General features: G+C 61.1%; 58 protein-coding genes and 2 tRNA genes (1 of these 60 only partly in view). 22 read left to right on the plus strand and 38 right to left on the minus strand.

Annotation, left to right across the window (positions count from 1 at the left end):
• Positions 1-139: 139 nt before the first annotated feature.
• The 6 genes from AC1DWQ_RS11765 to AC1DWQ_RS11790 all read left to right on the plus strand — a co-directional run bounded on the left by AC1DWQ_RS11765 (position 140) and on the right by AC1DWQ_RS11790 (position 2,627).
• Positions 140-304, plus strand: coding sequence for a DUF1328 domain-containing protein (locus AC1DWQ_RS11765; protein WP_457279639.1), 165 nt, complete (start codon positions 140-142; stop codon positions 302-304).
• Positions 305-403: 99 nt separating this feature from the next.
• The gene (locus AC1DWQ_RS11770) at positions 404-787 is read left to right on the plus strand and encodes a glycine zipper domain-containing protein (protein WP_457279640.1); all 384 of its coding nucleotides are present in this window, start codon (positions 404-406) and stop codon (positions 785-787) included.
• 62 nt (positions 788-849) lie between these two features.
• Positions 850-1,215, plus strand: a complete 366-nt coding sequence (locus AC1DWQ_RS11775; RefSeq protein WP_477648497.1) for a hypothetical protein — start codon at positions 850-852, stop codon at positions 1,213-1,215.
• Between the two features lie 4 nt (positions 1,216-1,219).
• Positions 1,220-1,672 carry a hypothetical protein gene (locus AC1DWQ_RS11780; RefSeq protein ID WP_477669809.1) on the plus strand — a complete coding sequence of 151 codons (453 nt, stop codon included), beginning with the start codon at positions 1,220-1,222 and terminating at the stop codon, positions 1,670-1,672.
• A complete protein-coding gene (locus AC1DWQ_RS11785) occupies positions 1,669-2,220 on the plus strand; it encodes a ferritin-like domain-containing protein (RefSeq protein WP_477669810.1) in 552 nt (183 codons plus the stop codon). The genes AC1DWQ_RS11780 and AC1DWQ_RS11785 overlap by 4 nt, the downstream gene beginning before the upstream one ends.
• 92 nt (positions 2,221-2,312) lie before the next feature.
• Complete coding sequence (locus AC1DWQ_RS11790) at positions 2,313-2,627, plus strand: BON domain-containing protein (RefSeq protein ID WP_477648500.1); 315 nt, start codon at positions 2,313-2,315, stop codon at positions 2,625-2,627.
• A 157-nt stretch (positions 2,628-2,784) separates the two neighbouring features.
• Here AC1DWQ_RS11790 and AC1DWQ_RS11795 read toward each other — a convergent pair whose 3' ends face one another.
• The 16 genes from AC1DWQ_RS11795 to AC1DWQ_RS11870 all read right to left on the minus strand — a co-directional run bounded on the left by AC1DWQ_RS11795 (position 2,785) and on the right by AC1DWQ_RS11870 (position 20,067).
• Entirely contained in the window at positions 2,785-3,312 is a 528-nt protein-coding gene (locus AC1DWQ_RS11795; RefSeq protein ID WP_477669811.1) for a thermonuclease family protein, read from the minus strand.
• A gap of 183 nt (positions 3,313-3,495) precedes the next feature.
• Positions 3,496-4,314 carry a DUF429 domain-containing protein gene (locus AC1DWQ_RS11800; RefSeq protein ID WP_477669812.1) on the minus strand — a complete coding sequence of 273 codons (819 nt, stop codon included), beginning with the start codon at positions 4,312-4,314 and terminating at the stop codon, positions 3,496-3,498.
• A gap of 19 nt (positions 4,315-4,333) precedes the next feature.
• Positions 4,334-5,215, minus strand: coding sequence for an EamA family transporter (locus tag AC1DWQ_RS11805; RefSeq protein WP_477669813.1), 882 nt, complete (start codon positions 5,213-5,215; stop codon positions 4,334-4,336).
• A gap of 26 nt (positions 5,216-5,241) precedes the next feature.
• Positions 5,242-5,664, minus strand: a complete 423-nt coding sequence (locus tag AC1DWQ_RS11810; RefSeq protein ID WP_348045618.1) for a BLUF domain-containing protein — start codon at positions 5,662-5,664, stop codon at positions 5,242-5,244.
• A 2-nt stretch (positions 5,665-5,666) separates the two neighbouring features.
• Positions 5,667-6,389, minus strand: coding sequence for a GTP cyclohydrolase I (gene folE / locus AC1DWQ_RS11815; RefSeq protein WP_477669814.1), 723 nt, complete (start codon positions 6,387-6,389; stop codon positions 5,667-5,669).
• Between the two features lie 140 nt (positions 6,390-6,529).
• Positions 6,530-7,756 carry a cardiolipin synthase ClsB gene (gene clsB, locus AC1DWQ_RS11820; protein WP_477669815.1) on the minus strand — a complete coding sequence of 409 codons (1,227 nt, stop codon included), beginning with the start codon at positions 7,754-7,756 and terminating at the stop codon, positions 6,530-6,532.
• Positions 7,757-7,889: 133 nt separating this feature from the next.
• Positions 7,890-8,336: a dihydroneopterin triphosphate diphosphatase gene (nudB, locus tag AC1DWQ_RS11825; RefSeq protein WP_477669816.1), complete on the minus strand. Its 447-nt coding sequence runs from the start codon at positions 8,334-8,336 to the stop codon at positions 7,890-7,892.
• A gap of 38 nt (positions 8,337-8,374) precedes the next feature.
• Positions 8,375-10,180 carry an aspartate--tRNA ligase gene (aspS, locus tag AC1DWQ_RS11830; protein WP_477669817.1) on the minus strand — a complete coding sequence of 602 codons (1,806 nt, stop codon included), beginning with the start codon at positions 10,178-10,180 and terminating at the stop codon, positions 8,375-8,377.
• A 51-nt stretch (positions 10,181-10,231) separates the two neighbouring features.
• A complete protein-coding gene (locus AC1DWQ_RS11835; protein ID WP_457279653.1) occupies positions 10,232-10,861 on the minus strand; it encodes a DUF502 domain-containing protein in 630 nt (209 codons plus the stop codon).
• Positions 10,861-11,229: an FmdB family zinc ribbon protein gene (locus AC1DWQ_RS11840; RefSeq protein WP_477669818.1), complete on the minus strand. Its 369-nt coding sequence runs from the start codon at positions 11,227-11,229 to the stop codon at positions 10,861-10,863. The genes AC1DWQ_RS11835 and AC1DWQ_RS11840 overlap by 1 nt, the downstream gene beginning before the upstream one ends.
• Positions 11,230-11,355: 126 nt before the next feature.
• Positions 11,356-12,909 carry a ubiquinone biosynthesis regulatory protein kinase UbiB gene (ubiB, locus tag AC1DWQ_RS11845; protein WP_477669819.1) on the minus strand — a complete coding sequence of 518 codons (1,554 nt, stop codon included), beginning with the start codon at positions 12,907-12,909 and terminating at the stop codon, positions 11,356-11,358.
• On the minus strand, positions 12,906-13,538 hold the full coding sequence (locus AC1DWQ_RS11850) for a hypothetical protein (protein WP_477669820.1): 633 nt from the start codon (positions 13,536-13,538) through the stop codon (positions 12,906-12,908). The genes ubiB and AC1DWQ_RS11850 overlap by 4 nt, the downstream gene beginning before the upstream one ends.
• A 164-nt stretch (positions 13,539-13,702) precedes the next feature.
• Positions 13,703-14,692, minus strand: a complete 990-nt coding sequence (locus AC1DWQ_RS11855) for a Tim44 domain-containing protein (protein ID WP_477669821.1) — start codon at positions 14,690-14,692, stop codon at positions 13,703-13,705.
• Between the two features lie 39 nt (positions 14,693-14,731).
• A complete protein-coding gene (gene ubiE, locus AC1DWQ_RS11860; protein ID WP_477666074.1) occupies positions 14,732-15,463 on the minus strand; it encodes a bifunctional demethylmenaquinone methyltransferase/2-methoxy-6-polyprenyl-1,4-benzoquinol methylase UbiE in 732 nt (243 codons plus the stop codon).
• Positions 15,464-15,619: 156 nt separating this feature from the next.
• Positions 15,620-16,033: a gamma-butyrobetaine hydroxylase family protein gene (locus AC1DWQ_RS11865; RefSeq protein ID WP_477669822.1), complete on the minus strand. Its 414-nt coding sequence runs from the start codon at positions 16,031-16,033 to the stop codon at positions 15,620-15,622.
• A gap of 101 nt (positions 16,034-16,134) precedes the next feature.
• Positions 16,135-20,067: a DUF3683 domain-containing protein gene (locus AC1DWQ_RS11870; RefSeq protein ID WP_477669823.1), complete on the minus strand. Its 3,933-nt coding sequence runs from the start codon at positions 20,065-20,067 to the stop codon at positions 16,135-16,137.
• 220 nt (positions 20,068-20,287) lie between these two features.
• Here AC1DWQ_RS11870 and ugpB point away from each other — a divergent pair, with 220 nt between their 5' ends.
• From ugpB to ugpQ, 5 genes are all read left to right on the plus strand, one after another.
• Positions 20,288-21,601, plus strand: coding sequence for a sn-glycerol-3-phosphate ABC transporter substrate-binding protein UgpB (gene ugpB, locus AC1DWQ_RS11875; protein ID WP_457279661.1), 1,314 nt, complete (start codon positions 20,288-20,290; stop codon positions 21,599-21,601).
• Positions 21,602-21,732: 131 nt separating this feature from the next.
• The gene (ugpA, locus tag AC1DWQ_RS11880) at positions 21,733-22,614 is read left to right on the plus strand and encodes a sn-glycerol-3-phosphate ABC transporter permease UgpA (protein ID WP_477669824.1); all 882 of its coding nucleotides are present in this window, start codon (positions 21,733-21,735) and stop codon (positions 22,612-22,614) included.
• Positions 22,615-22,650: 36 nt separating this feature from the next.
• The gene (gene ugpE, locus AC1DWQ_RS11885) at positions 22,651-23,502 is read left to right on the plus strand and encodes a sn-glycerol-3-phosphate ABC transporter permease UgpE (RefSeq protein WP_477669825.1); all 852 of its coding nucleotides are present in this window, start codon (positions 22,651-22,653) and stop codon (positions 23,500-23,502) included.
• 62 nt (positions 23,503-23,564) lie between these two features.
• A complete protein-coding gene (locus AC1DWQ_RS11890; protein WP_477669826.1) occupies positions 23,565-24,584 on the plus strand; it encodes a sn-glycerol-3-phosphate import ATP-binding protein UgpC in 1,020 nt (339 codons plus the stop codon).
• Positions 24,585-24,626: 42 nt separating this feature from the next.
• Positions 24,627-25,382 (plus strand): glycerophosphodiester phosphodiesterase, encoded by a 756-nt coding sequence (gene ugpQ, locus AC1DWQ_RS11895; RefSeq protein WP_477669827.1) that lies wholly within the window; start codon positions 24,627-24,629, stop codon positions 25,380-25,382.
• Positions 25,383-25,531: 149 nt separating this feature from the next.
• Here the strand turns inward: ugpQ and AC1DWQ_RS11900 are convergent, their stop codons facing one another.
• Entirely contained in the window at positions 25,532-25,822 is a 291-nt protein-coding gene (locus tag AC1DWQ_RS11900; protein ID WP_477669828.1) for a hypothetical protein, read from the minus strand.
• A 137-nt stretch (positions 25,823-25,959) separates the two neighbouring features.
• On the opposite strand from AC1DWQ_RS11900, the gene hemA reads away from it, so the two are divergent.
• The 4 genes from hemA (at position 25,960) to grxD (ending at position 29,901) form a co-directional block, all read left to right on the plus strand.
• Complete coding sequence (hemA, locus tag AC1DWQ_RS11905) at positions 25,960-27,249, plus strand: glutamyl-tRNA reductase (RefSeq protein WP_477669829.1); 1,290 nt, start codon at positions 25,960-25,962, stop codon at positions 27,247-27,249.
• A gap of 107 nt (positions 27,250-27,356) precedes the next feature.
• The gene (gene prfA, locus AC1DWQ_RS11910; protein ID WP_477669830.1) at positions 27,357-28,478 is read left to right on the plus strand and encodes a peptide chain release factor 1; all 1,122 of its coding nucleotides are present in this window, start codon (positions 27,357-27,359) and stop codon (positions 28,476-28,478) included.
• Positions 28,479-28,569: 91 nt separating this feature from the next.
• On the plus strand, positions 28,570-29,427 hold the full coding sequence (prmC, locus tag AC1DWQ_RS11915; protein ID WP_477669831.1) for a peptide chain release factor N(5)-glutamine methyltransferase: 858 nt from the start codon (positions 28,570-28,572) through the stop codon (positions 29,425-29,427).
• A gap of 141 nt (positions 29,428-29,568) precedes the next feature.
• The gene (gene grxD / locus AC1DWQ_RS11920) at positions 29,569-29,901 is read left to right on the plus strand and encodes a Grx4 family monothiol glutaredoxin (RefSeq protein WP_457279670.1); all 333 of its coding nucleotides are present in this window, start codon (positions 29,569-29,571) and stop codon (positions 29,899-29,901) included.
• Between the two features lie 45 nt (positions 29,902-29,946).
• On the opposite strand, the gene AC1DWQ_RS11925 is transcribed toward grxD, so the two are convergent.
• The 9 genes from AC1DWQ_RS11925 to AC1DWQ_RS11965 all read right to left on the minus strand — a co-directional run bounded on the left by AC1DWQ_RS11925 (position 29,947) and on the right by AC1DWQ_RS11965 (position 37,068).
• The gene (locus AC1DWQ_RS11925; protein ID WP_477669832.1) at positions 29,947-30,219 is read right to left on the minus strand and encodes a hypothetical protein; all 273 of its coding nucleotides are present in this window, start codon (positions 30,217-30,219) and stop codon (positions 29,947-29,949) included.
• A gap of 61 nt (positions 30,220-30,280) precedes the next feature.
• A complete protein-coding gene (locus AC1DWQ_RS11930; protein ID WP_477670207.1) occupies positions 30,281-30,487 on the minus strand; it encodes a DNA gyrase inhibitor YacG in 207 nt (68 codons plus the stop codon).
• Positions 30,488-30,557: 70 nt separating this feature from the next.
• Entirely contained in the window at positions 30,558-31,313 is a 756-nt protein-coding gene (gene zapD / locus AC1DWQ_RS11935; protein WP_457279673.1) for a cell division protein ZapD, read from the minus strand.
• A 45-nt stretch (positions 31,314-31,358) separates the two neighbouring features.
• Positions 31,359-31,970: a dephospho-CoA kinase gene (gene coaE / locus AC1DWQ_RS11940; protein WP_477669833.1), complete on the minus strand. Its 612-nt coding sequence runs from the start codon at positions 31,968-31,970 to the stop codon at positions 31,359-31,361.
• A 4-nt stretch (positions 31,971-31,974) separates the two neighbouring features.
• The gene (locus AC1DWQ_RS11945) at positions 31,975-32,814 is read right to left on the minus strand and encodes a prepilin peptidase (RefSeq protein WP_477669834.1); all 840 of its coding nucleotides are present in this window, start codon (positions 32,812-32,814) and stop codon (positions 31,975-31,977) included.
• A gap of 11 nt (positions 32,815-32,825) precedes the next feature.
• Positions 32,826-34,046: a type II secretion system F family protein gene (locus AC1DWQ_RS11950; protein ID WP_477669835.1), complete on the minus strand. Its 1,221-nt coding sequence runs from the start codon at positions 34,044-34,046 to the stop codon at positions 32,826-32,828.
• A gap of 80 nt (positions 34,047-34,126) precedes the next feature.
• A complete protein-coding gene (pilB, locus tag AC1DWQ_RS11955; RefSeq protein ID WP_477669836.1) occupies positions 34,127-35,860 on the minus strand; it encodes a type IV-A pilus assembly ATPase PilB in 1,734 nt (577 codons plus the stop codon).
• Positions 35,861-35,995: 135 nt separating this feature from the next.
• Positions 35,996-36,072: transfer RNA gene (locus tag AC1DWQ_RS11960), tRNA-Pro, on the minus strand.
• A 12-nt stretch (positions 36,073-36,084) separates the two neighbouring features.
• Positions 36,085-37,068: a polyprenyl synthetase family protein gene (locus AC1DWQ_RS11965; protein WP_477669837.1), complete on the minus strand. Its 984-nt coding sequence runs from the start codon at positions 37,066-37,068 to the stop codon at positions 36,085-36,087.
• A gap of 193 nt (positions 37,069-37,261) precedes the next feature.
• Here AC1DWQ_RS11965 and rplU point away from each other — a divergent pair, with 193 nt between their 5' ends.
• The 4 genes from rplU (at position 37,262) to proB (ending at position 40,297) form a co-directional block, all read left to right on the plus strand.
• Complete coding sequence (rplU, locus tag AC1DWQ_RS11970) at positions 37,262-37,573, plus strand: 50S ribosomal protein L21 (protein ID WP_122955355.1); 312 nt, start codon at positions 37,262-37,264, stop codon at positions 37,571-37,573.
• Positions 37,574-37,600: 27 nt separating this feature from the next.
• A complete protein-coding gene (rpmA, locus tag AC1DWQ_RS11975; RefSeq protein ID WP_457279679.1) occupies positions 37,601-37,858 on the plus strand; it encodes a 50S ribosomal protein L27 in 258 nt (85 codons plus the stop codon).
• A 119-nt stretch (positions 37,859-37,977) separates the two neighbouring features.
• The gene (gene cgtA / locus AC1DWQ_RS11980; protein WP_477649123.1) at positions 37,978-39,054 is read left to right on the plus strand and encodes an Obg family GTPase CgtA; all 1,077 of its coding nucleotides are present in this window, start codon (positions 37,978-37,980) and stop codon (positions 39,052-39,054) included.
• Positions 39,055-39,160: 106 nt separating this feature from the next.
• Positions 39,161-40,297: a glutamate 5-kinase gene (proB, locus tag AC1DWQ_RS11985; protein WP_477669838.1), complete on the plus strand. Its 1,137-nt coding sequence runs from the start codon at positions 39,161-39,163 to the stop codon at positions 40,295-40,297.
• A gap of 45 nt (positions 40,298-40,342) precedes the next feature.
• Here proB and AC1DWQ_RS11990 read toward each other — a convergent pair whose 3' ends face one another.
• Entirely contained in the window at positions 40,343-40,852 is a 510-nt protein-coding gene (locus tag AC1DWQ_RS11990) for a CNP1-like family protein (protein WP_477669839.1), read from the minus strand.
• Positions 40,849-41,553 (minus strand): RNA pyrophosphohydrolase, encoded by a 705-nt coding sequence (locus AC1DWQ_RS11995; RefSeq protein WP_477670208.1) that lies wholly within the window; start codon positions 41,551-41,553, stop codon positions 40,849-40,851. Before AC1DWQ_RS11995 ends, AC1DWQ_RS11990 begins: the two co-directional genes overlap by 4 nt.
• Positions 41,554-41,713: 160 nt before the next feature.
• On the opposite strand from AC1DWQ_RS11995, the gene AC1DWQ_RS12000 reads away from it, so the two are divergent.
• Both AC1DWQ_RS12000 and AC1DWQ_RS12005 read left to right on the plus strand, forming a co-directional pair.
• Positions 41,714-43,456: a proline--tRNA ligase gene (locus AC1DWQ_RS12000; protein ID WP_477669840.1), complete on the plus strand. Its 1,743-nt coding sequence runs from the start codon at positions 41,714-41,716 to the stop codon at positions 43,454-43,456.
• A 7-nt stretch (positions 43,457-43,463) separates the two neighbouring features.
• A complete protein-coding gene (locus AC1DWQ_RS12005; RefSeq protein WP_477669841.1) occupies positions 43,464-44,138 on the plus strand; it encodes a lytic transglycosylase domain-containing protein in 675 nt (224 codons plus the stop codon).
• A 434-nt stretch (positions 44,139-44,572) separates the two neighbouring features.
• On the opposite strand, the gene AC1DWQ_RS12010 is transcribed toward AC1DWQ_RS12005, so the two are convergent.
• From AC1DWQ_RS12010 to AC1DWQ_RS12030, 5 genes are all read right to left on the minus strand, one after another.
• Positions 44,573-45,013: an NUDIX domain-containing protein gene (locus AC1DWQ_RS12010; protein ID WP_477669842.1), complete on the minus strand. Its 441-nt coding sequence runs from the start codon at positions 45,011-45,013 to the stop codon at positions 44,573-44,575.
• Complete coding sequence (locus tag AC1DWQ_RS12015) at positions 45,010-45,984, minus strand: ATP-binding protein (RefSeq protein WP_477669843.1); 975 nt, start codon at positions 45,982-45,984, stop codon at positions 45,010-45,012. The genes AC1DWQ_RS12010 and AC1DWQ_RS12015 overlap by 4 nt, the downstream gene beginning before the upstream one ends.
• A 12-nt stretch (positions 45,985-45,996) precedes the next feature.
• Positions 45,997-47,238: a bifunctional glutamate N-acetyltransferase/amino-acid acetyltransferase ArgJ gene (gene argJ / locus AC1DWQ_RS12020; protein ID WP_477669844.1), complete on the minus strand. Its 1,242-nt coding sequence runs from the start codon at positions 47,236-47,238 to the stop codon at positions 45,997-45,999.
• Between the two features lie 57 nt (positions 47,239-47,295).
• On the minus strand, positions 47,296-50,061 hold the full coding sequence (gene secA, locus AC1DWQ_RS12025; protein WP_477669845.1) for a preprotein translocase subunit SecA: 2,766 nt from the start codon (positions 50,059-50,061) through the stop codon (positions 47,296-47,298).
• A 212-nt stretch (positions 50,062-50,273) separates the two neighbouring features.
• The gene (locus AC1DWQ_RS12030; RefSeq protein ID WP_477669846.1) at positions 50,274-51,254 is read right to left on the minus strand and encodes a M23 family metallopeptidase; all 981 of its coding nucleotides are present in this window, start codon (positions 51,252-51,254) and stop codon (positions 50,274-50,276) included.
• A 53-nt stretch (positions 51,255-51,307) separates the two neighbouring features.
• Between AC1DWQ_RS12030 and AC1DWQ_RS12035 the strand changes: the two genes are divergently transcribed.
• On the plus strand, positions 51,308-51,625 hold the full coding sequence (locus AC1DWQ_RS12035; RefSeq protein ID WP_477669847.1) for a hypothetical protein: 318 nt from the start codon (positions 51,308-51,310) through the stop codon (positions 51,623-51,625).
• Between the two features lie 124 nt (positions 51,626-51,749).
• On the opposite strand, the gene AC1DWQ_RS12040 is transcribed toward AC1DWQ_RS12035, so the two are convergent.
• The 5 genes from AC1DWQ_RS12040 to AC1DWQ_RS12060 all read right to left on the minus strand — a co-directional run.
• Positions 51,750-51,825 (minus strand) — tRNA-Thr (locus tag AC1DWQ_RS12040).
• Positions 51,826-51,836: 11 nt separating this feature from the next.
• Complete coding sequence (locus AC1DWQ_RS12045) at positions 51,837-52,388, minus strand: ClpXP protease specificity-enhancing factor (RefSeq protein WP_477669848.1); 552 nt, start codon at positions 52,386-52,388, stop codon at positions 51,837-51,839.
• A gap of 183 nt (positions 52,389-52,571) precedes the next feature.
• Positions 52,572-53,183 carry a glutathione S-transferase N-terminal domain-containing protein gene (locus AC1DWQ_RS12050; RefSeq protein WP_007868077.1) on the minus strand — a complete coding sequence of 204 codons (612 nt, stop codon included), beginning with the start codon at positions 53,181-53,183 and terminating at the stop codon, positions 52,572-52,574.
• An 85-nt stretch (positions 53,184-53,268) separates the two neighbouring features.
• Positions 53,269-54,024: a cytochrome c1 gene (locus AC1DWQ_RS12055; RefSeq protein WP_477669849.1), complete on the minus strand. Its 756-nt coding sequence runs from the start codon at positions 54,022-54,024 to the stop codon at positions 53,269-53,271.
• Positions 54,025-54,040: 16 nt separating this feature from the next.
• Positions 54,041-54,615, minus strand: partial view of a cytochrome b gene (locus AC1DWQ_RS12060; RefSeq protein ID WP_477669850.1) — the 3' end only. It continues 967 nt past the right edge of the window; only the last 575 of its 1,542 coding nucleotides appear in the window; the start codon falls outside the window, past its right edge; the stop codon is at positions 54,041-54,043.

Here is a 54,615-nt window from a genome sequence, read left to right on the forward strand (position 1 = left end):
CCTCCTACAGGGCATGGCCGCTCGAACTGACAGGGGTACACGCTGGCAGCCGATGAAGGAAATTGAAGGCACTCATTAACCTTGCTGAAGGCGTTTCAAAAAGAAGCACCACCCCTTTTAGCCAAGCAAGGAGCCCGAGATGCTGCACTACTCCGTCGTTTTCCTGATCATCGCGTTGATCGCTGCCGTATTCGGTTTTGGTGGCATCGCCGCAGGTGCCGTCGAGATCGCCAAGATCCTCTTTTTCATCTTCGCCGTCATGGCCATCGTGAGCTTTGTCATCAGCTTGCTCCGAAAGAATTGATCCAGCCATTCCGAGAGTGCCGAACGCTTTTTACGAGCGAGCGGCGCGCGCTCTCCTTGCATCTCCATCGTCATTCACTCAACTCACCAAGGACCTGACATGAATACCCAAACCGCCACCAAGACTGCCCGCCAAAGCTCGGATGAGTTGCTGCAGAACGCAGAAAAAGCCGTTGACTCCACCCGCAGCTATGCCAACGAGGCATTCGACAAAGCCGAAACCAAAGTGCGCGAACTGCGCGGCAGCGTGGATCCCGTCGTTGACATGCTGGCGTCCAAGGCCCAGCACCTTGCCCGTCAGAGCCTCGATATCGCCTCTGAAGCCAAGCATCGCGCACAGCAGTCGCTGTCCAATGCCGCAGGTGCAACCACCCGTTATGTTGCCGAGCAACCCCTGCGTTCGGTGCTGATTGCCGCCGCCGTCGGCGCCGGCATCGCGCTGCTGGTGTCGTCTGCACGCCATCGCAACCAAAACCGTTACTGATCGCCAGGCTCCCGCCCGCTTTTCCCCGGTACCGACCACTGCACGCAGATTCGCCCCATCCAATGCTTCACCCCCTGTTCTCCACCATCGTGCAGCGGCCTGACCTCGTCATGGATCATGTCTCTGCTTACGCGGCGCTCTTTCATGAAGAGGCTTCCGATGCGGGTGCCGAGCTGGTTGCACGGGCTGTGGCGTGGGTGATTGCGGTACTGGCGGCCGCCGTATTTTTGGGGCTCGCAGGAACGGCCGTCATGCTGGGGGCGCTTCAAAACCAGTTTCACTGGGCACTGGTGGTGGTTCCGGGCATTGCACTGGCCATCGCCATCGGGGCCGCATTGCGCGCGAGAAAACCTTTCGCGAATGAACGCTTTCCCGAGTTGAAAGCCCAGATTGACAGCGACGCGCGCGCATTGCGCATGGCCGCCTGAACCGATGTCCACCCTCACCGCCCCAACGCCGCAGGAAAGGCTGGCCAGCAGCCGCAAGGCCATTGTCCGGCACATGAGCCGGGAAAAGCTGGACCATGAAGAAAACCCGGGCAATCCAGAGGCCGGCCCGGAGAATGATCCGGCGCACTTTCTCGACCGCGGAACCTGGGGCGTTCTCAAACATGCTTTGGGGAGCTGGTGGCGGCATCACCCCGTGAGCGTGGCAGTTGACATTGCCCGGCCGATGATTGACAAGTACGCCGAAGAAAAGCCGTTGCAGCTATTGGGTATTGCAGCCGCGGCAGGCGCTGCGGCGGTCGTACTACGGCCCTGGCGACTGGTATCACTTGGCGGCTTGCTGCTGGCCGCCCTCAAGACGTCCGAACTCCCAGGCACCTTGCTGTCCATGCTGTCTGGCGCACCGCACAAGCCTGAAAAAACACCCTACACACGATGAACACCTCCACGCTTTCCCGCACCGCCCCCGACGAGCTGGTGCTCGATGAAACAGCGCTGAACGCAGCCCGGAACAGCCTCAACGACGGCGCGATCACGCCGGCCTACGGGCCGCACCGCGATGCGATCGTCAAGCTGCTGAATGACGCACTGGCAACAGAACTGGTTTGCGTATTGCGCTACAAGCGGCACTACTTCATGGCCAGCGGTGTGTCGTCGCCGCCCATTGCCGACGAGTTCCTGGTCCACGCCAATGAAGAATCCGGACATGCGGACCGCATTGCCCGGCGCATTGTGCAGCTGGGAGGCGAGCCGGACTTTTCGCCGGCCACTCTGTTGCAGCGCAGCCATGCGGATTACGACGAATCGAACGACCTCAAAACCATGGTGCGGGTCAACCTGATCGCCGAACGCATCGCGGTTGAAACCTATCGCCAGATGATTGCGCTGATCGGCGACAAGGATCCCACGACACGCCGCCTGCTCGAAGATGTTCTTGCCGATGAGGAAGAGCATGCCGACGAGCTCAAGGACTGGCTGGAGAAATAACGATTACCGCAGGTCGGCCGGCGTGGTGCCGCCAGTCGACAGGCCTTTTTAACCATGCACCAGACGATTAAACCAACTTAGAGGAAAACAATATGAAATACGCTCGCGCAATTGCATTCGCCGCACTGGCAGGCATCACCATCATCGGCAGCGGCTGCGCCGTTGGGCGTGGTCAGGAAACTGCTGGCGCTTATGTTGACGATGCTGCCATCACCACATCAGTCAAGGCCAAGTTCGTCGAGGACAAAACCGTTGCCGCGTCCTCCATCAAGGTGGAAACGCTCAATGGCACGGTTCAGCTGTCCGGTTTTGCCAAGTCCAGCGCTGAAAAAGCCCAGGCCGAAAACATTGCCCGCAATGTGAAGAACGTCAAGGGTGTGCGTAACGACATCGTCGTTCGTCCTTGAGCGTAAGCGGCTGAACAAGCCGGGCCACCGCGCAGGTGGCTAAAAAAAGCAGGCTACAGATAATCTGTGCCTGCTTTTTTCGTTGTGACCGGGCGGCGATGCAGCCACCGCGGCGCCTGGATCCTGCAGCAGTCTTTGCAGACCCCCACGGATCCTTTCAGTGGCAGCTTCCATGCTGCTTGCGGAACAGCGCCGGATACACAGGCGGCGCGCCTTTTGTCGATGCAAACAGTCCCAGCTTTGCGGCCTGGGCACGTTTTTCCGCCCGGGCATAGGGACCTGCATTGCCGCGGCTGCGGTAGGACCAGGCCATACCGTTTGCGACCATCCATTTGCCGGCATCTTCTCCGCTGAACCCCACCCTGGCCAGGAGGCGGCCGTAGTCGTCGTGGTATTGGCCATGCACCGCCACACGTTTGCCCAGAAGCCGGCGCATCAGCGCATCACGCGCGAGGGCCCCGCCCGGCTGGCAGATTTCCGGCGCATCAATACCCTGGATACGAATGCTGACCGGTTTACCCCCCGCTATCGGACGCACCCGGACGGTGTCGCCATCAACCACATAGGTGACGATTCCGGGCCAGGCCGCGATGGGAGGCGAGGCCGTGCGCGCCGACACACCCCCATGCATGAGTGCCACCAGAAAGAACACGCCCACGGACTTGACTGCGGAATTTTTCGTCACGTTAATTTGCTACTAAATTAATAGCTGCTTGCGCCCGCCAATATTGACCTGGAGGCAGAAATCTTGATAAACATTGAAGATCGTCAGCTTCGTTTTTTCTGCTGTCGTCGCCAGCGCGCATTAAAGAGGAGCAGAGAAGCTCTGAATATACTGTACAAATAAACAGCCTCGTTCCTGCCCTGATCACGCTGTAACGATCCATCCTTCCAGCGTGTCCATGTCCACCGGCAAGCCGTAGCGGGGAGCGCCCTGCTGGGCCGCCCAGGCCGCCTGCATCAGGCACAGCACGGCATCGAGGCTGTCGCCGCTGGCGTCGTCGGCCAGCAGGTCGCGCTGCGCGTGGCTGACCTTGAGGCGCAGCCCCAGACGCGTTTGGCCGTTCTCCAGCGCGGTGATCAGGTCCTTGCGTGCAATCAGCCGCTCGGGCGTCTGCCTGGCTTTGTCGTCGCTTTTGTAAGAGCGGCTGCCCAGCACCTCGCGCGCGAGCAGGCCCGGGTAAGCTTCGAGCGCCACACGTTGGGTGTCGCCGTCATGCAGGCCGGGCAAGTGCACGCCCGCCGCGAGCAAACGCGGCACACCGGCGTGCAGCATGTAGGCCACGGGTGGGTTGACCCATTTCATCGAGGGGCTGGAGCCGGCCGGGCCGTCGGCGGCACGATGGGCGAACTTGCCGCCCACTGGCCGCGCGTCGCAGAAGGCGGCAAAGGTGCTCCGGATGTCTTCGCGGCTCAAGGCCGCATAGTGGCGCATGCAGGCTTCCCACTGCAGCGGCCAGCCCAGGTGCGCCACCAGTTCACGCGGCAGGCCAAATGGAAAATCAAACGCGCCCAGCCAGGGCTGGGGCTGTTGCAGCCAGTGCCCGAACGCCGCCAGGGACTCCAGCCGCTCTATTTTTGATAGCACGCAGCGCCCATGAAACATAGACCCGAGGGCTAAAACAATGGGTTTTTTCTTGGTCGGGCTGCTGGAGAAATCGCAGCCAAGCAACAAGGGCACTGTCATCGCTGCCTCAATCACGGTCTCAGCCCAGCGCCAGCGCCATCACGCCCGCCGCAATGCAGGCGGCGCCGATCAGACGTAAGGCACGGTCGCCCTCACCCAGCAGATGGCCGCCTATCAGCGCGGCAAACAACATGGACACCTCGCGCGCAGGCGCCACATGCGAAAGCGGCGCTGTCTGCATGGCGTACAGCACCAGCACATAGGACACGGGGCTGACGACGCCGACAAACACCGCGTACTTCCATTGCTGCTTCCACAACACCCTGGCCGCAGCGGGGTCGCGCAGCAAGGCGGGTGCCAGCACCACCATGCGCAGCAGGCAGCCCATGTAATCCACCAGGATCGGCGACATCAGCAGGATCTTGACCGCATAGCCATCGACGACGGTATAGCTGGCGATAAAGGCGCCGCTCAGCAAGCCATAGACCATGCCCTTGCGCACCCGCTGGCGCTGCGCCGGGTCGTGCGAGGCGCGCCACAGGCCCGGCCCACCGGCGACCAGAAACACGCCGCCCACGACACCCGCGATACCGGCAACACCGAGCGCGGAAATCTGCTCGCCCAGCAGCAAGATGGCGGCCAGCGACGACAGCAGCGGCCCCGAGCCCCGCGCAAGCGGATAGACCACGGTGAGGTCCGCCTTGCGGTAGCCACGCAACAGGACGATGTAATAGACGGTGTGCAGCACGGCGCTGGCACATAGCAGCAGCCATTGCGCCCAACCCCAGCGCGGCAGCTCGGCAATGCCGAACCAGATGCCCAGCGGCGCCCACGCCACCAGCAGCACCAGGCCGGTAAAAGCGGCAAAGCGGGCATCACCGCCCGCCTTCTTGGCGGCGATGTTCCAGCTGGCGTGAATCAGTCCGGCGAGGAGTACGAGGGCCAGGGCGCCTAAAGACACGCGTCAGGCCTGGCGGTACGCAGGCCTCAAACCCTGCCGCAGATGGAGGCGGTGGCCATCAGGTCTTCGAGCAGCGCGAACGACACCTTGCCCGACACCGAGTAAGGATCCAGCTCGGCTTTTTCGGAGTATTTAAGCAGGATGGAATGGTTGAGCTTGGACAGGTTGACCTGGCCCATGGTCCAGCCGCCAAAACGGCGCTCGGAAATTTCCTCGAAGTGCAGGAGGATCACATCCTTGTGGCGGGCGTCCTGCTGGATGTGGCCGAACAGTTCGCTGACCGCCATGCGGCCGCCTTCGATGGCCTGCAGGAAGATGCCACCGCCGTAGCAGAGGATGCCGGTGATGCCTGACGAGGGGTTGTGCTGGCGCGATTGCGAGAGGATGCCTTCGATGGCCTCGGGGCTCGTGTCGACCGCGCGGCTTGCGTAAAGTAAACGTACCAACATGGTTAGCCTTTCTGCGGGATCAATGCGAGGAACTCGCGGCGCAATGTCGAATCTTTCAGGAAGACGCCGCGCATCACCGAATTGATCATCTTGCTGTCCATGTCTTTGACGCCGCGCCAGGCCATGCAGTAGTGGCTGGCCTCCATCACGATGGCCAGGCCGTCGGGCTGGGTTTTTTCCATGATGAGGTCGGCCAGTTGCACCACCGCCTCTTCCTGGATCTGCGGGCGGCCCATGACCCATTCGGCCAGGCGCGCGTACTTTGAGAGGCCGATCACATTGGTGTGCTCATTGGGCAGCACGCCGATCCATATCTTGCCGATGACGGGGCAGAAATGGTGGGAGCAGGCGCTGCGAACCGTGATCGGCCCGACGATCATCAGCTCGTTGAGGTGCTCGGCGTTAGGGAATTCGGTGATGGTGGGAGGCGCTACATAGCGGCCCTTGAACACCTCGTTGAGGTACATCTTGGCCACGCGGCGCGCGGTGTTGTTGGTGTTGTGATCGCCGTCAGTGTCGATCACCAGGCTGTCAAGCACGCCCTGCATCTTGCCGGTCACTTCATCGAGCAGCTTTTCCAGCTCGCCCGGTTCAATGAACTTGGCGATGTTGTCGTTGGCGTGAAAGCGCTTGCGAGCCTGGGCCAGGCGTTCGCGGATCTTGACGGAGACGGGTGTGCCCTCGTCGGTCGCGTCCTGGGGGGGCGTATCGGATTTCATAAGCATGCCAGATATTACCAGTCCGCCCTTAAACCGTCTTGTCCGGAATTTGATAAGGTTTTTGGCCTCCAGCCCTTTCCTCATGAGCGCAAGCAGCTATCAAATTAATAGCTAACGACATGAAGGCCGGGCTGGCGCAGGACGCCTCAATAGCGCTGGCCTGCCACCAGCAGCGCCAGCCGCACCAGGGCATAGGCTATCCAGCCTCGCAGCCGCAGGCCAAAGGGGCGATGGCTGTGGTCGGCCGGCTCCATGCGCCGCCCCTGTTTCACCATGGCCTCGCGCACAATACCCGCCAGGCTTTCGGCAAAGGCCTTGTCCTCAACCACCACATTGGCCTCGCGGGCCAGCAGCAGGCTCAGGGGATCCAGGTTGGAGGAGCCCACGGTGGCCCAATGCCCGTCCACCACAGCCACCTTGGCGTGCAGGAAACCGGCCTCGTATTCATGGATTTCCACGCCGGCCTCCAGCAAGGCGCCATAGAAGGGCCGGGCCGCATGGTATTGCATGAAGTACTCGTAGCGCCCCTGCAGCAGCAAGGTGACACGCACACCGCGCCTGGCCGCCCCGATGAGGGCGCGCCGCAGCTTGCCGCCCGGCAGAAAATAGGCGTTGGCAATGATGATTTCCCGGTGTGCCTTGCCAATGGCCCTGCGATAGGCGCGCTCGATGCTGCTACGGTTACGCAAGTTGTCGCGCAGGATCAGCGCCGCCTTGGGGCCGGCAACGCCAGACCCGTTACCCACCACGAGCGATGTGGTGCCAGTGCGCCCGCCGTACCCCGCCGCCCTGAACTTTTCCCATGCGGCAGCCATGTGGCGCTGCCGCGCGCTGTAACCGGCCTGCACACGCCACCACAGCAGCGCCATGGCATCGGCGGCCTCCTCCGCCAGCGGGCCGGTGGCAGCCACGGCGAAATCGACGCGCGGAGTCTGGAGCTCCCCGTGGTTGGGATCGTAGAAATCATCGAGCACATTGATGCCGCCGCAAAACACCGTGTGCTGGTCCACCACGCAGAGCTTGCGGTGCAGCCGGCGCCAGCGCTCGGGCAGCAGCAGGCCCAGACGGCTCAGGCCCGTCCCCAAGGGCGAGTACACGCACCAGTCGACTTTCGACGCCGCGAATTTTTCGCGCCACTCGGCAGGAAGAGGACCGGTGCCTATGCCGTCGACCAGCACCTGCACTGTGACGCCGCGCAGGGCCGCGCGAACCAGTGCTTCGGCGACATCCGCGCCGGCACCGTTGAAATCAAAAATATAGGTTTCCAGCTGAATCCAGGTCTGCGCCGCATCAAGGGCCTTGACGAGTGCGGGGAAAAAATCCCGGCCGCCCTGGAGCAACTGCAACGCACCGGACTTGTGGAGTGGAAACATGGCCAGCGGCTTTTTTTCCTGGAAGTATGGAGAGTTGACGGGAAGGTCCATTCCATTTGAACCGACTGGCCGGTGTTTGCCAATCCAGTGAGACGCCAAACTCACAAAGTGTTGCGCCTGCGCGCTGCGCGGCTCAAGCCATGAATTTCGGCAGGAGGAGCACCGCTTCCGCATTCGAAGGGGAAAAACACAGGTCGGCAGCGGCGTAGTGCGGCAGCCATTGCCAGGCGGTGTGCTCCCTGGGGCTGAGCTTTACATCGCAGGCCTGGGGCAAACACAGGCTGAAGACATGTTCGGTGTTGTGGGTGATGCCGGGCGCATACCTGGCTCGCCAGACTGGATAAATCTCGTAGACGTTGGACAGGCCCCAGTCGCGAAACTGGCCGGGCGCGGCTGCGATGCCGGTCTCTTCCAGCACCTCGCGCACCGCGGTCTGCAGCAAGGGTTCGCCCGCCGTGTCTTTGGAGCCCGTGACGCTCTGCCAGAACCCAGGGTTGTCGGTGCGCTCGATCAGCAGCACGTCCAGCTGCGGTGTGTGAATAACGACCAGCACAGACTCGGGGATCTTGAAAGGTTTCAAGGTGTCCCCCTTCCGGCTGGCGGGCATAGCGCGCCGTTTTAGACGGGCTGTGGATTACGCAGGCGGATGTGCAGTTCGCGCAACTGCTTTTCGTCCACCGGGCTCGGGGCATGCGTGAGCAAATCCTGGGCGCGCTGGGTTTTCGGAAAAGCGATCACGTCGCGGATCGAGTCGGCGCCTGTCATCATGGTGACGATGCGATCCAGGCCGAAGGCCAGGCCGCCGTGGGGCGGTGCGCCGTACTGCAATGCGTCCAGCAGGAAGCCGAACTTCTGCTGCGCTTCCTCCGGTCCGATCTTCAGGGCATTGAAGACCTTGCTCTGCACGTCCGCCTGGTGGATACGGACCGAGCCACCGCCCAGCTCCCAGCCATTGAGAACCATGTCGTATGCCTTGGCAATACAACGGCCCGGGTCGGTGTCCATCCAGTCTTCGTGCCCGTCTTTGGGTGCGGTAAACGGATGATGCACGGCGCTCCAGCGCTGGCCTTCCTCGTCAAATTCAAACATCGGGAAATCCACCACCCACAGCGGCTTCCAGCCCTTGGTGAAGAGGCCGGTTTTCTTGCCGAATTCGCTGTGGCCGACTTTGAGGCGCAACGCGCCGATGCTGTCGTTGACGACCTTGGCCTTGTCGGCGCCGAAGAAAAGGATGTCGCCGTTCTGGGCCCCGGTGCACTTGAGGATTTCCGCAATCGCCGCGTCATGGATGTTCTTGACGATGGGGCTTTGCAAGCCGTCGCGGCCCTTGGTGATGTCATTGACCTTGATCCAGGCCAGGCCCTTGGCACCGTAGATCTTGACGAACTCGGTGTAGCCGTCGATCTCGCCGCGGCTCATTTCGGACCCGCCGGGAACGCGCAGGGCAACCACACGGCCGCCGACAGTGGTGGCAGGCGTGCTGAAAACCTTGAAGTCCACGGTCGCCATGACTTCGGTGAGTTCCGTGAACTCCAGGTTCACGCGCAAATCGGGTTTGTCGGAACCGAAGCGGTGCATGGCTTCGCCATAGGCCATCACCGGAAATTCGCCCAGGTCGGTGTTGAGCACGGTCTTGAAAATGTTGCTGATCATGCCCTGGAACAGGTCACGGATGTCCTGCTCGCCCATGAAGGACGTCTCGATATCGATCTGTGTGAATTCGGGCTGGCGATCGGCACGCAGGTCTTCGTCACGGAAGCACTTGGTGATCTGGTAGTAGCGGTCGAAGCCTGCGACCATGAGCAACTGCTTGAACAGCTGCGGGCTTTGCGGCAGCGCGAAAAACATGCCTTCGTTGACGCGGCTGGGCACCAGGTAGTCGCGCGCGCCTTCGGGCGTGCTCTTGGTCAGCATCGGGGTTTCGATGTCGATGAAGCCGTTGGCGTCGAGGAACTTGCGCGTTTCCATGGCCACGCGGTAGCGCAGCATCAGGTTGTTCTGCATGTAGGGACGGCGCAAATCCAGCACGCGGTGCGTGAGGCGCGTCGTCTCAGACAGGTTGTCGTCGTCAAGCTGGAACGGCGGCGTCACGCTCGGGTTCAGCACGATCAGTTCGTGGCACAGCACCTCGACCTTGCCGCTTTTGAGGTTGTCGTTGGTCGTGCCTTCAGGGCGGGCCCGCACTACGCCTTTGACCTGCACGCAGAATTCGTTGCGCACGCCCTCGGCGGTTTTGAACATGTCGGCGCGGTCCGGGTCGCAGACCACCTGGACATAGCCTTCGCGGTCGCGTAAGTCGATGAAGATCACACCGCCATGGTCGCGGCGACGATTGACCCAGCCGCACAGGCTCACGGTTTGGCCCAGCAAGGCCTCGGTCACCAGACCGCAATAGTTCGAACGCATTTGGGAAACGATAGCCATAAAAATCTCGGACTTTCAGCGCCTCGCGCGCAGTGTTGCAATTTTCGCCGTTTACAGGGGAGGGGTCAGCGGCCGCGGTACAGGTTTGGAGGGCACCACGACGCCCATGGAAATCACGTAGGTCAAAGCCTCATCGACGCTCATCTGGAGCTCAATGCAGTCGCTTCTTTTCAGCATCACAAAATAGCCACCGGTGGGATTGGGCGTGGTGGGTACATAAACACTCAGGTAGTCGCCCTGCAGGTGATTGACCACATCGCCGCCGGGCAGCCCCGTCAGAAAGCCGATGGTCCAGACACCTTCACGCGGCCACTGCACCAGCAAGGCCTTGCGAAAGGCATTGCCATTTTCCGAGAACACCGTATCGGAGACCTGCTTTACGCTGGAATAAATGGAGCGGACGATGGGAATGCGGCTCAGGAATGAGTTGCCCCAGCGCACCAGTTTCTTGCCGAAGAAATTGCTGGCAACCGCGCCCATCAGCAGCACGATCAGCAGCGTCAGCAGCACGCCGAAACCGGGGATATGGAAACCCAGCAGCTTGTCGGGGTGCCAGGCGCCAGGAAGAATCAGCAGCGTCTGGTCCAGCGTGCCGACGATCCAGTCGAGCACCCACAGCGTGATGGCCAGGGGCACCAGCACCAACAGTCCGGCCAGAAGCCATCGGCGGATCGAAGCCATCACGAGGAAGTCTTGGAAGAGGAGTCGGTGGCCGAAGCCTTGGCGGGCGCGGCCGGCGCGGGAGCTGCTGCCGTGCTTGCCGGCGCGGCTGCGCCGGAATCGGCCGGCTTGCTGTCCGCACCGTTGCTGCTGGAAGCGCCGGCTTCGCCGCCGTCAGTCTTGGGCGCGGGCACGCCTGTGCTGTTGCCGCCGCGGAAGTCCGTCACGTACCAGCCCGAGCCCTTGAGCTGGAAACCCGCAGCCGTGACCTGCTTTTTGAATGCGGGTTCGCCGCATTGCGGACACACTGAGAGGGGCGCATCGGAGATTTTTTGCAGAACGTCCTTGGCATGCCCACAGGACTCGCATTTATAGGCGTAGATTGGCATAGTGCTTAAGGCTTTGAGGGGCTGTCCCCGGGGTATTCCCGGGAATATCCCGGGGAATTTGCCTGGAAAAGGCTCCCAGATGCAAAGCCTTCAATTATAGGCCGTTGAGACCTTCCCCGGCCGGCCCTAAAACACCCGCACCCGCAGGACAAACTGCATGGCAATCAACCCCAATACAAAGCCCAGACCGCCATAAATCAGGCTTTGCAGCAGTTTGTTGGTGCGCTTTTGCTCATACAGCAGTTCCTCAAGCTCCCGCCGGTTGATTCCAGGGGGTGATTTCAGGTACTGGGACAGCAGGCGCGGCAAACCGGGTAGCAGCTTGGCATAAGCAGGCGCCTCCGCCTTGAGCTGCGCCAGCAATTTTTCCGGGCCCACCTGCTCGAGCATCCATTTCTCGAGAAAAGGCTTGGCGGTGCTCCAGAGGTCCAGGTCGGGGTCCAGCTCACGCCCCAGTCCCTCGATGTTCAACAGGGTTTTTTGCAGCAGCACCAGCTGGGGCTGGATTTCGACATGGAAACGGCGCGAGGTCTGAAACAGACGCATCAGCACCAGCCCCAACGAAATTTCCCTGAGCGGCCGATCAAAGTAGGGTTCGCAGCACGCACGAATGGCGGCTTCCAGTTCGTCCACCCGAGTCTCGGGCGGAACCCAGCCGGATTCCAGGTGCAACTCGGCCACCCGTTTGTAGTCGCGCTGGAAAAACGCGCTGAAATTCTGTGCGAGGTATTCCTTGTCAACCTCGGTCAGGGTGCCCACGATTCCGAAGTCCAGCGAGATGTAGCGGCCGAATGTTTCCGGCGCCAGACTGACCTGGATATTGCCGGGATGCATGTCGGCATGGAAGAAACCGTCGCGGAATACCTGGGTGAAGAAGATGGTGACGCCGTCGCGCGCCAGTTTTTTCATGTCGACACCGGCATCGCGCAGGCGCTGGGCCTGGCTGATGGGAACGCCTTTCATGCGCTCCATCACCATGACGTCGGGCATGCAGAAGTCCCAGACCATTTCAGGGATCATCACCAGGTCAAGGTTTTGCATGTTGCGGCGCAGCTGGGCCGCATTGGCCGCCTCACGCAGAAGGTCCAGCTCGTCGTGCAGGTATTTGTCGAATTCGGCCACTACCTCGCGGGGCTTGAGGCGTTTGCCATCAGCCGACGCGCCTTCCACCCAGCCGGCCATCATGTGCATCAGCGCCAGGTCTTTCTCGATCGCCGGCAGCATATTGGGCCGCAGCACCTTGACGGCCACTTCGCGGCCACTTGGCAAGATGGCGAAGTGCACCTGGGCAATCGAGGCGCTAGCTACGGGGATTTGTTCGAAGCTGGCAAAGATGCGGTCCAGCGGCCGGCCAAAGGCTTTTTCGATGATGGCGACGGCGACGGCGGACTCAAAAGGCGGCACCCGGTCCTGCAGGCGCGCAAGCTCGTCGGCGATGTCGGGCGGAAGCAGGTCGCGCCGTGTCGACATCACCTGGCCGAACTTGACAAAGATGGGCCCCAGGCTTTCAAGCGCTTCGCGCAGGCGCTCGCCGCGCGGTGCCTTCAGGTTGCGGCCCAGCGAAACGATGCGGGTCAGCAAACGGATCCAGGGACGCTCGAAACTGGAGAGCACCAGCTCATCCAGGCCAAACCGGAGCACGGTCCAGACGATAAAAACACCTCGGAAGAGGCGACTCATGCAGCAGGTGCTTTCACTGGCTCGGCATCGCCGCCTGTCGCAGAAGGACCCGCCTTGGGCGCCGTTTCAGGGGGTTGGGCACCGGTGGTTGCTGCCGCAGAGGAAGGAGGAACCGACGCAAGAGGTGTACTTGCCAAAAACTGCTTGAGCCCCGCAAAAATTCGCCGCCCGGCGTCGGCCACTGCATGTGCAGGAGCGTCACCGATCAGCCGCGAAAGGTCCTCTTCGGCATCCCAGCGCAGGTTTTCAGCCAGCCAGCCCAGTTCGGCGGCCAACTGCACGTCACCCTCGATTTTCACCGGCGGCGGCTTGCCGGCCAGCACAGACTGCATCACGGTCAGCGGCGATTCAGTAGCCACAGCCAGCAGCAGGTCCGGCTTGGCAGCAGGCTGGGCCCGGTCCACCAGGCCCGCCGGTGTAACCACCAGGTCAATCGCAAACAGGCCCCAGCGCAGATGCACCACGCGCCCCTTTTGCCGCAGCAGACGGTCCTGCGCCTGCTTTTCCTGCATCAGGACATGGTTCAGGAAGAGCACCAGCCGTTGCTGCCCCTCATCCACCACCCAGGCGGGCGGCTGAAAGCGGGTGGCAATGGATTCCAGAAATGAAAAAGGGGACGTGGTATTCATACGTCCCCCGATTCTGACATGGCCCCCACGGTCACGCACTTCGTGGCGTAACCCAGTGGAAAGAGTATTTCACCAGCAGGCGCCGCGGAACCGGCTTTGCCGGGCCGCAGGCGCCGCCCCCTGAAAGGGGGGAACAGGCTACATGAAGTGAGCCTGGACGGGGGTTATTGGAGAGCCTGTACACCGGCGACCAGCCAGCCGCTGCCGCCGCTGCGTGGCTTGGTCATGTTCCAGACTTCGCGGAAGGGGCTGGCGCCTGCGGAGGCGTCTTCGCGGATCATGCCGGAAAACTCCACGCTGGCCATGTAGACATCGCTCAGTTCCTCGATGCCCAGCAATTGCGCATCCAGCATCACGACCTCGGTCTTGTTGACCTGGCCGCCGGTATGCGATTCGCGGTCGGCAAGCTGGGTCTTGATCTGCTCGAGCATGTCGTCCGTCATCATGGCGCGCAGGTTCTGGATGTCGGAGCGGTCCCAGGCATCCTGCAGCGTGACGAAGTTGGCCTTGCTGGCCTTGAGGAAGCCTTCGGCGTCAAAACCGGCCGGAACGCCCCAGGACTGCACACCCAGCAAGGCCGAGCCGATCATGGAACCGCCTGCGGGCGCTGCCGCATCGTATTTGTTGGCATCAAAAGCCATGCTACTGCGTTCCCAAGGGCGCGCGGATGCATCGTTGCCGACGTTCTCAGGGCTGTAGTTCTTGGGGGTGGTGGCGTTGCCCGCACCCTGGAAGGCAAAAGGCGCCTGCCCGGGCGCAGAGCCTTGCGCGCCAGCCGCTCCGCCCTTGAATTTGCGCATGATGAAGCCGATCACCAGCATGACCACCAGCGCCAGCAAGGCAAACATGATGATCTGGCCGAAGGCGCCGCCCAGGCCCAGCGATGAAGCCAGCCAGGCCAGGCCCAGACCTGCGGCCAGGCCGCCCAGCATGGCGCCCCAGGGTTTTTTGGGCGCAACAGGCGCCGGCGTTGCCGCAGGGGCTGCCGGTTTGGCGGCATTGGCACCACCAGGCGCCGCCTCACGCTTGGTCACGTTGGACGACTGCTTGCCAAATGACGAACCACCGCCCAGTCGTTTGGCGTCAGCAACCGTTCCCCCCAAAGTCAGGGTTAACGCAAGCGCTGCGGAAAAAATTGCCGACCAGATTTTCATATCGTCTCCTTGATCACGGTTTTGAGGCCGTTTGACTTTTCAACACTTGATTCCAACATGCAATGCCACAACTCCGCCTGTCATGTTGTGATAGTCCACATGGCCGAAACCACTTTTATGCATAAGGGCTTTCAGTTCGTCCTGGCCGGGGTGCATGCGAATTGATTCGGCGAGGTACTGGTAGCTTGAATCGTCATTGGCCACCAGCTTGCCCAACCGCGGCAACACCTTGAAGGAATACCAGTCGTAAATCTTTTCCAGCGGCTTGGCGACTTTGGAGAACTCCAGCACCAGCAGCTTGCCACCGGGCTTGAGCACGCGGTTCATCTCGCGCAACGCATCTTCCTTGTGCGTCATGTTGCGCAGCCCGAAGGCGACCGTCACCACGTCGAAGCTCGCATCGGGAAATGGTAGATGTTCGGCGTCGCACACCAGGGTGGGCAAGCTGACACCAGCATCCAGCAGGCGGTTCCGGCCTTCGCGGAGCATCGCCTCGTTGATATCGGTATGCACCACGCGGCCGGTGCTGCCCACCTTGGGGGCAAAGGCCAGCGCCAGGTCGCCCGTGCCGCCGGCGATGTCCAGCACCTGGTAGCCCTCTTTGACGTTGGCCACCAGCACTGTGTAGGCCTTCCACGCCCGATGCAGCCCCATCGACATCAGGTCGTTCATCACGTCGTATTTGGGCGCCACGGAGTCAAACACCCCGCGCACGCGGCGTGCCTTGTCTTGCTCGTCAACGGATTCAAAACCGAAATGGGTACTGCTCATACCATCAATGCTAGAGGGCAAAGGAGTAATTGCTCTCGACAACCCTGAGCTGACATGGGGCATTGCGGCTTATTGCCCGCTTTTATGCTGGAAAAACAACAGTGGCGCGAAATGCCCATTCGCCGCCGCGCCGCGGCGCGCACCGCTCGCGCGGAATCAGTGGCTTGCACAGCCGTGGCCGCCGGGCGCGGCCATGGGTGCATCGCGCTCAACACCGGCCGCCTGCAGGCGCCTCCGGTACTCGTCCCATAACTGGGCCTGATCGGCGCCCAGTTTGTAGAGATAGTCCCACGAGAATATTCCGCTCTCATGGCCATCGGAAAACACGGGCTTGACCGCGTAATTGCCAATAGGCTCGAGCTCCACCACATTCACTTCGCGTTTGCCGGTTTGCAAAATTTCCTGGCCAGGGCCATGGCCCTGCACCTCTGCCGAGGGCGAATAGACGCGCATGAGTTCAAACGGAATCCTGAACTCGGCGCCGTCGGAGAACGCGATTTCAAGAATGCGCGACTGGCTGTGAACCGTCAATGCGGTGGGCGTGGGTGAACCGGGTTGAAGGCCTGCCATGGGAAATCGCTTTCTGAAAAGAAAAGGCCGGACGCATCAGGCCTTCGTGAGGATTCGGCATTCTGGCAATAAGCCCGTTGACATCAAAGCCAGAAATTGCCCTAGACCAGCACCCGTTCGATGCCGCCGTGGTTGGCCGCCTCCACATACGTGGGCAGCCACTCCTTGCCCAGGATCTGATTGGCCATTTCCACCACGATGTAGTCCGCCTCGAGCAGGCCGTTTTGCAGGTCATTGCCGTAGCGCGAGAGCCCTTGCAGGCAACTCGGGCAGCTGGTGAGTATTTTGACGTTTCCCGCCTCGGCAACGGCACCCGCCTCGCGAAGCTGGGCTTCGCCCTTGCGCAGCTCTTCTTCCTTGCGAAAACGGATCTGCGTGGAAATGTCCGGCCGGGTAACGCCCAGCGTGCCCGACTCACCGCAGCAACGGTCATTCTTGAGCACGTTGTCACCCAGCAGCGCCTTGACGGTCTTCATTGGCTCCTGCAGCTTCATCGGGCTGTGGCAGGGGTCGTGATAGAGGTAGCCAGCGCCGGGCTGGTCGGTGCGCAGGGTGATGCCTTTTTCAAGCAGGTATTCGTGGATGTCGATGATGCGGCAGCCCGGGAATATCTTGTCGAATTCGTAACCCTGCAGCTGGTCATAGCAGGTGCCGCAGCTCACCACCACCGTCTTGATATCCAGGTAGTTCAGCGTGTTGGCGACGCGGTGGAACAGCACCCGGTTGTCGGTGATGATTTTCTCGGCTTTGTCGAACTGGCCGCTGCCGCGCTGCGGATAACCGCAGCAGAGGTAACCCGGCGGCAGCACAGTTTGCACCCCCGCATGCCAGAGCATGGCCTGCGTCGCCAGGCCCACCTGGCTGAAAAGGCGCTCGGAGCCGCAGCCGGGAAAATAAAACACCGCCTCGGTTTCCGACGTGGTGCTCTTGGGGTTGCGAATGATCGGGACGTAGTCCTTGTCTTCGATGTCCAGCAACGCACGTGCGGTCTTCTTGGGCAGGCCGCCCGGCATCTTCTTGTTGATGAAGTGGATCACCTGCTCTTTCACAGGCGCCTTGCCGACCGTGGCCGGCGGCAGCGCCGTCTGCTTGCGTGCCAGCCGGCGCATCAGGTCGTTGGCCAGGCGCTGGGCCTTGAAGCCCACGTCCACCATGGCGCTGCGCATGAACTTGATGGTCTGCGGGCTGGTGGCGTTCAGGAAGATCATGGCGGCAGCGTTGCCGGGCCGGAAAGACTTCTGCCCCATCTTGCGCAGCAGGTTGCGCATGTTCATGGAGACTTCGCCGAAATCGATGTCCACCGGGCAAGGCGTCAGGCACTTGTGGCACACGGTGCAGTGGTCGGCCACGTCTTCGAACTCTTCCCAGTGCTTGATGCTCACGCCGCGCCGGGTCTGCTCTTCATACAGAAAAGCTTCCACCAGCAGCGAGGTGGCCAGAATCTTGTTGCGCGGGCTGTACAGCAGGTTGGCGCGCGGCACATGGGTGGCGCACACCGGTTTGCATTTGCCGCAACGCAGGCAATCCTTCACGCTGTCGGCAATGGCGCCAATGTCCGACTGCTGCATGATCAGCGACTCATGCCCCATCAAGCCGAAGCTGGGGGTATAGGCATTGGTCAAGTCGGCATGCAATATCGGTTTAGCATCGTTTTTGGCCTGAAGACCGCTCCCATCTTGCGCGAGCAGCTCCTGATTTCGTAGCAGCTTGCCTTTGTTGAAGCGCCCTTCCGGATCGACTTTTTGCTTGTATTCGGTAAAGGGCCGCAGCTCTTCGTCGGTCAGGAACTCCAGCTTGGTGATGCCAATGCCGTGTTCGCCCGAGATCACGCCGTCCAGCGAACGAGCCAGCACCATGATGCGCGCCACCGCCACATGCGCGGTCTGCAGCATCTCGTAGTCGTCGCTGTTGACGGGCAGGTTGGTGTGCACGTTACCGTCGCCGGCGTGCATGTGCAGCGCCGCCCAGACACGGCCCTTGAGCACACGCTTGTGGATGGCATTGCATTCTTCGATGATCGGCAAAAACGCGCCGCCCGAGAAAATCGCCTGAAGCTGGGCCCGGATATCGGTTTTCCAGCTGGCGCGCAGCGAATGGTCTTGCAACTGCGGGAACAAGGTCGCTACACCCGCCAGCCAGCCGGACCATAGCGCGCGTACCTCAGCTATCAGCGCCAGCGCCTGGCCCACACGGTCTTCCAGCAGTTCTGCCGAAGGAATATCGTTGGCATCGTCCGATTTGCCCAAAGGCAGGTTGCCCTTGAGGAAAAAAGCCTCCAGCTCGTCGCACAGCCGTATCTTGTTGGCCAGGCTGAGCTCGATATTGATCTGCTCGATGCCGTCGGTATATTCGGCCATGCGGGGCAGCGGAATCACCACGTCTTCATTGATCTTGAAGGCATTGGTGTGCTTGGAGATCGCGGCGGTGCGCTTGCGGTCCAGCCAGAATTTCTTGCGGGCGTCGGGGCTGATGGCGATAAAACCTTCGCCGTGGCGCGAGTTGGCAATGCGCACAACTTCCGAGGTGGCACGCGCCACCACATCGGCGTCGTCGCCGGCAATGTCGCCAAAGAGCACCATCTTCGGCAGGCCGCCGTGCTTTTTCGATTTGGTCGCATAGCCGACCGCCTTCAGGTAGCGGTCGTCCAGGTGTTCCAGCCCCGCCAGGATGGCGCCGCCGCGCTTTTGCTCGGCGAACATGAAATCCTTGATCTCGACGATGCTGGGCACCGCGTCCTTGGCATTGCCGAAAAATTCGAGGCAAACCGTGCGGGTATGTGCCGGCATGCGGTGCACGATCCAGCGCGCGCTGGTGATGAGGCCGTCGCAACCCTCTTTCTGGATGCCGGGCAAGCCGCTGAGGAATTTGTCGGTAACGTCTTTGCCCAGGCCCTCCTTGCGGAAAGTCTTGCCGGGAATATCCAGCCGCTCGGTGCGAATGGGGGTTTTGCCGTCGGCTTGGAAATACTGGAGGTCGAAGCTGGCCATTTCGGCGTCGTGGATCTTGCCGAGGTTGTGACCCACGCGCGTGACTTCCAGCCACTCGGCCTGCGGCGTGACCATGCGCCACGAAGCCAGGTTGTCCAGCGCCGTGCCCCACAGCACGGCCTTCTTGCCGCCCGCGTTCATCGCGATGTTGCCGCCTATGCAGGAGGCTTCGGCAGAGGTCGGGTCGACCGCGAAGACGAAGCCGCCGCGCTCGGCCGCGTCGGCCACACGCTGGGTGACCACGCCGGCTTCAGTCCATACGGTAGCCACTGGCTTGTCAACGCCGGGCAACGAAACCATTTCGACCTCGGTCATGGCTTCGAGTTTTTCGGTATTGATGACAGCCGACTTCCAGGTCAACGGAATCGCCCCGCCGGTGTAGCCGGTGCCGCCACCACGCGGCACGATTGTCAGGCCAAGCTCGATACAGGCCTTGACCAGGCCGGCCATTTCGACTTCAGTGTCGGGCGTGAGCACCACAAAGGGGTATTCGACACGCCAGTCAGTCGCATCGGTGACATGCGACACCCGCGAAAGGCCGTCGAACTTGATGTTGTCCTTGAGGGTCAGCTTGCGCAGCTTGCGTTCCGTCAGGCGGCGAAGGTCGTACATCTCGCTGAAGGAGGTGTAGAAGCGGGCGACGGCGCCGCGAGCGGCGTCCAGCAGTTCGCCCACGATGGCGTCGCGCTGTTGATCTGCATCCGGGGTGCGGCGTTTTTCGACTTCGGTCAGCCGGTGCTGCAAGGCGTCGACCAGCAGCTTGCGCCGCTTGGGGTTGTCCAGCAGGTCGTCCTGCAAATAGGGGTTGCGCTGCACGACCCAGACATCGCCCAGCACTTCATACAGCATGCGCGCGGAGCGGCCGGTGCGGCGCTCGTCGCGCAGACGGTTCAGCAAGTCCCAGGCACGCTCGCCGAGCAGGCGGATGACTACCTCCCGATCGGAAAATGAGGTGTAGTTATAGGGAATCTCGCGGATGCGGGCTTCGCCAGCCTTTGCGTCATCGGCAAAGACGTTCAATTCTTGGAGGGTAGTAGGGGCGTTCATCGTGAAAAGCCAGCGGCTTCGGACCCGTGTCCAGCGCTGTTGCCCTATATTACCGCAGCGCAACATTTACCCGTGGCGCCATGGAAGTCGTATGTGTCCTTATGGAAATCCCGCTTGTCGGGAAGCCCGCAAATCGATTAAATCGCGTGTCACAAACAGTTTTTACACTGTCCCGTTTAACGTGGCGCGCCCCGGTGCGCGTCCAATCCCAGGAGTTTTAATGAAAAACCGTCTCTCAGCATTCGCCTTCGCGGCCCTCGGCCTGTGCGCGCCGCTGGCCAGCCAGGCCCAGACCGAGATCCAGTGGTGGCATTCAATGACGGCCGTCAACGGCGAATGGGTCAATGACCTGGCCAAGCAATTCAATGAGAGCCAGAAGGAATACAAGGTAGTGCCCACCTTCAAGGGCACGTACGATGAGTCCATGACGGCCTCCATCGCGGCCTTCCGCGCCGGCAATGCGCCGCATATCCTTCAGGTTTTTGAAGTGGGCACCGCCACGATGCAGGCCAGCAAGGGAGCCATCGTCCCGGTCGGCAAGATCATGCAGGACGCCGGAGAAAAATTCGATCCGAAAGCCTACATCCCCGCTGTTGCCGGCTACTACACCGCGCCAAACGGCCAGATGTTGAGCTTCCCGTTCAACAGCTCCACCACCATCTTCTATTTCAACAAGGACGCATTCAAGGCTGCGGGCCTGCCGACCGACAAGGCCCCCGTCACCTGGCCTGAAGTCGTCAACGCCGCCGCCAAACTGAAGGCCTCCGGTCACAAATGTCCCTTCACGACCGCCTGGCAGAACTGGACACAGGTGGAAAGTTTCTCGGCCTGGCACAACGTCGAGTTCGCCACCAAAGCCAACGGCCTGCAAGGCATGGATGCGCGCCTGAAGGTGGATTCGCCGCTGCACGTGCGCCACATCGAGAACCTGGCCAACATGGCCAAACAGGGCCTCTTTATCTACAAGGGCCGCGGTAACGTGCCGGAAGCCAGTTTCGTGTCGGGCGAGTGCGCCATGATCAACACGTCTTCGGGCTTTTACGGCAATGTGGCCAAAAACGCCAAGTTCGCCTACGGCCTGGCTCCGCTGCCTTACTACCAGGACGTTCCCGGCGCGCCGCAAAACACCGTCATCGGCGGCGCCAGTCTGTGGGTCATGTCGGGCAAAAAGCCGGCCGAATACAAGGGCGTCGCCAAGTTCTTCAGCTTCATATCCACGCCTGAAGTGCAGTCGGCCAGCCACAAGCGCACCGGTTACCTGCCCGTGACGATGGCATCGTACGACCTGACCGAAAAGTCCGGCTTCTACAAACAGAACCCGGGCACCGACGTCGCGGTGACGCAAATGATCCGCAAGGTCACGGACAAGAGCCGCGGCATCCGTCTGGGCAACTATGTGCAGATTCGCGCGATCGAGGACGAAGAACTCGAGCAGGTCTGGAACGGCAAGAAGACGGCCAAAGAAGCGTTGGGCTCCATCGTCAAGCGCGGCAATGAGCAGCTTGAGCGCTTCCAGAAGGCCAACAAGGGCTGATCGCCCAAGAGACAGAGCAGGCCCGCACGGCGGGCTAAACTCGGCCCGCTGCGCCCTCTCCCCCTCATCGGGGAAGGCCAGGCGGGTTTTTATGTTTTAGCACTCACAGGTTTTTGCCCACCGAAGGCCCTATGGAAAAACGCGTTGTCTTCCGATCCAGCTGGCTGCCCTGGTTGCTGCTGCTGCCGCAAATGGCGGTCATTTTGGTGTTCTTCTTCTGGCCAGCGGCGCAGGCGCTTCTGCAGTCGCTGCAACAGCAAGACCCTTTCGGCACCTCCATCGAATTCGTCGGCCTGGCCAATTTTCGGCAATTGCTGGACGACCCGAGCTATGTGGAGTCGTTCAAGACGACCGCGTTTTTCTCAGTGATGGTGGCCGGCATCGGCATCAGCCTGTCACTGTTGCTGGCGGTGTTTGCCGACCGCATCGTGCGCGGCGGCATGTTCTACAAAACCATGCTCGTGTTGCCCTACGCGGTTGCCCCGGCTGTGGCGGCCGTGCTGTGGGTGTTCATGTTTTCTCCCTCGCTGGGCGTGGTCGCCTACGCGCTGGGCAAGATAGGCATCAACTGGAATCATCTGCTCGACTCCGGCCATGCCATGACGCTGATCGTGATGGCCTCGGTGTGGAAGCAGATTTCTTATAACTTCCTGTTTTTTCTGGCGGGCCTGCAGTCCATACCGAAATCGCTGATCGAGGCCGCTGCGATTGACGGTGCCCGACCCTGGCGCCGCTTCTGGACCATCCAGTTCCCGCTGCTGTCGCCCACCACCTTCTTCCTGCTGGTGATCAACGTGGTCTATGCCTTCTTCGACACGTTTGCCATCGTCGACGCCGCCACGCAGGGCGGGCCAGGCAAGGACACAGCCATCCTGGTCTACAAGGTGTATTACGACGGCTTCAAGGCCATGGACCTGGGCGGCTCGGCTGCGCAGTCGGTCGTGCTGATGGTGATCGTGGTGGCGCTCACCGTCATCCAGTTCCGCTACGTCGAGAAAAAGGTTCAATACTGATGAAAACGATAACAAAAAATACGACGGGAGCCCATCATGGTTGAAAAACGCGGCACGCATGGCATCCTCGCGCATGTGATCGTGATATTGGGCGTCTTCATCGTCGCCTTCCCCCTCTACCTGGCCTTTGTGGCCTCGACCCACACGGCGCAGGAAATCGTGCAGGCGCCCATGCCGATGCTGCCGGGCACCAACATGCTCGACAGCTACAAGGCCGCGCTGTTCGGGCGTGAATCCGCAGCCGGCTCCAACGCACCCGTGGCGCACATGATGTGGGTCAGCTTCGTCACGGCGATGGTGATCGCCATCGGCAAGATCACCATCTCGCTGCTGTCGGCATTTGCCATCGTGTACTTCCGCTTTCCGTTCAAGAAGACCTGCTTCTGGGCCATCTTCGTGACGCTGATGCTGCCGGTGGAGGTGCGCATTCTGCCCACCTACAAGGTGCTGTCGGACTTGAACATGCTCAACACGTATGCAGGCCTCACGGTGCCGCTGATTGCCTCGGCCACGGCAACCTTTTTGTTCCGCCAGTTTTTCCTGACGGTGCCAGAAGAACTGACCGAAGCATCGCGCATGGACGGCGCCAGCCCCATGCGTTTTTTCTTTGACGTGCTGCTTCCGCTGTCGAAGACCTCCATCGCGGCGCTCTTTGTCATCCAGTTCATCTACGGCTGGAACCAGTACCTCTGGCCGCTGCTGGCCACGACCAGTGAAGACATGTACCCGGTGGTCGTTGGCATCAAGCGCATGATCGCCGGCGGCGACGGCCAGAACGAATGGAATGTGGTCATGGCCACCGCGATTCTGGCGATGCTGCCGCCCGCCCTGGTGGTGGTGCTGATGCAGAAATGGTTCGTCAAGGGCCTGGTCGACACCGAGAAATAACAGCTGCAGCCCAGAGCGGCCCAGACTGCCAAGAACAACCAAGACACAACGGAAATACAGACATGGCATCCCTCTCATTCAACAACATCATCAAGCGCTACGGCTCCGGCAAAGACATGCTGCAGGTTTTGCACGGCGTGAACGCCGAGATCAATGACCACGAGTTCATCGTCATCGTCGGGCCCTCTGGCTGCGGCAAGTCCACCCTGCTGCGCATGGTGGCCGGGCTGGAAGAAGTCAGCGACGGGCAAATCTCCATCGGCGGCAAGGTCGTCAACGAGCTGGAGCCTTCGGAGCGGGACATCGCCATGGTGTTCCAGAACTACGCGCTTTACCCGCACATGAGCGTGTTCGACAACATGGCTTACGGCCTGAAGATCGCCAAAGTGCCCAAGGACGAAATCAAGACGCGCGTCGACAAGGCCGCCAAGATCCTCGAGCTGGGCCACCTGCTGGACCGCAAGCCCCGCGCGCTCTCGGGCGGGCAGCGCCAGCGCGTGGCCATGGGCCGCGCCATCGTGCGCCAGCCACAGGTGTTTTTGTTTGACGAGCCGCTGTCCAATCTGGACGCCAAGCTGCGCGTGCAGACCCGCCTGGAGATCCAGAAGTTGCACCGCGAACTCGGCATCACCTCGCTTTTCGTCACCCACGACCAGGTCGAGGCCATGACACTGGCCCAGCGCATGATGGTGATGAACGCCGGCCGCATGGAGCAGTTCGGCACGCCCGAAGAGGTTTACAACCGGCCGGCTACCACCTTTGTGGCCAGCTTCATGGGCTCGCCGCCCATGAATTTGCTCAAGCAGGCGCCGAACACCGATTTCGGCGGCAAGCCCGGCGCCATTCTGGGCATACGGCCTGAACACTTGACGGTGGGCACCACGGGTTGGCCCGTGCAGGTCGACACGATTGAAATGCTGGGCGCCGAGCGCCTGCTGTACTGCCGCATGGGCAGCGAAGCCATCATCGTGCGCACCGACGAAAGCCTGTCAATCGCGCCCGAGATCGGCGCGACCATCCATGTCACGCCGCGCGCAGATCGCCTGCACTGGTTTGACTCGGAAACGGGCAAACGGATCTAATTTCCGGCTTTCGTCTCGTCTCCACAGGTCCTGAGCACACCCATGACAAACCCCGTATCAGCTGCCAACTGGCCCTACCCGCGCTGGGTAGCGCATCGCGGCGCCGGCAAGCTGGCGCCCGAAAACACCCTGGCCTCCTTCATGCTGGGCGCCAGCCATGGCTACCGCATGTTCGAGTGCGACGTGAAACTGAGCGCCGACGACGTTCCCTTTTTGCTGCACGACGCCACGCTGGAGCGCACCAGCAACGGCAAAGGTGTGGCTGGCGAGTTGAGCTGGGAGGCGCTGGCCAAGCTTGACGCCGGCGGCTGGCATTCCCCGGCGTTTGCCGCGGAGGGCCTCGCCAGCTTTGAGCGCATCGCCCGCTTTTGCCTGGACAAGGGCTACTTCCTCAATATCGAGATCAAGCCCACACCGGGCATCGAGAGTCACACCGGCACTGTGGTGGCCAACGAAGCGGCCCGGCTGTGGCAGGACCAAGCCATTCCCCCACTGCTGACGTCCTTCCAGCCGCTGTCCCTTGAGGCGGCCAGGCGCGCCCAGCCGCAGTTGCCACGCGGCCTGCTGCTCGACCAACTCCCGGCCAACTGGCTGGAAACGGCGACCGGCCTGGACTGCGTGGCCATCGTCTGCAACCACAAGCTCTGGAACGCCGATACGGTGGCCCAGGCCAAAAAAGCCGGGTTCAAGTTGCTGAGCTATACGGTGAATGACGAAGCGAACGTGCAGCGGCTGCTGGCCCTGGGCACCGACGGCATCATCACGGACGCAGTGAACGTCTTCAAGCCCGATTTGTAGTCGGTATTCGAAGGGACTTTAGAAATTCAATTACCGGATGCAGGGCAAGGCGCACGGAGCGCAGGACACCGGAATGCACTTGGGTGCATGAGGATTCCGAGCACCGCGCAACGCAGCCATGCGCCCGGCCATTGGATTTACAAGCCCCTTCAGGCCCGCCAGGCGCCCAGCAAAACCCACTGGCAGACGGCCGCGCCGACCACCATGGCGGCATACGTCAGCATCTTCCCGTCATGGCCGAAGAACACCAGCCCGGCCACCAGCACCACCACGTTTACTACAAAAACAATAGCTGCTTGCGCATACCAGGTCTGGGCTAAAGGCATTTTTGATCTAAATAATCCACCCATAAGCTGAGTTGCCAACACCAGCAGCAGGGCCACCGCGGCGGCCGGCAGGACAAGATTGAGCAGGTGATTGGCCAGCAGGTAAAAGGTCATGCGCGTAGGGGTAGTTAAAAACTCGCCTGGCTTCAGAGCAGATCCAGAACAAGCTTCAAAACGGCCAAAAAAAGGACTATCAGGGCGATTGTCCGGCCTTTGTACCGGCCTGACCGCTTCAATTTTATAATCGAAGGATGTCAGTCTGGGCCCTTGGGCTAAACCACAACACCGCACCGCTCGATTTGCGCGGCCGGTTCGCCTACGCCCTGGACCAGGTCGAGCCCACTTTGCGCGGTTTGCGCGAGTCCCTGGCCCGCCAGCCCGAGGCCACGCTGCTCTCTACCTGCAATCGCACTGAAATCTACTGCGCTGGCGAAAAGAACGACCTGGACCACACGCTGGACTGGCTGGCACACAACGGCGGCGTCTCGCCCGCCCTGCTGCGCTCACATGCCTATACCCTGCACGACGATGCAGCGGCCCGTCATGCGTTTCGCGTGGCCAGCGGGCTCGATTCCATGGTGCTGGGCGAACCGCAAATTCTGGGCCAGATGAAAGACGCCGTGCGCGCCGCCGAAGACGCAGGCGCCATGGGCACCACCCTGCACCAGCTCTTTCAGCGCTCCTTTGCCGTGGCCAAGGAAGTGCGCAGCAGCACCGAAATCGGCGCGCACAGCATCAGCATGGCAGCGGCCAGCGTGCGGCTGGCCGGCCAGCTGTTTGAAGATTTGAGCGACATCAAAGTGCTGTTTGTCGGCGCCGGCGAGATGATCGACCTGGCGGCCACCCACTTTGCCGCCAAAAACCCCAAAGCCATGGCAATCGCCAACCGCACGCTGGAGCGCGGCGAGAAGCTGGCCGGCCGCTTCGGCGCCGAGGTGATGCGCCTGGCCGATTTGCCCAGCCGCCTGCATGAGTTCGACGCCGTGATCAGCTGCACCGCCAGCACGCTGCCCATCATCGGCCTGGGCGCGGTCGAGCGCGCCGTCAAGCTGCGCAAACATCGCCCGATGTTCATGGTCGACCTGGCCGTGCCGCGCGACATCGAACCCGAAGTCAAGGCGCTGCCCGACATCTACCTCTACACGGTGGACGACCTGGCCCACGTGGTGCAGACCGGCAAGGACAACCGCAAGGCCGCCGTGGCGCAGGCCGAGGTCATCATCGACGCCGGTGTGCAGAACTTCATGCACTGGCTGGGCCAGCGCCGCAGCGTGCCGCTGATCCAGCAGCTCAATGCGCAGACCGACGAGTGGCGCGCTGCCGAAATCGTGCGAGCAAAAAAGCTGCTGGCCCGGGGCGAGCCCATCGACACGGTGCTGGACGCACTGACCCGCGGCCTCACCCAGAAAATGCTGCACGGCGCGCTGGCCGAGCTGCATGCGGGCGACGCCAACAGCCGCGAAGCCACGGCACAGACCGTATCCAGGCTGTTTTTGCGCGGCCAGCTGCCCAAAATCCAGTCCGACGACAAAGAGCGTTAGCGGCCGCCAACGCACTGACTTCCTGTGCCGGCGCAAGCCGGTGGCTCCGCTGGCGGAGCGTCGTTGTTGACGGCCTTCTGGCCCCCTTTTTCCAGTCCTCCATTTCCATGAAACCTTTTCTTCGCCAAACCCTGGACCGCCAGCTGCTGCGGCTGCACGAGCTGGACGCATTGCTGTCTGCCAGCGACGTGGTCAGCGACCTGGACCGCTTCCGTTCGCTGACCCGGGAGCACGCCGAAGCCAGCGTGATCGCCGACCAGTACTTGCGGCTCACCAGTCGCGAGGCCGACCTCAGCAGTGCTGAAGGCATGCTGGCTGAAGCCAAAGATGACCCGGAAATGGCTGCGATGGCGGAGGAAGAAATCGCCGCGGCCAAAGCCGATATCGCGCAGATCGACGAGGCCCTGCAGCTGATGCTGATTCCGAAGGACCCGGACGACGCGCGCGCGGCTTTCATCGAAATCCGGGCCGGCACCGGGGGGGATGAATCGGCGCTGTTTGCAGGTGACCTGTTCCGCATGTACACCCGCTTTGCCGAACGCAACCGCTGGCAAGTGGAAATCATCAGTGAATCCTCCAGCGAACTGGGTGGCTACAAGGAAGTCGTGCTGCGCATTGACGGCGCCACGGATTCCCTGGGCGTCGGCGTGTATGGCAAGCTGCGCTTTGAGTCGGGCGGTCACCGTGTGCAGCGCGTTCCCGCCACTGAAACGCAAGGCCGCATCCATACCAGCGCCTGCACGGTGGCCGTGATGCCGGAGCCCGACGAAGCCGTGGCCATCCAGATCAACCCAGCCGACCTGCGCATCGATACCTACCGCGCCAGCGGCGCCGGCGGCCAGCACATCAACAAGACGGATTCGGCCGTGCGCATCACGCACATCCCGACCGGTATCGTCGCGGAATGCCAGGAAGGGCGAAGCCAGCACAGCAATAAGGCCCAGGCGCTCAAGGTACTCACCGCACGCATCCACGAAAAAGACCGCTCCGAGCGCGCCGCCAAGGACGCAGCCCTGCGCAAGGGGCTGGTGGGCACGGGCGACCGCAGCGACCGCATCCGCACCTACAACTTCCCGCAGGGGCGGCTGACCGACCACCGCATCAACCTGACGCTGTACAAGCTCCTGGCCATCATGGAAGGCGACCTGGGCGATGTGGTCACGGCCCTGCAGGTGGCGCGCGGCGCCGAGCTGCTGGCGGAGCTCGAGACCGCCAACAATGGCGCCTGAACATCAGAAGTTGAATAACAAAAAAGGCCTCTAGCCCAATCAGGATGTGCGCAAGCAGCTACTATTTTCATAGCACTTCAAGGAGGTTCAGTTGAGCGGACTTACCTGCGCGCAAGCCCTGGCTGCCGCTCAGGCATTGGGGCTGGACCGCCTGGATGCCCAGTTGTTATTGCTGCATGCGCTGGGCAAACCGGAGCATGCCCGCGCCTGGCTGCTGGCCCACGATACGGACGAACTGGCAGAAGATGTCGCGCAGCGTTTCCAGGCGCTGTGCCTGCGCCGCGCCAGCGGAGAACCGCTGGCTTACATCGTAGGCAGCAAGGAGTTTTTCGGCCTGACGCTTCAGGTGGATGCCCGTGTGCTGGTGCCGCGCCCCGACACCGAAACGCTGGTGAGCTGGGCGCTTGAGCTGCTGCAGGCCCCCGGCACGCCGCCAGAGCCGGGAATTCTGGACCTTGGCACCGGCAGCGGGGCCATTGCCCTGGCCATTGCCCACAGCCTGCAGACAACCGGCCGTCAGGGCCGCGTGACAGCCGTAGATGTGAGTGCATACTCACTCGATGTCGCCAGAGGCAATGCGGCCCGCCTGAACCTGGATATCGATTTCATTCAAAGTCACTGGCTGCGGGAAGTCAGCGGGCACCTTCACCTGATCGTGAGCAACCCGCCCTACATTGCCAGCGCTGACCCACATCTGGCTGCCCTGGTTCACGAGCCCCTGGCAGCCTTGACCGCCGGCCCGGACGGGCTGGAGGACATCCGGGAGATCACCCGGGAGGCGCCCGCCAGCCTGCTGCCAGGCGGCTGGCTGCTGCTGGAGCATGGCTACGACCAGGCTGAAGCCGCGCGGTCACTGCTGGCGCAGGAGGGCTTTGTACAGGTTCAGAGCCGGCGGGACCTGGCGGGCATTGAACGCTGCTCTGGCGGGCTGTGGCCGGGCGAACGATGAATCCACACGGGAAATCAAACGGCAGGATAATCGGCAGGTTGAATTCTGGTTTCCAGATTCCATGTGTTTGAAACAGCCTCGCCGAAGCGCATTTTTCGGCCCGGCACGGGCGCTTCGGCCCACACCCCAAAAGGATTCACCATGAGCACTACAGACCCTACCCAGCAACGCATCGCCGAAATCGTCAAATCGAGCGATGTGGTCCTTTTCATGAAAGGCACGGCCCAATTCCCGATGTGCGGTTTTTCCGGCCGTGCCATCCAGGTGCTGAAGGCCTGCGGCGTGAACAAGCCCGCCACCGTGAACGTGCTGGAAGATGAGGAAATCCGCCACGGCATCAAGGAGTTCAGCAACTGGCCAACTATTCCACAGCTCTACGTGAAAGGCGAATTCATCGGCGGCTCGGACATCATGATGGAGATGTACCAGAACGGCGAGCTGCAACAGGTGCTGGGAACCCCCACCACCAACTGAGCATTGCAGGCGTTGTGCCGGCTTCGCACCGGCGCCATCGATGGATCAGCGCGTGTAGCCCGCGCAGGCGCCTGCATCTACCGCGCCCTTGCATTCGCGTTTGAGCCGGACATCGCGCTGGCCGGCTGTCTCGCCGGACCCTGAGATGAATTTGACTTTGCCGCCTGAATTTACCGCACCGGATTGAGCGGCGGTCTTCCTGGTTTTTTTGGCCTTGGCGGGCTTTACCCCATCCTGGGCCGATTGAGCCTGCACATTACCGCCCAGCAGCGCCATGGCCAAAACGGCAGCCAGCGCATTGCAAAAATTCCTGTTCATACTTTTTCCTCCCTTTTTATTCTTTCGCAAACGCAGGTGACACCGCGTTTCGCCTCAAGCTTTATTGCAGCTTGGGGTCTCCAAATTGTTCATCATCCGGTGGCACATCCGCCGGCAGGCGGAACCCTTCGCTGGCCCAGGCGCCCAAGTCTATGTTCTTGCAACGCTCGCTGCAAAATGGGCGAAAAGGGTTGCTGGGTGCGTAAATGCTTTCACCGCCGCAGCCAGGACATATGACCCGTTTGAGAGGCGGAGAATCTTTCTTCATCGCAGGCATGTTTGTAGACAGGTCTGGGGATCAATCGGGTGTGATGGCGATGAGGCAGCAAGTCCTGAAATCAGGAGCAAAGCGTCAGCTCAAACGCAGAATCTTCGGTGCTGGCGTGCAGCCGGTCGTCACTGCCGTGGCGCATGAGGCGCACCGACACAATCAGCCGGTTACCGCTGATTTCGGGAATCAACCCCAGAGCCGGGTCTATCCGCAGGCGCAACAGCTGAAAGGTGCGCCCCTGCGGCAACGTCTGCTGGTATTGCCCGCCGGGCGCCACCACTTTTTGAGGCGCCCCGGAGTCACGCAACAGCGTTAGCAGTACACGTATGGATTCGGCCAGCGGCACCAGCGGCGTGATCCAGCGCTGCAGGTCTTGCTGGCGTGTTTCGGTGTCAAGGTGCTGCCACGCATAGTAGGCCGGCAAATCAAACTCACAGGTCCCGCCCGGGATGCCGACACGGCTGCGAATGCTCATCAGCCAGTCGTTCTCCGTCAGGGAATGACCGGCTTTGCCCGGCAGGTTGTTCAAGGCGGAAAAACAGCCCTCAAGCTGGCCGGTCACCTCGTCCAGAACGGCTTCGGAAATGGCCGGGTTGCCGCGGTAGCCGTTGAGGACATGTTTTTGTTTCTCAAGGTCCTTGAGCACATCGGTCTTCAGGTCGGCACGCGCGCCGACATCCATGATTTCAAAAATGGTCGTGATCGCGTAATGATGATCCGTCGGGCTCTCACGCTCCACCAATTCACCGAGACGGCGAAACAGGTGTTCAAGTCGCAGATAAGTGCGTATGCGTTCGTGAAAAGGATACTCGTAAAGGATCACAGCGCTAGATTTCGTCGGCTTTAAATGAGGAGGTTTGTTTGCGCATCATAGCCCGAAGCGCCAGGCAAGCTGTCGGACCAGGGCTTCCAGGCTCGCCAGAGACAAGCCATCGTTATAGAGGCATATGTCAGCCGCAGACAGGCGCTGCGCGCGGCTTGCCTGGCCAGCCATGATTTTCTCCACCACCTCCCGTGGCCAGCCGTTTCGGGCCATCACGCGGTCAATCTGGGTCTTTTCACTGCAATCCACAATCAGAACCTGGTCAAGCTGCTGCCGCCATCGCCCCGACTCCACCAGCAACGGGACGTCAAAAATGACACAAGCACTGCCGCCCGCGACCGCCTGCTCATATTGATGCAGGGTTTCCCGGCTTACCCAGGGGTGCACGATGGACTCAAGCCTGCGCCGTGCAGATGGGTCGTCAAAGACCAGCTGCCGCATCCGTTCCCTGTGCATGGCTCCTTCGGGGGTGATCAGTTCTCCGCCGAACAGCGCTGCAATTTCCGGCACAGCCGCCCCACCGGCTGCCGTGACCGCACGGGAAATGGCATCAGCATCCACCAACGCCGCGCCGTGGGCAACCAGAATACCGGCAATCGTGCTTTTACCGCTGCCTATGCCACCGGTCAGTCCAATACGCAGGGCTGCACGGGACATGGCATCACAGGCCCACAAATCGCAAAATGGATTGCGGCCCAAAAATCATGGCCGTGAAACCCGCACCGGCCAGGAAAGGCCCAAAGGGCACATAACCGCCCTCGCGCAAGCCGGTGGAGAACTTCAACGCAATACCTATGACAGCACCAATCACCGAAGCCATCAGGATCATGGGAACCAGCGCAGGCCAGCCGAACCAGGCACCGAGTGCGGCGAAAAGCTTGAAGTCGCCATAGCCCATGCCTTCCTTGCCGGTGGCCAGCTTGAAGGCCCAGTACACCAGCCACAGAGACAGGTAGCCAGCGACGGCACCCCATAAGGCCGTTGGCAGGCTAACCGAAGGGTTCCACTGCAGGGCGGCGACGATCAGGCCGGCCCACAGCAAAGGCAAGGTGATATCGTCCGGCAGAAGCGTGGTATCCCAGTCGATCATCGCCAGGGCCAGCAGTGCGGCGGAAAAGCCGCACCAGCCCAGCGCAGTCAGCGACCAGCCCCAACGCCACACACAAAAGAAGAACAAGGCGCCCGTCACTGCCTCCACGACGGGGTAGCGCATACCGTAGGGCGAGCCGCATACCGAACACTTGCCTCGCAGGAACACGTAACTGACTACCGGAATGTTCTCGTACCAGCGGATGGCATGGCCGCAACTGGAGCAGCGTGAGCGCGGCACCACCAGATTGAACTTGTCGGAAGGCTCTGCTGGCTGCCCGGCCAGCTCCGCGCATTCCTGCGCCCATTGCCGCTCCATCATTTTGGGGAGGCGGTAAATCACAACATTCAGGAAACTGCCAATCAGCAGGCCCAGGATGCCGGCCAGCGACGCATCAAACGCCGGGCCCATACCCGTCCCCATCAAACGACTTGACCCAGCTTGAAAATGGGCAGGTACATCGATACCACGATGCCGCCAATAAGGGTACCCAAAAACACGATGATGATGGGCTCCATCAGACTCGAAAGGCCGGCCACCATCTCGTCGACTTCCGCTTCATAAAAGTCGGCGGCCTTACCGAGCATGTGATCGACGGAGCCGGATTCCTCACCGATGGCGCACATCTGCAACACCATGGTCGGGAACAGATTCGCATTGCCCATCGCAGCCGTCAGGCTGGTGCCCGTGGAGACCTCCTGCTGGATTTTCTCGGTGGCATCGGCATAGAGGGAATTGCCCGACGCTCCGCCCACGGAATCCAGTGCTTCAACCAATGGAACGCCGGCGGCAAACATGGTGGACAAGGTACGGGTCCATCGGGCAATGCACGACTTTTCAATCAGGGAACCAAAGACGGGTACCTTGAGCAACAGCCGGTCCATGAACTTTTGCATCTTTTCATTTCGCTTCCAGGCCTGGAAGAAGAAATAAAGGCCTCCACCAATTCCGCCAAAAATAAGCCACCAATAGGCCACAAAAAACTCGCTGATGGCGATCACGAACAGCGTCGGTGCTGGCAAGTCAGCGCCAAAGGATTTAAACACCTCCTTGAAAGCCGGGATCACAAAAATCATGATCACCGCGACCACCACAAAGGCCACAATCACCACCGAAATGGGATACATCAGGGCCGATTTGATTTTCGACTTGATGGCCTCTGTTTTTTCCATGTAAACCGCGAGGCGATCCAACAGGGACTCGAGAATACCTGCAGCTTCACCGGCCTCGACCAGATTGCAATACAGCGCATTGAAATACATCGGGTATTTGCGAAAAGCCGCACTCAAGGAAGTACCGGTTTCCACGTCCGTGCGCACATCGTTGAGAAGCTTGGTGACGCTGGCATTCGCATTGCCGCGACCCACAATATCAAACGACTGCAAAAGTGGAACGCCCGCCTTCATCATGGTAGCCAGCTGGCGGGTAAAAATGGCGATGTCCCTCGGCTTGATCTTCTTGCCGGAGCGCATGCTGCGCTTTTTGATCTTGGTGGGCAAAACGCCTTGGCGGCGCAGGGAAGCCTTGACCTGGTTTTCTCCGGCGGCCCGGGTTTCGCCCCGAACCTGTTTGCCGCCGCGGTCCTTGCCCTCCCACTCAAAAACAAATTCCTTGACGCCTTTGACAGATGCTGCAGTTGCCATGATGGTTTTCTCGTTTTATCGATGGCCCAAGCCACCTTTCGCTACAGACGCCGATTAATCAGCACTTTGCGTGAGCAAATTTAAACATTCGTGCAACCCAAAACCTCTTCCAGTGAGGTCATTCCGAGTTTAACTTTTTGCAATCCGGACTGGCGCAGGCTTCGGACCCCTTCGAGTTCAGCCTGCGCAGCGATTTCAAGCGCACTTCCGTCGCGAAGGACAATACGCTGGATTTCCTCGGAAATCGGCATCACCTGATAAATACCGACACGCCCCTTGTAACCATTTGTGCACATGGAGCAACCCACAGGCCGATACGGCGTCCACGAGCCGTCGACGTCATCCTCTTTGAAACCGGCCTCCAGCAATGTCTCGCGAGGGATATCAGCAGGAGACTTGCAGTTAGGGCAAAGCCGGCGAGCAAGGCGCTGGGCCGTGATCAGAATCACGCTTGAAGCAATATTAAAAGGAGCAATGCCCATGTTGCGCATACGCGTCAACGTGGTGGGTGCGTCGTTCGTATGCAGCGTGGACATGACCATGTGGCCGGTCTGCGCGGCCTTGATGGCGATATCAGCCGTTTCAAGATCGCGAATCTCACCGACCATGATAATGTCCGGATCCTGCCGCAAAAAAGCTTTGAGCGCGACAGAAAAAGTCATGCCAGCCTTGTCATTCATGCTGACCTGGTTGACACCGGGCAATGTGATTTCGGCGGGATCCTCAGCGGTGGCAATGTTGACACCCGGCTTGTTCAGAATATTCAGGCAGGTGTACAGCGACACGGTTTTACCGGAACCCGTGGGCCCCGTCACCAGCACCATGCCGTAGGGTCGCTGAATCGCGGCCATCAGGCGCTCTTTTTCAATCGTTTCATACCCCAGTGCATCAATGCCCAGTTTGGCGCTACTCGGATCCAGAATACGGATAACGATTTTTTCGCCATACATGGTCGGCAAGGTGCTCACCCGGAAATCGATGACCCGATCGGGGCCGATCTTGAGCTTCATTTTGCCGTCTTGCGGTACGCGTTTTTCCGAGATATCCAGCTTGGAGATAACCTTGATGCGCGCGGCAAGCTTTTCCTTGATGGCGACCGGTGGTGACGCGATTTCGCGCAATTCGCCGTCCACCCGGAAGCGCACCCTGTAGGTATGTTCAAACGGCTCGAAATGCAGGTCGGAAGCGCGCATGCTGAAAGCATCAAGCAGCATCTTCTGGAGAAATTTGACGACCGGAGCGTCCTCAACTTCGGAGACACCCGCTTCATCTTCGGTTGCGCCAGTATCCACACTGGTTTCATCAAACTCAAAGTCATCGCCGATGATGCTTTCCATCGCCTCAGAGGCGCTGGTGTTGGACACTTCCGACAGCTTGGACAGCTTGTCGTATTCGGCGATGACCCAGTCGACCCCCATCTGGGTGGAAAACTTGATTTTTTCAGCCGCCTCCTGGTCAGATGGATCTGCCGTTGCAACAATCAGCCGGTTATTGCGTTTGCTCAGAACAACGATACGGTACGTTGCACAGATTTTGGAATCGAGCAGTCCCTTGGGCAGGCGCTGTATGTCTATGGCGTCCAGGTCAAGCAAAGGCGCAGCAAAGGCGGTCGACATGGTGTGCGCCAAGTCAGACGCGGAAACCGCTCCGGAGCCTGTCAGTTCGGCGATGAAGCTGGTGCGCCCCGTTTGGGCTTTGCGAAAGATGTCTTCAGCAGCCTTTTGACCCAGCTTCCCCGCAACCACCAAGGCCCGACCCAGACCTGGCAATGCCATGGATGGTGGTTGGTTAATAGCGGTGTCAACAGCGGCCATGGATTCTCTGGATAGGCTTAAATAGGTATCATCGCTTATAGATTACAAGGTGTAAATCGAAAACGCGCCAGAGGCCTGCCCGGCGTTGGAAGTATGCGAAGAAACGCACACATACGGCCAAGGCCAGGATATTTTTGGTCGGGGTGAGAGGATTCGAACCTCCGGCCTCTACGTCCCGAACGTAGCGCTCTACCAGGCTAAGCTACACCCCGATCCGGCAGCCGTCAGAAACGCCTTTCCAGCAATTGGGAGGCCAGCTGCATCAGGGCATTACTGTAAATGTTTTGGGGCAGGGCCTGCAAGGCATTCAGCGCGCGCTGTGCTTCTACAGCCGCAGCATCCCGGGTGGCCTGCAGCGCTCCGGTCTGTTGCACGATGGCGATGATCTGTGTCATCTGGTCCGTGCCACCCGTCTCAATTGCCTGCCGGATGGTCGTACGCTCAGCCTCGGTACCTCGCTGCATGGCGATGATCAGCGGAAGTGTCGCCTTGCCTTCGCGTAAATCGTCGCCCAGGTTCTTCCCCATTTCAGACACATCCCCGTCGTAGTCCAGCACGTCGTCGATCACCTGGAATGCGGTGCCCAGTGCCTGGCCGTAGTCTGCGCAGCTTTGCTCAATGGCTGGCGGCGACTGGGCCAGCAAGGCCGCCAGGCGGGCGCTGGCTTCGAACAGCTTGGCCGTCTTGGAACGAATCACCCGGAGGTAGCCCTCCTCCGACAGTGTCGCGTCGTGCATGTTCATAAGTTGAAGCACCTCGCCCTCGGCGATCACGTTGGTCGCCTCGGCAAGTGTCTGCATGACACGCATATCGCCGGCTTCGACCATCATCTGGAACGCCCGGGAATAGAGGAAGTCACCCACCAGAACGCTGGCAGGGTTGCCGAAGGCCTCGTTGGCGGTCGTGCGGCCCCGGCGCAAGGTGGATTCGTCCACCACGTCGTCATGCAGCAAAGTTGCCGTATGGATAAATTCCACCACGGCCGCGAGGTTGTGGCGTTGTTCCCCCCGGTACCCCAGCACACCGCACAGCAGCAGCAGCAGGGCGGGACGAAGTCGCTTGCCGCCAGCTGCCACGATGTACTGCGACACCTGGCTGACCAGCGGCACCTCGGATTTGAGCCGCCGCTCGATGACCGCGTCCATTCCACGCATGTCGTCGGCAATCAGGGCTAGGGCTGCGGCAGTGCTTGAAGAGTTGACGGACAAAGGGGATCCAGATGTTGAGAGATGGTAAGTTTGGGCAGATTATAGGAAGCCCCCTCTGTCCGGAGGCGCTGCCGCAGCCCGCAACCACCACCTGAAAGCGCTAAAACGGCACTTCTGGCCAATTTGGCCCCGTCATGCTAGAATATTGGGCTCTGCGGAAATCCGTCTGCAGAACTCAATAAAGAGGTCTTACATGTACGCGGTCATAAAAACCGGTGGCAAACAATACAAGGTTGCTACTGGAGAAAAAATTAAAGTAGAACAGATTGCTGCGGACGTAGGCCAAGAGATCGTTATTGACCAGGTATTGGCTGTCGGCACCGGCAGCACAATCACGGTTGGTACGCCCTTGGTGTCCGGCGCCACTGTTACAGTCACTGTCCTTTCCCAGGGTAGGCACGACAAGGTTCGCATTTTCAAAATGCGCCGTCGCAAGCACTACCAAAAGCGTCAGGGCCACCGGCAAAACTACACGGAACTGCAAATCGGCGCCATCGCCGGTTAAGCAGGGACGTACCAGGAGTAACGAAAAATGGCACAGAAAAAAGGCGGCGGCTCTACGCGAAACGGGCGTGATTCACAGCCCAAAATGCTCGGCGTCAAGAAATTTGGCGGTGAAGTCATTAACGCAGGCAGCATCATTGTGCGCCAGCGTGGCACCAAGTTCCACCCAGGCGTCAATGTCGGCATCGGCAAAGACCACACGCTGTTCGCGCTGGTTGACGGCTCGGTCTCGTTTTCCATCAAGGGTGCGCTGAACAAGCACACCGTGAATGTGACCCCGGCGTAAGCTGATCACTTCGATAAGTCACTTCGACTGAAACGAAGCCCCGACCTGTCGGGGCTTTTTTGTTTGTAAACTTGATCTCCGGCCCCTGACGCCCCCTGTTTTAACCGCAGCACTCCATCATGAAATTTGTTGACGAAGCCTTTATTGACATTGCCGCAGGCGATGGCGGGAGTGGCTGCGTCTCCTTCAGCCACGAAAAGTACAAGGAGTTCGGCGGCCCAAACGGTGGCGACGGCGGACGCGGCGGTCATGTGTACGCGGTGGCCGACATCAACCTGAACACGCTGGTGGACTTCCGGTTTTCACGCCGCCACGAGGCCCGTAACGGCCAGCATGGCATGGGTTCCGACATGTTCGGCGCCAAGGGCGACGACATCATCCTGAAGATGCCGGTAGGAACCATCCTGACCGACGGCGAAACCGGGGAAGTACTTTACGAATTGCTGGTTCCCGGTGAACAGGTGCTGATCGCCAAGGGCGGCGACGGCGGCTTCGGCAACCTGCGCTTCAAAAGCTCGACCAACCGCGCGCCACGCAGCAAGACACCCGGCTGGCCCGGCGAGCGAAAAAGCCTCAAGCTCGAACTCAAGGTACTGGCCGACGTCGGCTTGCTGGGCATGCCCAATGCCGGCAAGTCCACCTTCATTTCGGCCGTGTCGAACGCGCGCCCGCGCATTGCAGACTACCCTTTCACCACCCTGCATCCCAACCTCGGCGTGGTACGCGTGGGCCCGGAACAAAGCTTCGTGGTGGCAGATCTTCCCGGCCTGATCGAGGGTGCTTCGGAAGGCGCCGGCCTGGGCCACCTGTTCCTCCGGCATCTGCAGCGCACCCGCCTGCTGTTGCATATTGTCGACATGGCGCCTTTCGATGAAGGCGTGGACCCGGTGGCGCAAGCCAAGGCGATTGTGGGCGAACTCAAGAAATACGACGAAGCCCTTTACGACAAACCACGCTGGCTCGTCCTCAACAAGCTCGACATGGTGGACAAGGACAAACGTGCCGCGCTCGTGAAGGACTTCGTCAAACGCTTCAAGTTCAAGGGCCCCGTCTTCGAAATCTCGGCCTTGACGCGCGAGGGTTGCGAGCAGCTGGTCAAAACCATTTACCAGCATGTGAAGAGCGTCCAGAAAAGCGAGCAGCCGGTGGAAGAGGTTGATCCGCGATTTGCCGAACTGCCGCCGGAATCCCCGTAACGGCCTTTCCCCGCTGATTTTCGGGCAAACGCCGCCGGCATTTGCTATATAAACGATAGCTGCTTGCGCCCGCCCTGATTGGGCTAGAGCCCTAAAATACACTTAAATGCAAGAACAAACCGGCTCCTTGGTCCTGCGCAACGCCAAACGCATCGTGGTGAAGGTGGGCTCCAGCCTGGTCACCAACGAAGGGCGCGGGCTGGATTCCGTGGCCATCGGCCAGTGGTGCGAGCAGCTGGCAGCCCTCGTGAAGGACGGCCGGGAGGTCATCATGGTCAGCAGCGGCGCCATTGCCGAGGGCATGAAACGCCTGGGCTGGGCGACCCGGCCCAAGGCCATCCATGAGCTGCAGGCGGCCGCCGCCGTGGGCCAGATGGGTCTGGTCCAGGTTTATGAAACCAAGCTGCGCGAAAACGGCATCGGCAGCGCCCAGGTCCTGCTGACGCACGCCGACCTGGCCGACCGCGAACGCTACCTCAATGCACGCTCCACCCTGCTGGCGCTGTTGCAGCTTGGCGTAGTACCCGTCATCAACGAAAACGACACCGTCGTCAATGACGAGATCAAGTTTGGCGACAACGACACGCTGGGCGCACTGGTCGCCAACCTGGTGGAAGCCGATGCGCTGGTCATCCTCACCGACCAGCGCGGCCTCTACACCGCTGATCCGCGCAAGGACCCGGCCGCACAGTTTGTGCATGAGGCCAAGGCCGGCGACGCAGCGCTGGAGACCATGGCGGGAGGCGCAGGTTCCAGCATTGGCAAGGGCGGCATGATCACCAAGATCCTGGCCGCCAAACGCGCCGCGGGCTCAGGCGCATCGACAGTTATCGCCTGGGGCCGCGAGCCGCAAGCGCTGGTCCGGCTCACCCGGGGCGAGCCCATCGGCACGCTGCTGGTGGCGCAAACCCAGAAGATGCAGGCCCGCAAGCAATGGATGGCCGATCACCTGCAAATGCGGGGCTCAGTCACCGTGGACGCAGGCGCCGTGGGCAAGGTGCGCGATGAGGGAAAAAGCCTGCTGCCCATCGGCATGACGGCCGTTCAGGGGGAGTTTTCACGCGGCGATGTCATCGCCATCAGGGATCCCGGAGGCGCCGAGATCGCGCGCGGCCTGGCCAATTACTCAAGCGCCGAAGCCCGCATGATCTGCCGCAAGGCATCGTCAGAGTTCGAAAAACTGCTGGGCTACACGGGCGAACCCGAAATGGTTCACCGCACCAACCTGGTATTGAGCCGCTAGGTTTGCCGGGCGCCACGCTGCGGCGTCGCAGCCGCGAGCCCTCGCCTATTCCCGGGTCCTGAAATTCGGGTTCTTCAGCCGCGACACCATCAGGTCCACTGTTTGCACAGGTGCCGCGCTGTCGCAGGCGCCGGCCCTGGCCAAACGGAAAGCATGCTTGGACGGCATATTGCCGAACACCGACTTCCACTCCGGATTGCTGACGTTGGTCCATTTGCCGTCTGAATAGCGGGCATAGGTCTTGAATTCGCCGGTGCTGCAGCGTATGCCTTCGTACATCACATTGCGTGCGCCGCTGGCATTCGAGGCCACGATCACGTAGCGCACGACGCTGTCCTTGTTCGAAATCTGGATGGTCGCAGGGTCCACGCCGTACACCAGCTGGGAATTGGGCGACACCTCAAACGTGACGAGTTTGGTGAGGTCGAAGGCCGGCGGCGCCGAAACGCTGTCTTCTTTCCACTCTTCGGGATCATCCGCCGGGGCCACGGCCCATGATGTACAGCTGATCCCCAGCAAAAGCGTGGCGGCCACAAGGGCGGGTTTGAGATTCATGGTTTGGTTGGTTGGCTGTTCGCATCCAGGCTGGTCTGCGGATCGGGTTCAAAAGTGGCGCCGGGCGGCAATTCAAACGACGCCCCCAGCCGTGTCAGTGGTGCATGAAAGGGCTCGCCAGCGGGCGGAAAACCGCCCTCGCCGGCCTGGCCCGCGTGGTCACGCTGATGCAAGCCCCCGCGCAAATAACGGTTGCGGTGGTCGGGGCGCTGCTCGAAACGCGCGTCCGTGCGCGGAACGAACCGCGACAGCTCGGTCAGGGCCATTTCGTACACGCCGCGCTTGAACTCAACCACCACGTCCAGCGGCACCCAGTAGTCGTTCCAGCGCCAGGCATCGAACTCCGGATGGTCTGTGGCGCGCAGGTTCAAGTCCCAGTCGTGGCCGACCAGTTGCAGCAGGAACCAGATTTGTTTCTGGCCTTTGTAATGTCCGCGCGCATCGCGGCGGATGAACCGGTCAGGCACCTCATAGCGCAACCAGTCTCGGGTTCGGGCCAGCACATTCACATGCTGCGGCATCAGCCCCACTTCTTCATGCAACTCGCGGTACATGGCCTGCTCGGGATTTTCGCCCCGGTCAATGCCACCCTGCGGAAACTGCCACGAGTGGGTACGGATACGTTTGCCCCAAAATACCTGACTTCTCTGGTTGAGCAAGATGATGCCGACGTTGGGCCTAAAGCCGTCCCGGTCAAGCATAATCAAACCTCAATTTTTTAAACTGAGTCCATTATGCACAGCGAAGGCCCCAGCGCCAAGCGCACGGCGGGCTGCAGCACCCCTTTCCCGTTCCCTTTTCGTTCCTTTTTCGACTCTTTTCCATCCTTTTTTCCAACCCCGGAATTCCCGAAAACCGCCCATGAAAGCCTCCCAGTTCTTTATTTCCACCCTCAAGGAAGCGCCTGCCGACGCGGAAGTCGTCAGCCACCAGCTCATGATGCGGGCCGGCATGATCAAGAAACTGGGCGCCGGCGTGTACAACTACATGCCGATGGGCCTGCGCGTGATCCGCAAGGTCGAGGCCATCGTGCGCGAGGAAATGAACCGCGCCGGCGCGATCGAAATGACCATGCCGGTGATCCAGCCGGCCGAGCTCTGGCAGGAAACCGGCCGCTTTGAAAAAATGGGCCCCGAACTGCTGCGCATCAAGGACCGCCACGGCCGCGACTTTGTCGTCCAGCCGACCAGCGAGGAAGTCGTCACCGACGTGATGCGCCAGGACATCAAGAGCTACAAGCAGCTGCCCAAAAACCTGTACCAGATCCAGACGAAATTTCGCGACGAACGCCGGCCGCGCTTCGGCCTGATGCGCGGGCGCGAGTTCATCATGAAGGACGCTTACAGCTTTGACCGCGACCAGGCGAGCGCCAAGGCCAGCTACCAGGTCATGGCCGCGGCTTACCGCAAGATTTTTGACCGCTTCGGCCTGACCTACCGCGCCGTCGCGGCGGACAGCGGCGCCATTGGCGGCGACCTCAGCGAAGAGTTCCAGGTGATCGCCGCCACCGGCGAAGACGCCATCGTGTATTGCCCCGGCAGCGACTACGCCGCCAACATGGAAAAAGCCGAAGCGCTGGCGCCCCAGGGCGCACGCAAGGCCGCTTCCCAGGCGCTGACCAAAACCGCCACGCCCGGCAAGGCCACCTGCGCCGACGTGGCCGAGCTGCTGGGCATCCCGCTCGCTTCCACCGTCAAGTCGCTGGTACTGGCCACCGACCAGGTTGATGAGACCGGCAAGATCGTCAAGACACAGGTCTGGCTGCTGCTGCTGCGCGGCGACCACGACATGAACGAGGTTAAGGTTGGCAAGGTGCCGGGCCTGGCGGACTTCCGCTTTGCCACCCTGCCGGAAATTGAAGACCATTTCGGCTGCAAGCCTGGCTACCTCGGCCCGCTCAATTTGAAGAAGCCTGTCAAGCTGGTGGCGGACCGCGAAGTCGCGGCCATGGCCGACTGGGTGTGCGGCGCCAACGAAGTGGACTTTCACACCACCGGCGTCAATTGGGGCCGCGACCTGCCCGAGCCCGAACTGGTGGCCGACATCCGCAACGTGGTTGCGGGCGACCCTTCGCCCGATGGCAAGGGCGCGCTGGTCATCGAGCGCGGCATCGAGGTCGGCCACGTGTTCTACCTCGGCACCAAATACAGCCAGGCCATGAACGCCACCTTCCTCGGTGAAAACGGCAAGCCCCAGTTCCTGGAAATGGGCTGCTACGGCATCGGCATCACGCGCCTGCCGGCTGCCGCCATCGAGCAAAACCACGACGAGCGCGGCATCATCTGGCCCGACGCGATTGCGCCCTTCACCGTGGTGCTGTGCCCCATCAGCCCCGACCGCTTTCCCGAAGTCGAAGCGGCCGCCAGCAAGCTTTACGCAGAACTGCTCGCAGCGGGTGTGGACGTGATCCTGGACGACCGCGGCGAACGGCCCGGCGCCATGTTTGCCGACTGGGAATTGATTGGCGTGCCGCACCGCGTCACCATCGGCGACCGCGGCCTGAAAGACGGCCAGCTCGAATACCAGCACCGGCGCGATGCGGCTTCCAGCAAGATCGACGTTGCCGGCGCCTTTGATTTCCTCAAGGGAAAGCTGGCGCTTTGACGCTCCAATGGTTTCCGTGCGCTCATTGACCCTGTCCGCATCCGAAGCTGCCGCACAGGCCAGGGCGCAGGGGATTTCCAGGCGAAGCTGCCTGCAGGCCCTGCCCATCGCCCTCAGCCCATGGCTGCTGGCGGAACAGGCGCATGCCGGCGCGCAGGTTGAAGAGCCGCTGATCGACTCGGTGCGCACCGCGCTGAGTTCTGCCATCGCCAACCAGGCGCCGCCTGTGCCCGAGTTCAAGGACACCGAAAGCCGGCTCGCCTACCTGCGCTGGCTGGGCGCGATGAGCGAGCGTCTCAAGAAGAAAAAACCGGAGTGGCAGATCCGCAAGGAGTTTTTGCAAACCGTCTGGTACGAAAGCCGCCGCGCCGGGCTGGACACCACGCTGGTGCTGGGCCTGATCCAGGTCGAAAGCAATTTCCGCAAATTCGCGGTTAGCAACGTCGGCGCGCGCGGCTACATGCAGGTCATGCCTTTCTGGACGCGCGTGATCGGCGACGGCGATCCCTCCAAACTCTTTCACATGCAGACCAACCTGCGCTTTGGCTGCGTGATCCTGCGCCACTACCTGGACCGCGAACGCGGCGACCTCTTCATGGGCCTGGGCCGTTACAACGGATCGCGGGGCAAGTCGCCCTACCCCAATGCCGTGATGGGTGCCAGCAAAGCCTGGGAGTATTAGGCACACCCCCGTTCAGGCTCACTGCGTGTAGCCTGCTCCCCCCTTGCAGGGGGCGGCGCCTGCGGCCTGGCAAAGCCAGTTCCGCGGCCCCAGCTTGATACAGCATGGCGCTATCAATTCAATAGCTACTCGCGCACGTCCCTATTGGACTGAGGTCCGATTTAATGCCTGAAAACAGGGTTTTGACGATGTTTTACGGCCAATACAACGAGTCCTGAAGGCATTTTGGTCTCTAAAAGGGGATTTTTGGCCTCTTTTTACCCATGAATAGTGCCTCTAGCCCAATGCTGGCGAGCGCGAGCAGCTATAAATTTAATAGCGGCCGGCTGCCTTGCCAGCAGGGGCCGCGGATCTGGCTCTGCCAGTCCGCAGGCGCCGCCCCCTGCAAGGGGGGAGCAGGCTACACGAAGTGAGCCTGGACGGGGGTGAGCCAATCAACGCTCTGCGGCAAACCAGTCGAGTACAGGCACCGTGCCCGGCAGCACCGGCTGCACTGTTACCGGCAGGTTTTGCCACGCATACGACTGGCCTTCGTGCATGTGCAGCTCGCCGGTCCACTCGAAGACCTTGCAGAAATTGAGGCGGACCAAGGCGTGCGGGTAGTCGACCATTTCGACCTTCCAGGGCTGGGCGGCGCCTATGGTGACGCCGATTTCTTCCTGCAGCTCGCGGCGCAAGGCTTCTTCGACCGTTTCACCGGTTTCGAGCTTGCCGCCGGGGAATTCCCAGTAGCCTTCGTAAACCTTGCCAGGCGGGCGCGAGGTGAGAAGGAAATCGCCGTTCGGACGGATCAGCACGCCGACGGCCACGTCGACCACCTTGCGATCCACACCGCCCTCGCGCGGGCGCTCGCCGTCGGCGACCAGCACGCTCATGTCGAATGGTCGGGGGCGTGGTCGCCATCGGGCGACGCAGCAGCCGCCGCCGCGCCCGGCCGTTCATACGCCGCGATGGGCGCAGCCGCCATAGGCCGGCTGGCGCTGTCGCGGCCGGCGTAGTCGCGGGCGAACTGGTAGGCCACACGGCCGCTGCGCGAGCCGCGCTCCAGCGCCCAGACCAGCGATGCGGGCCTCGCGGCTGCAATTGCATCGGGGCCCACGCCGAAGGACGACAGCCACTGCGCGACGATGGTCAGGTATTCGTCCTGGGTGAAGGGGTAAAAACTGACCCACAGGCCAAAACGCTCCGACAGCGAAATCTTTTCTTCGACCACTTCACCGGGATGCACTTCGCCGTCGTCACCGTGCGTGTAGGTGAGGTTTTCCGTCATGTACTCGGGCAGCAGGTGGCGCCGGTTGCTGGTCGCGTAGATCAGCACATTGGGCGTGGCCGCCGCGACAGAGCCATCGAGGATGGACTTGAGCGCCTTGTAGCCGGGCTCGCCTTCCTCAAAACTCAGGTCGTCGCAAAAGACGATGAATTTTTCAGGCAGCCCGGACACCACGTCGACGATGTCCGGCAGGTCGGTCAGGTCGGCCTTGTCGACCTCGATCAGCCGCAGGCCGCGCGCCGCATATTCATTGAGGCAGGCCTTGATCAGTGAGGACTTGCCGGTGCCGCGCGCGCCGGTCAGCAGCACGTTGTTGGCGGGCTTGCCGCTGACAAACTGCTCGGTGTTGCGCCGGATCTTTTCCTTCTGGTCCTCGATTTCCTTGAGATCACCCAGGCTCATGTTGCCGATGTGGCGCACCGGCTCCAGCGAGCCGTGGCCGGAGCTGCGCTTGCGGTAGCGGTAGGCAATCGAAGCGCTCCAGTCGGGTGCGGTGAGCGGTTGCGGCAGCACGGACTCAATCCGCGCCATCAGGGACTCGACGCGGGTGATCAGGCGTTCAAACTGCTCGTTCATGGGGTGCGCCGGTTAACTGCGGTAGTCGGCGTTGATCTTGACGTAGTCGTACGAAAGATCGCAGGTCCAGACCGTGTCGGCCGCATTGCCCCGGCCCAGCACCACACGCACGGTGATCTCGCTCTGCTTCATCACGCGCTGGCCGTCGGCTTCCACGTAGCCGGGGTGGCGGCCGCCGTTTTTGGCAACCAGCACATCGTCCAGGTACAGGTCGATGCGGGTCTGGTCCAGGTCATCGATGCCGGCATAACCGACGGCCGCAAGAATACGGCCGAGGTTGGGATCACTGGCGAAGAAAGCGGTTTTCACCAGCGGCGAATGCGCAATGGCGTAGGCGACCTTGCGGCACTCTTCGCCGGTCTTGCCGCCTTCGACCTGGATGGTCATGAATTTGGTCGCGCCTTCGCCGTCGCGCACGATGGCTTGGGCCAGCTTGCGGGCAATGTCCAGCATGGCGGCGCGCAGGGCCTTGCCTTCCACGCCGTCCAGCGAGGTGATGGGCGGGTGCTTCGCCTTGTTGGTGGCCATCACGACGAACGAGTCATTGGTCGAGGTGTCGCCGTCGACCGTCACGCGGTTGAAGGAGCCTTCGGCAAGCTCCGTGGCCAGTTGCGCCATGAGCGGTTGGGCAACACAGGCATCTGTGGCCATGAAACCGAGCATGGTGGCCATGTTGGGCCGGATCATGCCGGCGCCCTTGCTGATGCCGGTGATGGTGATGTCGGCGCCTGCAATCTTCACGCGCGCGGAGAAAGCCTTGGCGACGGTATCCGTCGTCATGATGGCTTCGGCGGCGTTGCCCCAGTTGTCGGCCTTGGCGGCTTCCAGTGCGGCTGGCAGGCCCGCCGCGATGCGGTCGTTGGGCAGCGGCTCCATGATGACGCCGGTGGAGAACGGCAGGATCTGCTCGGGCGCAATATCCAGCAGGCGGGCCAGCGCAATGCAGCTGGCGTGCGCGCGGCTCAGGCCGTCGTCACCGGTGCCGGCGTTGGCATTGCCGGTGTTGATGAGCATGGCGCGTATGCCGGCTGTTTTGCCGTCATTTTTGGTCAGGTGCTCACGGCAGATCTGCACTGGCGCAGCACAAAAGCGGTTCTGCGTGAAGACGGCCCCGACCGAGGCCCCCTCGTCGAGCAGCAACACCGACAGGTCTTTGCGATTGGCCTTGCGGATGCCCGCTTCGGTGATGCCCCAGCGCACGCCGGGCACAGGGTAAAGGTCCGCGGCGGGCGTGGCAACCAGATTGACGGGCATGTTCCAGGACTCCGGAAAATCAGGGTTAAATCGGCAGTGTTCAGCGCAGGGCGGTGCTCAGTTCAGTCGGCCGTGGCAGTTTTTGTACTTCTTGCCCGAGCCGCAAGGGCAAGGGTCGTTGCGGCCCACACGCGGCACTTCGTCGGCCGGTATGGCCGATGCGCGGCGCTGCGATTCGCTGTCCAGCGTCGTTTCCACCTCACCGGTTTCAGTAGGTGCGGTGTAGGTGACGTTGGTGATGTTCTCGGCCCGGTTTTCCAGTTCCTCGGCGGCCTGCTCGAGCTGTTCACCCGACTGGACCTTGACCGTCATCAACACCTTGGTGACCTCGTTCTTCACGCTGTCGAGCAACTGGCCGAAGAGTTCAAAGGCTTCGCGCTTGTATTCCTGCTTGGGCTGCTTCTGCGCATAGCCGCGCAGGTGAATGCCCTGGCGCAGGTAGTCAAGGGCGCTCAGGTGTTCACGCCAGTGGCTGTCGATGCTTTGCAGCAGGACGATGCGTTCGAACTGCGTGAAGTTTTCTTCGCCGATTTTTTCGACCTTGTCGGCGAATGCGGCGTTGGCCGCGGCAATGACTTTTCCCACGACTTCGTCGTCGGTGATGGCGGTCGCGGCTTCCAGCTCCTGGCGCAGGGGCAACTCGATCTGCCACTCGTCGCGCAGCACGTTCTCGAGCCCGGCGATGTCCCACTGCTCTTCAACGCTTTCAACCGGCACATACTGCCGCGCCAGGTCGGTGAAACAGCCTTCGCGCAGGGAAGCGATCTGCGCCTGCAGGTTGGCCGCATCCATGATGTCGTTGCGCTGCTGGTAAATCACCTTGCGCTGGTCATTGGCCACGTCGTCATATTCCAGCAACTGCTTGCGGATGTCGAAGTTGCGCGCCTCGACCTTGCGCTGGGCCGACTCGATGCTACGGGTCACGATGCCCGCCTCGATCGCCTCGCCGTCGGGCATCTTGAGCCGCTCCATGATGGCCTTGACGCGGTCGCCCGCGAAGATGCGCATCAACGGGTCGTCCAGGCTCAAATAAAAGCGCGATGAACCGGGGTCGCCCTGGCGGCCTGAGCGGCCGCGCAACTGGTTGTCGATACGGCGCGATTCGTGGCGTTCGGTCGCGATGATGCGCAAGCCGCCCAGGGAGGTAACCTGCTCGTGCTCTTCTTTCCAGACCGCGCGCAGACGGGTGATTTCCGCTTCCTGGGCCGCCACATCGAGCGACTCGTCCGTTTCAACCGCTTCAATCAATTTTTCAACATTACCGCCCAGCACGATATCGGTGCCGCGGCCCGCCATGTTGGTGGCAATGGTGATCATTTTCGGCCGCCCGGCCTGGGCAATGATGTCGGCTTCGCGGGCATGCTGCTTGGCGTTGAGCACCTGGTGCGGCAGGTTTTCCTTGATCAGCAACTGGTCGATGATTTCGGAGTTCTCAATCGACGTCGTGCCGACCAGCACGGGCTGGCCGCGCTCATAGCATTCACGGATGTCCTTGATCGCAGCTTCGTACTTCTCGCGGGTAGTCTTGTAGACGCGGTCCAGCTGGTCGTCGCGGCGGCTGACGCGGTTGGGCGGGATGACAGTGGTTTCGAGGCCGTAGATTTCCTGGAATTCGTAGGCTTCGGTGTCGGCCGTTCCGGTCATGCCGGCCAGCTTGCTGTACAGGCGGAAATAGTTCTGGAAGGTGATGGAGGCCAGCGTCTGGTTCTCAGCCTGGATCTGCACGCCTTCCTTGGCTTCGACAGCCTGGTGCAGGCCGTCGCTCCAGCGGCGGCCCGACATCAGGCGGCCGGTGAATTCGTCAACGATCACGACCTCGCCGTCCTGCACCACATAGTGCTGGTCGCGGTGGTAAAGCAGGTTGGCGCGCAGCGCTGCATACAGGTGATGCATCAGCGAAATATTGGCCGGATCGTACAGCGTGGCGCCTTCGGGGATCAGGCCCAGGTTGAACAGCAGGCGCTCGGCGTTCTCATGACCCTGCTCGGTCAGGAAGACCTGGTGGGTTTTCTCGTCGATGGTGTAGTCGCCGGGCTTGGTCACGCCTTCGCCAGTGCGCGGATCGGCTTCGCCTTCCTGGCGCGTCAGCAAGGGCACGACCTTGTTCATCGCCAGGTACATCTCGGTGTGGTCTTCAGCCTGGCCGCTGATGATGAGCGGCGTGCGGGCTTCGTCGATCAGGATCGAATCGACCTCGTCAACGATGGCGTAATTCAGGCCGCGCTGCACGCGGTCTGCCACCTCGTAGACCATGTTGTCGCGCAGGTAGTCAAAGCCGTATTCGTTGTTGGTGCCGTAGGTGATGTCGGAGCCGTAGGCCGCCTGCTTTTCCTCGCGCGACATGTTGGGCAGGTTGATGCCGACGGTGAGGCCCAGGAAGTTGTAGAGCTTGCCCATCCAGCGCGCGTCGCGGCTGGCCAGGTAGTCATTGACTGTCACCACATGCACGCCTTTTCCGGTCAGCGCGTTGAGGTAGACCGGCAGCGTGGCGGTGAGGGTCTTGCCCTCGCCGGTGCGCATTTCGGAAATCTTGCCGTTGTGCAGCGACATGCCGCCCAGCAGTTGCACATCAAAGTGACGCATCTTCATGACGCGTTTGCTGCCCTCCCGGACCACGGCAAAAGCTTCAGGAAGAATGGCATCGAGTTCTTCGCCTGCGGTCACCCGGTCTTTGAATTCCTGGGTTTTGGTGCGCAGCTGGTCGTCGCTCAGCTTCTCATACTCGAGTTCCAGCGCATTGATGCGTTCTACGGTTTTGCGGTAGGTTTTGAGCAGGCGGTCGTTGCGGCTGCCGAAAATTTTGGTCAGGATGTTGGAAGCCATAAATGCGAGGCCGCCTTTGACCGCTCCCGCGAGCTAGGCAATGCGGCCGAAATCCCTTTTTGTGTACGGAACCTAGGTGTGGGCGCCAACAGTTACTTCAACTGGGCCCAAACCCCTGATTTTAACTCTGCCAAGGGAGTCGCATGGCCCGCCGCCGTAAAACCGCAGCGGCAAGCCAAAAGCCGTGCACGTGGCACGGCAGCGGCAAGCGCCTAGTGGGGGCGCGGCAGCTGGGGAGCCGGCACAGCCGGCCGCGGAGAAACCGCTGCCACCGTGGGCCCGGGCAGTTTTTGCCCTGCGGTCAGGAATTTTTGCGGGTCCTGGAAGACGCCCTGGACCAGCACCTCGAAATGCAGGTGCGGACCGGTGGAACGGCCCGTGGTGCCCACTTCTGCAATCTTCTGGCCGCGCTTGATCAGGTCGCCTTTTTTGACCAGCACGCGGGACGCATGGGCGTAGCGTGTGACGAGTTCGTTGCCGTGGTCGATTTCCACCATGTTGCCGTAGGCGGGGTGGTATTCCTGCGTGACGACCACACCGCCTGCGGCGGCAAGAATCGCGGTACCCGGCTCGGACGGGAAATCCAGGCCGGTGTGCAAGGCGGAGCGCCCGTTCATCGGGTCAATGCGCCAGCCGAAAGGTGAGCCCAGATTGCCACCGGCCACCGGTTCCTGGGTGGGAACCATCATTTTCTTGATCTTCTGGTCGAAGAGGCGCGACTCCATCACGGTCATGAGATCCACGCGCTGGTCGGTCAGTTTGTCCAGGTCAGCCAGGGTAGTTTGCAGCTCTTCCATGGTCAGCGAAGGACCCGCCACCAGCACGCCGCCGCGGCCAGGCGTCACCTTGATGTCATTCGGGCTGACCCCTGCCAGGCCCGACACCCGCTCGCCGAGCGCTTCGAGCTGCATCATCTTGGCCTGCATTTCACCGACCCGCCTGGCCATGACATCGAGGTTTTCACGCATAAAGCGGTCACGCTGGTCGAATTCGTCCTTGACCATGAGCTTGACCAGCGAGCCGACGACCGGCCAGCCTTCCCGCGCTCCCTTGAGGAACACCCAGTGATAGAGACCCGCAGCCACGAGCATGAGCGCCAGGGCGGCGACAAAGCCGGCCAGCACCAGTTTGGTACCGCTTAAATAAATGGCCCGGCTTTTCGCCAGCCACGCATCCGTGATAATCAAATGCACTTGTCTACCTCTTTTTTTTCAGCTTGCGCTTGCCAGGCTGCTATCTGCCCATCATGACCACTGACCGGCGCCTTCCCCAGGCGCTTTCCGTTTACCAGGCGGCCGGGAGTTCACCTTCCCTGGCACGGCTGACGGAACTCGTTCAGGAGTCCGGCGAAAGGCTCAAGGCCATTGAATCGCTGCTTCCTGAAGCCCTGCGGCCCGCCGTTCAGGCCGGACCGATTGACGGTGAAACCTGGTGCCTGCTGGTGAATGGCAATGCGGCTGCTGCAAAAATCCGGCAGTTGCTCCCCCTGATCCAGGCGCGCCTTCTCGGCAAAGGTTGGAAGGTTACATCAATTCGGCTCAAGATACTAATAGCCAAAAAGTAGTCGTCCAGACCGGCTCACAGAAGCCTCAATACGTCGTGGCCCGCATGTTGATCACATTGCCTGCTACCAATTTCGTAGCGTATGGTACCCATATGGCATGGGGAAGGCAACAGGAAAGGGAAAATGGTGCCGCTTGTCGGAATCGAACTGACGACCTACCGCTTACAAGGCGGTTGCTCTACCAACTGAGCTAAAGCGGCACAAAGCTATTTTACTTGACCCGTTTCAGTGAAGGCCGTGTGCGCGGCGACTTGGGCGGATCCGGCGGCTCGGAACCGTCATCGGCTTGCGAATCTGCGCTGCTTTCGGGCACCAGCTGCATGATCTTTTCCGGGCCTTCCGCCGGATTGTGCGGATGCGCAGCCGGCGCGGCAGCCACCGGAGGTGCGCCATGAGGGTCTTCGGCGCCCGCCTCAGCGCCGGAAACCGGACCGGCGGAAGCCGCAACCATGGGAAAGGCCATGCCTTGCCCGTTTTCACGGGCATAGATCGCAATCACGTGGCTGATGGGCACCATGATTTCCCGGGCACTGCCGGCAAACCGCGCCTTGAACTCGATGAAATCGTTGCCGAGCTTGAGTGACGAGGTCGCGTCAAAACTGATGTTGAGCACGATCTCGTTGTTCTTGACGTACTCGCGCGGCACCTGCACGGTGTCGTCCACCGACACGGCCACATAAGGCGTGAAGCCGTTGTCAGTGCACCACTCGTACAAAGCCCGTATCAGATACGGTCGCGTTGACGTGGAGTCCAGGGCGTTCATGAATTCAGCCAAGTTAAACCCGAACCATCATATGGGCACCCTCTTCACCGGCCGTGAGAGATCTCTCTTCGCCAGCCAGGGCCGCGGATCCGGCTTCGCCGGGCCGCAGGCGCAGCGCCCCTCTTCTTCTTGCAAGGGGCAGCGCACAGCCGAAGGTACACGCAGTGGCAAGCGTGGGGGCCATTATTTCCGCATGACCTTTTCGGAAGGCGTCAGCGCTTCGATATAGGCGGGGCGCGAAAAGATGCGTTCCGCATACTTGAGCAGCGGTGCGGCATTTTTCGACAGGTCAATGTCGTAGTAGTCCAGGCGCCACAGCAGCGGGGCAATCGCCACGTCCAGCATGGAAAAGTTATCGCCGAGCATGAACTTGTTTTTCAGGAAGATCGGTGCGAGCTGCGTCAGGCGGTCGCGGATATGCGAACGGGCTTTTTCAAGCGCCTTTTCGTTGCCTTTGGAGGCGCGCGATTCCAGCGTGCTGACGTGGACGAACAGTTCTTTTTCGAAGTTCAGCAGGAAGAGGCGAACGCGCGCGCGGTCAACCGGGTCGCCGGGCATGAGTTGCGGGTGCGGAAAGCGCTCGTCGATGTACTCGTTGATGATGTTCGATTCGTACAGGATCAGGTCGCGCTCGACCAGGATAGGTACCTGTCCGTATGGGTTCATCACATTGATGTCTTCCGGCTTGTTGTACAGGTCAACATCGCGAATTTCGAAGTCCATGCCCTTTTCAAACAGCACAAAACGGCAGCGGTGCGAGAAGGGGCAGGTCGTGCCTGAATAAAGGACCATCATGGTGCGGAACTCCTAAATGCAAAGGAGTGGATACATTGAAAGCATCCACTCCAGAAGGTGCCGGGAGCTTAGCCCCGGCGAAAAATTACTTGACGTCTTTCCAGAACGCCGCATTCAGGCGCCAGGCAACAAAGGTCAAGCCGAGAAGGAAAATCAGCACCCAGACGCCGACGCGAATACGGGTGTTCTGGGCCGGCTCGCCCATCCATTGCAGGTAGCCCACGAGGTCGCCCATCGCCTGGTCATACTGCAACTGCGTCATGGTGCCGGGGGTGAGCTGCTTCCAACCCTTAAAAATCTCCACTTTATGGCCGTGCTCTTCCTTGTAGTCGTACTGCGGCTCGCGCGTGCCCTGCAGTTCCCACAACACATGCGGCATGGCCACACTCGGGAAAGCGCGGTTGTTCCAGCCCGTGGCTTTGGTGTTGTCGGGGTAGTAGCTGCGCAGGTAAGTGTAAAGATAGTCGGCACCCGTGCCGCCGGCACCCGATCGCGAACGTGCAATCACGGTCAGGTCGGGCGGATTGCCGCCGAACCAGTCCTTCGCCTGCTTGGGATCAATCGCAGCCTTCATGGTGTCGCCGACCTTTTCGGTCGTGAACAGCAGGTTGTCCTTGATTTGTTGCTCGGTCAGGCCGATGTCTTTCAGGCGGTTGAAGCGCATGAAAGCAGCGGAGTGGCAGTTCAGGCAGTAATTGACGAACAGCTTGGCACCGTTTTGCAGCGAGCCCAGGTCATTCGTGTTGTTCGGTGCCTTGTCCCAGGCAATACCGCCTTCGGAAGCGTGTGCACCGGCAACCAGGCCGAGGGCCGCGATCAGGGAAAAAATCAGTTTTTTCATTGTTGTTATCTCCTGCTTAGTGACCGTGGAAAATAATACGGTCAGGCGGCGTTTTAGGCGTACCCAGGCGGCTCCACCACGGCATCAAAAGGAAGAAACCAAAATAGAACAGGGTGCCGAGCTGGGACACGCGCTCACCGATGGCCGATGGCGGTTGAACACCCAGGTAACCGAGTACCAGGAAATTCACGACAAAAATGCCGTAGAGGTATTTGTGCCAGTCAGGGCGGTAGCGGATGGACTTGACCGGGCTGTGGTCCAGCCATGGCAGGAAGAACAGGATGATGACCGCACCACCCATCACGACCACGCCCCAGAACTTGGCGTCGATACCCTTGATCATCATGCCCCAGAGCTCGCCCAGGAAAGGCACGCCGGCCAGCGGTTTGGCCAGCGCATCCAGGCCTTGCGCGATGCCTGCGCCGGCGGAAGGAATGACCAGGCCGATCCAGTTGGCGATGGAAGGCAGCAAGCCCAGCAGCAAGGCCGCGCCGACGGCAATCACCAGCACGGCTGGCTTGAAGATGCCGGAGAGTTTGCGGGCGGCAAGCACTGCGGCGACGATCGCGATGATGCCCAGTGCACCGGCCA

The organism is Polaromonas sp. P2_G11 (assembly GCF_056403595.1).

What these genes read in the sequence shown, in the direction of transcription:
- argJ (WP_477669844.1), bottom strand. Translation starts at nt 47,238, where the DNA reads ATGCCCGTCAATCTGGTTGCCACGCCCGCCGCGGACCTTTACCCTGTG.
- AC1DWQ_RS11790 (WP_477648500.1), top strand. Translation starts at nt 2,313, where the DNA reads ATGAAATACGCTCGCGCAATTGCATTCGCCGCACTGGCAGGCATCACC.
- AC1DWQ_RS12055 (WP_477669849.1), bottom strand. Translation starts at nt 54,024, where the DNA reads ATGAAAAAACTGATTTTTTCCCTGATCGCGGCCCTCGGCCTGGTTGCC.
- grxD (WP_457279670.1), top strand. Translation starts at nt 29,569, where the DNA reads ATGAGCACTACAGACCCTACCCAGCAACGCATCGCCGAAATCGTCAAA.
- ugpQ (WP_477669827.1), top strand. Translation starts at nt 24,627, where the DNA reads ATGACAAACCCCGTATCAGCTGCCAACTGGCCCTACCCGCGCTGGGTA.
- coaE (WP_477669833.1), bottom strand. Translation starts at nt 31,970, where the DNA reads ATGTCCCGTGCAGCCCTGCGTATTGGACTGACCGGTGGCATAGGCAGC.
- AC1DWQ_RS12035 (WP_477669847.1), top strand. Translation starts at nt 51,308, where the DNA reads ATGACCACTGACCGGCGCCTTCCCCAGGCGCTTTCCGTTTACCAGGCG.
- aspS (WP_477669817.1), bottom strand. Translation starts at nt 10,180, where the DNA reads ATGGCTATCGTTTCCCAAATGCGTTCGAACTATTGCGGTCTGGTGACC.
- AC1DWQ_RS11855 (WP_477669821.1), bottom strand. Translation starts at nt 14,692, where the DNA reads ATGAAAATCTGGTCGGCAATTTTTTCCGCAGCGCTTGCGTTAACCCTG.
- AC1DWQ_RS11870 (WP_477669823.1), bottom strand. Translation starts at nt 20,067, where the DNA reads ATGAACGCCCCTACTACCCTCCAAGAATTGAACGTCTTTGCCGATGAC.
- prfA (WP_477669830.1), top strand. Translation starts at nt 27,357, where the DNA reads ATGAAACCTTTTCTTCGCCAAACCCTGGACCGCCAGCTGCTGCGGCTG.
- AC1DWQ_RS12010 (WP_477669842.1), bottom strand. Translation starts at nt 45,013, where the DNA reads ATGAGCGTGCTGGTCGCCGACGGCGAGCGCCCGCGCGAGGGCGGTGTG.
- AC1DWQ_RS12015 (WP_477669843.1), bottom strand. Translation starts at nt 45,984, where the DNA reads ATGAACGAGCAGTTTGAACGCCTGATCACCCGCGTCGAGTCCCTGATG.
- AC1DWQ_RS11950 (WP_477669835.1), bottom strand. Translation starts at nt 34,046, where the DNA reads ATGGCAACTGCAGCATCTGTCAAAGGCGTCAAGGAATTTGTTTTTGAG.
- AC1DWQ_RS11800 (WP_477669812.1), bottom strand. Translation starts at nt 4,314, where the DNA reads ATGACAGTGCCCTTGTTGCTTGGCTGCGATTTCTCCAGCAGCCCGACC.
- ugpE (WP_477669825.1), top strand. Translation starts at nt 22,651, where the DNA reads ATGGTTGAAAAACGCGGCACGCATGGCATCCTCGCGCATGTGATCGTG.
- ubiE (WP_477666074.1), bottom strand. Translation starts at nt 15,463, where the DNA reads ATGAGCAGTACCCATTTCGGTTTTGAATCCGTTGACGAGCAAGACAAG.
- secA (WP_477669845.1), bottom strand. Translation starts at nt 50,061, where the DNA reads ATGGCTTCCAACATCCTGACCAAAATTTTCGGCAGCCGCAACGACCGC.
- AC1DWQ_RS11810 (WP_348045618.1), bottom strand. Translation starts at nt 5,664, where the DNA reads ATGTTGGTACGTTTACTTTACGCAAGCCGCGCGGTCGACACGAGCCCC.
- cgtA (WP_477649123.1), top strand. Translation starts at nt 37,978, where the DNA reads ATGAAATTTGTTGACGAAGCCTTTATTGACATTGCCGCAGGCGATGGC.
- AC1DWQ_RS11930 (WP_477670207.1), bottom strand. Translation starts at nt 30,487, where the DNA reads ATGAAGAAAGATTCTCCGCCTCTCAAACGGGTCATATGTCCTGGCTGC.
- AC1DWQ_RS11775 (WP_477648497.1), top strand. Translation starts at nt 850, where the DNA reads ATGCTTCACCCCCTGTTCTCCACCATCGTGCAGCGGCCTGACCTCGTC.
- AC1DWQ_RS11890 (WP_477669826.1), top strand. Translation starts at nt 23,565, where the DNA reads ATGGCATCCCTCTCATTCAACAACATCATCAAGCGCTACGGCTCCGGC.
- AC1DWQ_RS11865 (WP_477669822.1), bottom strand. Translation starts at nt 16,033, where the DNA reads ATGGCAGGCCTTCAACCCGGTTCACCCACGCCCACCGCATTGACGGTT.
- AC1DWQ_RS11990 (WP_477669839.1), bottom strand. Translation starts at nt 40,852, where the DNA reads ATGAATCTCAAACCCGCCCTTGTGGCCGCCACGCTTTTGCTGGGGATC.
- hemA (WP_477669829.1), top strand. Translation starts at nt 25,960, where the DNA reads ATGTCAGTCTGGGCCCTTGGGCTAAACCACAACACCGCACCGCTCGAT.
- ubiB (WP_477669819.1), bottom strand. Translation starts at nt 12,909, where the DNA reads ATGAGTCGCCTCTTCCGAGGTGTTTTTATCGTCTGGACCGTGCTCCGG.
- AC1DWQ_RS11925 (WP_477669832.1), bottom strand. Translation starts at nt 30,219, where the DNA reads ATGAACAGGAATTTTTGCAATGCGCTGGCTGCCGTTTTGGCCATGGCG.
- clsB (WP_477669815.1), bottom strand. Translation starts at nt 7,756, where the DNA reads ATGTTTCCACTCCACAAGTCCGGTGCGTTGCAGTTGCTCCAGGGCGGC.
- AC1DWQ_RS11945 (WP_477669834.1), bottom strand. Translation starts at nt 32,814, where the DNA reads ATGGGCCCGGCGTTTGATGCGTCGCTGGCCGGCATCCTGGGCCTGCTG.
- AC1DWQ_RS11835 (WP_457279653.1), bottom strand. Translation starts at nt 10,861, where the DNA reads ATGGCTTCGATCCGCCGATGGCTTCTGGCCGGACTGTTGGTGCTGGTG.
- pilB (WP_477669836.1), bottom strand. Translation starts at nt 35,860, where the DNA reads ATGGCCGCTGTTGACACCGCTATTAACCAACCACCATCCATGGCATTG.
- AC1DWQ_RS11840 (WP_477669818.1), bottom strand. Translation starts at nt 11,229, where the DNA reads ATGCCAATCTACGCCTATAAATGCGAGTCCTGTGGGCATGCCAAGGAC.
- AC1DWQ_RS11765 (WP_457279639.1), top strand. Translation starts at nt 140, where the DNA reads ATGCTGCACTACTCCGTCGTTTTCCTGATCATCGCGTTGATCGCTGCC.
- rpmA (WP_457279679.1), top strand. Translation starts at nt 37,601, where the DNA reads ATGGCACAGAAAAAAGGCGGCGGCTCTACGCGAAACGGGCGTGATTCA.
- proB (WP_477669838.1), top strand. Translation starts at nt 39,161, where the DNA reads ATGCAAGAACAAACCGGCTCCTTGGTCCTGCGCAACGCCAAACGCATC.
- AC1DWQ_RS12050 (WP_007868077.1), bottom strand. Translation starts at nt 53,183, where the DNA reads ATGATGGTCCTTTATTCAGGCACGACCTGCCCCTTCTCGCACCGCTGC.
- AC1DWQ_RS11770 (WP_457279640.1), top strand. Translation starts at nt 404, where the DNA reads ATGAATACCCAAACCGCCACCAAGACTGCCCGCCAAAGCTCGGATGAG.
- AC1DWQ_RS12045 (WP_477669848.1), bottom strand. Translation starts at nt 52,388, where the DNA reads ATGAACGCCCTGGACTCCACGTCAACGCGACCGTATCTGATACGGGCT.
- ugpA (WP_477669824.1), top strand. Translation starts at nt 21,733, where the DNA reads ATGGAAAAACGCGTTGTCTTCCGATCCAGCTGGCTGCCCTGGTTGCTG.
- AC1DWQ_RS11780 (WP_477669809.1), top strand. Translation starts at nt 1,220, where the DNA reads ATGTCCACCCTCACCGCCCCAACGCCGCAGGAAAGGCTGGCCAGCAGC.
- AC1DWQ_RS12000 (WP_477669840.1), top strand. Translation starts at nt 41,714, where the DNA reads ATGAAAGCCTCCCAGTTCTTTATTTCCACCCTCAAGGAAGCGCCTGCC.
- AC1DWQ_RS11900 (WP_477669828.1), bottom strand. Translation starts at nt 25,822, where the DNA reads ATGACCTTTTACCTGCTGGCCAATCACCTGCTCAATCTTGTCCTGCCG.
- AC1DWQ_RS11785 (WP_477669810.1), top strand. Translation starts at nt 1,669, where the DNA reads ATGAACACCTCCACGCTTTCCCGCACCGCCCCCGACGAGCTGGTGCTC.
- folE (WP_477669814.1), bottom strand. Translation starts at nt 6,389, where the DNA reads ATGCTTATGAAATCCGATACGCCCCCCCAGGACGCGACCGACGAGGGC.
- AC1DWQ_RS11995 (WP_477670208.1), bottom strand. Translation starts at nt 41,553, where the DNA reads ATGCTTGACCGGGACGGCTTTAGGCCCAACGTCGGCATCATCTTGCTC.
- AC1DWQ_RS12005 (WP_477669841.1), top strand. Translation starts at nt 43,464, where the DNA reads ATGGTTTCCGTGCGCTCATTGACCCTGTCCGCATCCGAAGCTGCCGCA.
- rplU (WP_122955355.1), top strand. Translation starts at nt 37,262, where the DNA reads ATGTACGCGGTCATAAAAACCGGTGGCAAACAATACAAGGTTGCTACT.
- ugpB (WP_457279661.1), top strand. Translation starts at nt 20,288, where the DNA reads ATGAAAAACCGTCTCTCAGCATTCGCCTTCGCGGCCCTCGGCCTGTGC.
- AC1DWQ_RS11850 (WP_477669820.1), bottom strand. Translation starts at nt 13,538, where the DNA reads ATGAATACCACGTCCCCTTTTTCATTTCTGGAATCCATTGCCACCCGC.